This is a genomic window from Streptomyces sp. NPDC111606 (assembly GCF_055656945.1).
This window is the reverse complement of record NZ_JBVKBY010000005.1, coordinates 484,523-540,328: the sequence shown is the minus strand read 5'-3', so window position 1 is coordinate 540,328 and position 55,806 is coordinate 484,523. Positions and strand designations below refer to the sequence as shown.

Sequence of the window (55,806 nt, the reverse complement as noted above, 5' to 3'; positions counted from 1 at the left end):
GCCCGCTCGGCCCGGTCCACCAGAGCCGGGTCCACGGCGTCCATGACCCGACGGAACACCTCGCGCGCCGCGTCCCGCAGCACCAGAGTGATCGCGGCCGTGATCGCCAATCCCACGATCGGGTCCGCGAGTTGCCACCCGAGCGCCGCGCCGCCCGCGCTCAACAGGACGGCCAGTGAGGTGAATCCGTCCGTACGTGCGTGCAGGCCGTCCGCCACCAGCGCGGCCGAGCCGATCGCCCGGCCGACCCGGATCCGGTAGCGGGCGACCCACTCGTTGCCCGCGAACCCGACGAGCGCCGCCACGGCCACGGCAGGGATCTGCTGCATGGGGCGCGGGTCGAGGAGGCGGTCGAAGGCCGTCCACGCCGCGAAGGCCGCGGACGCGGCGATCGTCAGCACGATGGCGATGCCCGCGAGATCCTCGGCCCGTCCGTAGCCGTAGGTGAAGCGGCGAGTGGCCGCGCGCCGGCCCAGGACGAACGCGATGCCCAACGGTACGGCGGTCAGCGCGTCCGCGGTGTTGTGCACCGTGTCGCCGAGCAGCGCCACCGACCCGGACGCGACCACCACGACCGCCTGGGCGAGTGCCGTCAGACCGAGCACCGCCAACGAGACCCACAGGGCGCGCATGCCACGCGCCGAGGACTCCAGGGCGGAGTCGAGCTTGTCGGCCGTCTCGTGGGAGTGCGGAGTGAGGAGGTGGGCGAGGCGTTGGCGGAGGCCGGTGGGGGAGTGGTCGTGCGGGTGGGGACGGTCGTGCGCGTGGTCGTGCTCGCTCGCTGGGCCCCGGCCGTGACCGTGCCCATGGTGGTGCCCGTGCTCGTGCTCGTGCCGGTCGCCCACGGAGTTCCCCTTCCGCCGCGTGAGTATGGAGGTCCTTTGCGCGGGTGTGGACGCGGGCCGTCCACGAGGCCATTATGTGCGTATGAGCGCACGCATGCACCTATCAACTGCGCACGATGCGCACCCGCGCACCCCGGGCGAGGAACAGTTCGCGCTCGCCGCCGAACTCCTTTCCCTGCTGGGCGACCGGACCCGCCTCACGCTGCTGCACGCCCTGACGGCCGGCGAGGCCGATGTCACGACCCTCACCGAGGCCTGCGGCGCGGCCCGTCCCGCCGTCAGCCAGCATCTGGCACGGCTGCGTCTCGCCGGTCTGGTGAACACGCGCAAGGAGGGCAGGCGGGTGATCTACTCGCTCCGCGACGGCCATCTGCGCCGCCTCGTCGACGAGGCGCTGAACGTGGCGGACCATCGGCTCAGCGACCGGCCGCTGCACGACTGAAGCCGGTCGCCCAGCCCGGCGGATGACCGGCCGATCCCGGCGATAATCGGCTCCGTCACGACCGACGGAACGACCGGAGGCCACCCTTGCCCTCGATACATGACTTCGCGACCTGGGAACCCATCCTGCGGGTCCTGCGGGCGAGCAACGAGGAGCGCTTGGCCGCTCCGGGCGGCTATGTGACCGGCCAGATCGGCGTGTACGGGTGGAGCGTGCCCGTGCGGCGCCGGTCACCGGAGCCGGGACGAGCCGCCCAGGTCGAGGACATGCAGGACGAGTGGGACGCGGTCGAGCTCGTGCGCAACGCTCTCCTGGAGGCCGGCACCGACGACATCGCCTTCGTGGCCGAGATCTCGCCGGCGGGTCGGACCGTGCTCCATCTGATCAGTTGTGGTCCCGCCGCGGATCCCGGTATCGCCGGCCCGTACCCGGGCTCGCTCCTCCTGGTCGAGGACGCCGTGGCCGAGCCGTGGCGCCGCCTGCCCGATGCGATGTCCGGCGCGGTGCCGGCGCCGTCGGCGGACCCGGCGCAGCTGGAACGAACCCTGCGCGAGCGTCTCCCCGACGCCATCGGCGCCACCGAGGCGGAGATCGCCGCCGCGGAAGCACGTCTCGGCGTCACGCTGCCCCGCGAACTCAAGGCGCTCTACCGGGTGACGCGGGCGCGGTGGGCGGACTGGGGCGACTACGAGACGGCGGAAGCCGTCTACGACGCGGTCGGCTGTGAACTCCTCGCGCTGGAGGACCTGTTCGTCGCCGACGCCTCCTCCCGCCCGTGCCGCTGGGAGTTCGCGGCGATGGAGGCGGTCGTCACCCCGCCCGACGCCGCGGTGCAGCAACTGGTCGGCTCACCCGGCTGGATCGTCTTCGGCGGCAATGGCGGCGGCGACCGTATCGCGGTCGACCTGACACCCGGTCCGCGCGGGCACCTCGGGCAGATCGTCATGCTCGGCCACGAGTGGAACATCGGCGCCGAACTGCTCGCCGACTCGCTGACGGATCTGGTGCTGAACGGGGAGAGCGGGGAAGCGGGCGGCGACTCTCGCGGGGACCGGCCGCCGGCCGTGGTGTGGGTCAACAGCAGCAGCCTGACCGGCATCCAGGCCGCCGCCCACCCCGAGCTGGAAGCGCTGAGCATCGGCGTGTGGGACGGTGAGCCGTTCAGCCTCGCGCCCCTCATCGGCCTGCCCCGCCTGCGCACCCTCACCGCATACCCCGGCACACTCGCCGATCCGCAGGAGATCGCCAAGCTGACCGGGCTGGAGTTCCTGGCGCTCGGCCCGCAGGAGTGGCGCGTCCTGCTCGCCGCCGGGGCCGTTCCGCGCAGCCTGTCGGCCGCCGCCATCCAGGTGGAGGGGGCCCCGCACCCGCTCCCGATCGCGGACCTCGCCAACGAGATCCTCGCCCTGTGGGACCGCCCCCCGATCACCCGGACCGTCCTCGAAGGCGACCTGGGCCCCGGCGTGGCGTAGGTCAGGCGTCCGTGTGCCTGCCCAGGTACTGCTCAGCGAACGCCATTGCCGCGGTCGGGGAGCCGAAGATGCGGCGGAGGCGGGCGAGGGTGGTGCCCGCGCGGTACGGGTCGCCCGAGGACGTGCCGTGGTAGACCTCGGAGAGCCAGTGGGAGAACTCCTGGTAGTCCCACACCCGGTTCAGGCAGGCCTGCGAGTAGCCGTCCAGGCCGGTGCTGTCGCCCTTCGTCAGGTGGGCGACGAGCCCGTCGCCGAGCAGGAAGGCGTCGTGCAGGGCGAGGTTCATGCCCTTGGCGGCGATGGGGGCGGTGAGGTGGGCGGCATCGCCGGCCAGGAAGAGGCGGCCGAACACCATCGGCTCGACCACGTAGTTGTGCATGTCGAGGACACGTTTCTCGAGGAGACGCCCCTCCGTCAGCGGCGGCACGCCGTTCGCCCCGAGCCGTTGCTGCAGCTCCGTCCAGACCCGGTCGTGCGACCAGTTCTCCGGGTCGTCGCCGGGCGGGCACTCGAGGTAGTAGCGGGTCACCTCGGCGCTGCGCGGCATGTGCCCGGCGAACCCGCTGGGATGCATGCCGAACAGAACGCAGTCGGAGGACGGCGGCGCCTCGGCGAGCAGCGCCAGCCAGCCGATGCCGTAGTCGCTGCGGGAGATGTGGGCCCGGTCGTCGGGCAGCGCGGCCCGCGTCACGCCGCGCGCCCCGTCACAACCGGCCACGAAGTCGCAGTGCACGACCTCCCGTTGCCCCGTCTCCGGGCAGGTGTACGAGACCGAGGGGCGGTCGGTGTCGAGGTCGTGCAGCTGTACGTCCCGCACGCCGAAGCGTATGGCGCCGCCGCGCACGTCCGCGTACTCGCGCACCAGGTCCGTCACCAGGAACTGCTGGGGATAGACCCAGTGATGAGCACCCGTCAGCCGTGCGTACTCGAACCGGTAGCGCTCCCCGGCGAACCGGAACTCACACTCGGTGTGCCGCTGCGCCCGCTCCAGCAGGGTGTCCGCGAGGCCTCGTTGCTCGAGTCCGCGTACGACCCACTCCTCGATCACGCCGGCCCGCGGCCGCTGCTCGATGAACTCGCGTGTCTCGATCTCCAGGACGAGACAGTCGACGGACGCCGCCCGCAGGATGTTCCCGAGGGTGAGGCCGGCCGGGCCGGCGCCGACGATGACGATCGGAAGGCGTTGCGAGGCGCTGGAGTTGGGGTGGGGGGAGGTGGAGGTCACCCGAGCATTATGCGGGGGCGGGTGATGCGGCGCACCCTGTCCTGCTGCTGGTTCGGGCCGATCAACGGGCTGAAAGGGGAGAGGCGTTGGGTCCTATGTGATCGAGGTTCCGGGCAGGAGTGATCGTCGCCCGTGGGGCCACGGAGGCCACCTTCGTGGTGTCACTGGAGTGGAGCCGCAGCACTGGTGACTCGTGACCATGGCCCGAGGTCAGGGGACCCTTCCCTCGTTGTCTGTATGCGGGCATCATGGTGGGACGGGCCCGTGAACGGCCCCACCACACAGGGAGTTTGGTCGGATGGATCGCGCAGGGCACGACATCGCGACAGAACTGGTGAACGTGGCTGATCTGTCGCTGGACGAACTGATGCTGTGCCCTTCGGGCGACCTCGATCGTGCTGTGCGGCGCATCCTTCTTCAAGTGGATCTGCCGGTGCCGTTGACGGCGTCGGCGAATGCCACAAGCTGCTGAGCGGCTCTGTCGGCTCTTCAGCGAGAGATCGGTTTCGCTGCTCCGACTGGAGGCCCATAGTTGAAGGAGAAGAGCCGGCCGCGGTTACCCTCCGCTCTCTCTTCCATAGGGAGCGCAGGAGGCACCGGCGATCTGCACCGCATTCCGGTCACAGCAGTGGCCCAACTGTCCACGGGGGATGGTGACAGAGAAACCTGCGGACTGCTCCGTTATGGGCAGAAGAGCAAGCGTCTCGTCCTGATCCGCATGGTGCTCGAGGCCGTGGTGGCCGATCCTGCCGCGATGGGGCCTTTGCCCTCGGTGCGTTCCGCCTGGAATTTACTCAGCAGGGCGCAGTACGAGAACCCGAATGCCTTTGACGAGATACTGATGCATCCGTCCACAGGCATTTGGGCCGCGCACGTCCTGCGGCGCCTGCGGGGCGTCAAGTCCAGCAGCGTTCCCCTGTGGACGGAAGTCGGGTACTTCCACACGCTGGCAGCCGCCGCTGCGATGCGCGCCGGCGTCGAGTTTCACGCCCGGGTGCCGGTACCGGACGGTGGCACGCTGCACTTCCCGTCCATGGGGACGGTCCTGCTGCCCCGGGCCGACGCCGACAACGCACGACCCCGCGTGGCGACCGTGCGCTGGGCCGGCCGAGGAGCCGGAAGCGTGGCCGTCGTCTCCCCGACAGGTGCGTGCGTGCTGCTGCCGGACTCCCCGGACTTCCCTGAGTCCCCCTTGGCCAACTGGCGCCCGCTCCCGCAGCTCCGGGCCACGCGGGGCAGGCACAGTTTCCGGCTCGCTCTGGACGACATCGATCCGTACGCCCCCTTCGTGGCGGGACGGGAAGCCGCCCTCGTGAACGCGCAGAGCCGGAATCGATGGCAGACCCTGACGGAACAGGCGTGGGACGTTCTGGTCCGCACCCAGCCGGACACCGCCGACAGCATCGCCGACATGATGTGTGCCCTCGTCCCACTGGAGCGCGTCACGGCCGGGGAACCCTACAGCGCCACCTCACCCGAGTCCTTCGGCAGCGCGATGATGCAACTGCCCATGGACGCCACCTCTTTGGCCGTCAGCCTGATCCACGAGTTCCAGCACATCAAACTGGGCGCCCTCCTCGACATGATCACCCTGACGCGGGAAGTGAACGGCTCTCTCCACTACGCCCCTTGGCGTCTCGATCCCCGCCCGATCGCGGGAGTTCTGCAAGGTGTGTACGCTCACCTGGGCATCGTCGCCTTCTGGCGCCGATATCACCCGACGGCATCGGGGCAGGAAGCCTCTCGAGCTCGATTCGCCTATGCGCGATGGCGGCGCAGCACTCTCGCTGTTCTCTATGATCTGCCGGTGTCAGGGGAGTTGACCGAGCTGGGTGGATGGTTCGTGACGAACATGCGGGAGGCCCTGGCCCGCTGGTGCGAGGAGCCCCTGCCCCCGCACGTGGAGGCCGACGCCGCCATGGTCGCCGAGGACCACCTCGGCATGTGGCGGCTGCGAAACGGCCAGCCGTCGGAGTCCGATGCAGGGCTGCTGGCCGAGCACTGGAAGCAAGGCCCGGCTACGGCATGTCCTGCGGTGAAGAACCCCGTGGTGCGGGCCGATGTGCTGCCTCGCGAGCGAGCTGTGCGGTCCGAGCTGGTGAGCGCGCGCTGGGAGGACCGGAAGAGGTACGAATGGCTGCACAGGCATCCGGAGTCGCTGGGAGCTACCTCCGCCGACATCGCCCTGCTGGACGGTGACTTCGGCGCGGCGCTGCGAGGTTATCGGCAGCAGATCACGGCCCGGCCCGAGGCAGCGAGTCCGTGGACAGGCCTCGGCCTGGCGGCCAAGGGCCGTGGGGACCCCGCCGCCGCAGCGGCGTTGCTGGGCCGACCGGAGCTGGTGCGGGCCGTCTATCTGCGTCTGGCCGAGGACGCCACTCCGGTCGACCCGCTCGACCTGGCCGAGTGGATCGGGCTTCGGCTAACGGCGGAGGCGGTGGCCGCACCACCGCCTCACCGTTCCTAGCACGGGCCTTCAGATCTGGTACACCTCGGCATCGCAGTCGGCACGGTCCCCTCTGGTGGCGGCCGTCGTCGCCGAATGCCCCTGGCCGAGCACCTGTCGGAAGGAGCTCAGCGTTGCCGCGTACAGGGTCTCCGCTCTCTTCGTCTTGCCCAGGACACGGAGATCGGCCGACAGATTGAGCGCACAGGCCAGTGTGGTCGGGTGAAGGTCGCCGAGTTCCTGAGTGGTGCGCCGCAGGGTCTCCTCGTCCATCTCGGCCGCAGCCTGCGGGTCTCCCGACGTGAACAGGTCGCTGGCCAGGTTGATGGCCGCGGAGAAGGTGTACGGATGGTTCGGTCCCACGGTGGAGATCAGTCCGTCGTGGGCCTGGCTGTTCAGGGCCGCGGCCTGCTCGGTCTGTTCCTCGCGGCGTAGGGAGATCGCCAGGTTCGTCATGACTCCGAAGGTGAAGGGGTGACTCTCTCCGAGGCTCCGCTTGAACTGGTCCAGTGTCTTCCTTCCCAGCTCCACGGACTCGTCCAGACGATCGGCCTGGCGCTGGGCGATGACCAGACTCGACGCCGCGCACTGGGTGTTGAGGTGGTTGTCACCGTAGCGGCGCCGGTTCCGCTCCCACGCCTCCAGGCAGGCCGTGAGTCCGCCGTCGTGATCTCCCGCCTTGCGGCGTGCCTCGCCGAGATGGCGCAGTGCGATCAGGGTGATGGGAGTCTCGCTGCCGGCGAGACGCTCGAACCGGATCGAGTTGTTCTCCTGCATCTCGCAGGCGCCCACATAGTCGCCGCACTCCCGGAGGTCCACCGCCAGGTGGCTGACGAGCATCATCGTGAGCAGACTGTCCTCGCCGAGGACGTCGACGGCGAGTTGGAGACTCACCGCGTCGAGGTCACGGGCGGTGGTGAACTCGCCGGTCAGGCGCAGCGCCGTCCCGTAGTCCACGGCCGCCGCGATGGCCATGGGATCACGCTCGCCGAAGGCGCGTACGGCCTGTTCGTAGGTCTCCTTGTTGAGCTTGACGGACGAGGCGAAGTCCCCGGCCGCGCGCATGTCGACGGCTACGGCACGGGCCGCGAGCAGCGTGTCCTCGTGGGTGTCGCCGAGCGTCCTGCGCCGGCGTTCGAGGCTGTCCTCGTCGAGCTGCGAAGCGTCGGAGTACCGGCCGAGCGCGCGCAGGACGTGGCCGCAGTAGCGGGCCACCGTCAGTGTCTGGGAGTCGTCGGGGCCGATGTTCGCCCGCCAGGTCCGCAGGGACTCCTGGGCGAGTTCCAGACAGGCGTCGTGATCGCCCCAGGTGAAGAGGTAGGTGACGGTGTTGACGATGAGGTTGCGCACCCAGTGGTTGTCGCACTCGACCGCTCGGGATGCCCGGATGTGAGGGAGGAGCTCGGCGTAGCGGGGCCAGTTCGCGGTCACCCCAGGCTCGCCCGGGTCGCCTCCCGCGAGCAGCAGATGGGCCGCCTCGCGCATCGACTCGCGTTCCTCGGGGGTCATCTGGTCGATGAGCACCGCCTGGACGAGGCGGTGCAGCTGGATGCTGTTGGTGCGGTGGTCGATGCGTGCGAGTGCGTACCGGTTCACCTCACGCAGTGCCTGGCCGAGGCGGATCGGGTCGCTCAGTACCTGGCCGAGCAGTCCGGGCAGCGCGGCGTTGCGGCCTGCCATGAAAAGGCTGCGGGAGACCGGCTCCGGCGCGAAATAGGAGCAGACCTGGAGGAGTTGGAGTGCGCCGGGATTGGTGTCCCGCAGACGGTCCAGGGACACGTTCCAGGCCGCCGCAACGGGCAACTGGTAGTCCATCGGCGGTGCGAGTTCCAGCAACTCCGCACGACGGCTGACGAACTCTTCCCTTTTCCCTTCGAAGAGCTCCAGGTATTCCTCGGCCGGCATACCGGTTTCGGTCAGCCAGACTGCGGCCTGCTCGATGGCGAGGGGCAGATCGCCGAGAGCCTGGGACAGTCGATCCGCATTGTCGTCGGTGAGCTCCGGTCCGCGGCGCCGCAATAGCTCGATGCTCTCCGCGCGCGCGAAAACATCCACCTCGATGGTCCGTGCCATGTTGACCCATTGTCCGTTTCGGGAAGTGACGAGAATCCGGCCGGTGCCGCCCTGTGGGAAGAATGGGGTGACTGTTTCCGGGCTTTCAGCGTTGTCGAACACCAGAAGCCAATTTCGATAAGGCTCACCCAGTCGAAGGGCTTCCAGCACAGCTGGAACCGCGGTGTTGGCTTCGGCGCTGGTAGGCAATCGCAGCCGTTGCGCCAGGTCCACAAAGACGGCACGGATTTGGGCTGGTTGTTCAGCGGGTATCCACCAAACGATGTCATAGTCAGAACTATGACGATAGGCGTATTCAATGGCAATCTGGGATTTGCCGACGCCGCCCATGCCGTGCAGTGCCTCGGGTAAAATAGCCGTGGTGCCTTGCGTCAGACGCGTATGCAGATCCTGGAGCGCGAGCACTCGTCCGGTGAAGTTCACATTCCGAGGCGGGACATTCCCCCAAACGGGTGGCGGGCTGCCTGCCTTGCGCCGTTCGGCGATGGCTCGCTCCACCGGCCCCAGTGGCCGTACATATGCATCGTTCATCGAACTGAGCTCTCCTCTGTCCGCCGCTGCCTGCCCTTGGGGCATCGGTGTCGCGCGTTCGGGGACGGTCCGTAACTGATGCTTTGCGACCGTTTTTGAACATGAATCGGACACAGGTTCTTCGGGCATGGGTGATGTCCCGAATTCTAAGGGAGTGATACCGGTGTCCTGTGCCGTAAAACGCTGCTTGACGCGCGCGCTCAGCCGGTCTGCCCACGGCAGGTACGGCCCCGAGAGGGCGCGCAGTGTACGAATGAAAGGAACGACGAGGTCACCGCTCGACTCCTCCGGCACCACGACGGGCCGGTCCGCCCAGGGTGTCGTGAGCGCCTCGGCGAGGTTCCGCATCTCGGGCAGCGACGAGGCGAGGCGGGTGACGACGTGCAGCATCACCTCCGCGGTGGCGGCACGCCCGCTGGTGGCGAGGAGCTCCTCGGCCACGCCCGGCAGGAAGGCGTATCGGTGCGTGGTCGTTCCGAAGGGATCGGCGGACGGCCCGTCCTCCGTGACGAGCAGTCCCGAGGTGAGGACCTCGGCCATGTGTGCGGGGCGCGAGCCCGGTTGGGTGACGTACTGGACCGTCTCCATCACAGCGAGGTCCAAGGGTGCGACCGCTAGATGCTGGGCCAGCCGGAAGGCGGTGGGGGAAGCGCTGGCACGGAACTCGAGGACGCGTTCGGCCGGTGTCGGAGGACGTTCGGTGGCGAGGTTCTCGTGCGCCTCGGGACCGCTTTCCTCCGTGTCGGAGTCGTGCGTGGCCGTGGACAGCACCCGGGCACCGGGCCAAGCGGTGCTGTCGCCCGTCAGCAGTCGGGCCCACCGCGCCAGCCAGCGTGGCGTCAGTTCGATGACAGGTACGGCCGATTGCAGGGGTGCGTCCGTGCCGGAGGTGCCGGGGCCGGTCACTGTCGCGGTGCATCGAGGGCCGCAGGCCAGTGGCCCGGTGGCCCGGATGCGGGCGGGACGGGTGGCGACCCAGGTGCGGTACCAGGACCGGTGGGGCAGCAGATGGGCGACGACGACCGGGGTACGTTCACCCCAGCGGGTGATCAGTCGTTGTGCGGCCCCGGATCGCCACGCGGCCCCCGCACCGTCCGTGAGCACCATGACGGCCCGCCGCCGTGGTGGCAGCACGGGGGTCGCGAGGCCGAAGGCAGAGGCGGACGGGCCGGGTCCGCGCAGGTGGAGCTCCCTGTCGGCCTCCTGGTTCGTGCTGAGCAACCGGATGCTGAGGGTACGGAACGCACCGAGGCCGTTCAGCAGCCGCGCGAACTCGGTCACACTGTGCCGCCAGGCGGCCATCGACACCCCGGCATCCACCACCAGCACCAGATCGAGCCAGCGTTCCCTGGCCGGACGGAAGCGCGGCAACCGGGGCTCGGCCTCCACGAGGGCCTCGGCGGTCGACTCCTCGTCGAGTTCCCGGCTGTGCGCGGACGCGACGGTACGGCAGAGGGAGCGCAGAGCCCGCTCCAGAAGCCGCTTGTTCTCCAGTCCCGGCACGGCCGTCCATGGCTCGGTCACCGCATCACTGGCAGGGGGGCGGGGGAGGGGGAACGGGACGTCGACGAAGTAGGCGTTCGGTGCGGCGGGTTGCGAGGCCGGCGGCGGAGGTTCCGGCGCGGGGGCAGACCGCGGCGGTAACGGCTCCGACGCTGATCCGCTCTCCCCGGTGGGCGCCGGTGCGGGGGCGGAGCGCGGCGACTCCACAGGCTCCGGTACCCGTCGGTGTCGCTCTGCTGCGGAGGACGCACCGTCCCGTGGGCGGGTTCGGCCGGCCAGACACATGGCGAGCCACACGGCGTCGGAGAGTTCGTACGGCGTCAGATCTGCGCTTCCCAGGGGATCGGGCGGAGGCATCGGAGCCCGGGGGTCGGCAGCCATCACGGCCCCGTCGCGTCGAGGCTGCGCCACAGCGAGCTGACCAGCCTGTCCCAGTGCTCGTCACCGGTGAACCGGTCGGACGTGGCCAGATAGACGCTGTTGAGCAACTGATCCGCGGACATGCCGCCCTCGCGCGCGGCGCGGGCGACGAAGAGCCGCACCAGCTCCTTCCCCCGGGTGCCGGCCCGTTGACCGAAACGTGCCGTGACCATCGCGGCGAGCTGGTCCAGGTCGGGCGGCGCCAGTTCGAGGCGGAGACAGCGTCGCAACAGCGCCGGTGGGAACTCCTTTTCGCCGTTGGACGTGATGAGGATGAGGGGGAAGGCACGGCACCGCACCCGGCCGTGCGAGATCCGCGCCGTCGCGCCGGGATCGGCGGTGAGGACGTCGGCGTCCGGCTCGCGCGGAGCGGAACGGACCAGCTCGGGGATGTCGTACTCACCTTCCTCGAAGATGTTGAGGAGATCATTAGGTAGGTCTATGTCGCTTTTGTCTAGTTCATCGATGAGGAGCACACGAGGCAGTCGGTACGGCAGCAGGGCCGTACCCAGGGGGCCGAGCCGTATGTAGTCGCCGATGCCGGTCCGTTCGCCTGCCGGGTCGTCGGCGTGCCCCGGTTCCGCCTCCGTCGCCGCGCGGTAGGCGGCGGCGTCCTGCGCGCGCCCTATGGCGTCGTACTCGTACAGGCCGGAGCGCAGCGTCGTGCGGGTCGTGATGGGCCAGCGCAGGACGCGGCCCAGTCGTAACTCGCGTGCCACGCGGTAGGCCAGGCTCGACTTGCCGGTGCCCGGACGGCCGGTGATCAAGAGTGGGCGGCGCAGATACAGGGCCGAGTTGACCATGTCTGCTTCGTCGATATTGACGGGGCGCCGCGGATCGCCGTCGCGCAGGGGCGGACCGATCCGGCGTGTCACCTCGGCCTCGTCCTCGGCCGGGCGTGGCTGGAGCGGGCCGCCGTCGAAGGTGCGCCATGGGGGCGGGCCCATGAGCAGGTCGTCGAGATCGCGGGCCGCCAGGGCGCGCCCGTCGCCGTGATAGACCCACCACGGCGCGGTGTTCTGGGGGTGGGGGTCCTGCCCGTCATCCGGAGCGGACCTGTCGTCGGCGGGCCGGCCGTCACTCATGACTGCGTCCTTCCCCTGTGCTGTGGCGACTGGTAGCGCCGTAATGGCACGTAGACGTTCTCGGGATCGTCGATGAGCAGGAGCACTCCGTCCGATGTCCGCGACCCTCGGGACTCGTGGACCTTCGCGGCCAGCATGTTCAGCCGGCCGGCTGCGAAGAGGTGCTTCGCCAGGTCGTCTAGGGCATGGACGGCACCCTCCGAGCGGCTCCACAGCATCGCGGGGACGCCTTCTCGCAGAGCGACGTCGTACGGGTGGACGATCCCCGGTTCGGGTTTCCGGGGCGCGTCGAGCAGGGCGACCGCGACCACCCGTCCGGCCATGTCGCGGCCCAGGATGTCCTGCAGGTCCGAGGGGCTCAGGCCGCCCAGACCGCCGCAGGCGTGCCAGGAGCACTCGTGCGGGGTCTCGCGCATGCTGCGCCAGCGCCGCTTCCACACCCGCTGGATCGCGGGGTCGCGCTGCCGCTCAAGACTGCGGATCACCGTCTGGTAGTGACGCACCAGTGAGCGCGGCAGACCGGAGGAACGATGGGTGGAGAACTCCTCTATGGGCAGATCGACCAGCTCGCGGCCGAGCAGGAATTCCAGCTGGACGGGTGAATCGAGGCCCGCCAGCGACGCCTCACCGCTGGAGATGACACGCTCGACGGTCATCTCCAGATCGCCGTCGGAGCAGGCGAAGTCCAGGACGTCCGGACGGGCCGGGGACAAGGTGTCCTCTTTGGTCCACGAGGACACCAGGTAGCCGTCGCCGTCGCCATCACTGTCGTCCTTCCGTTCGATCTGGATCGCGAGGTAGGCCATGGACTCGGTGTGTTCGGGACGTACCAGGACGAGTTCGGAGGTCAATGTCTCCAGCGCGTCGAGCGCGCCGAGGCCCTCGGCGACCGAGGAGTTCCAATCGCGTAATCGCAGACGTAGTTCAATGGGGGCGAGTGCCGCGATGTATTCGACGTACAGCATGAAGGGGAAGAGGCCGTCGGCCCGTGCGTTCGCCTCCACCAGGTGGTCGAAGGCCAGAGCGATGTCCTCGTGCCCCGGGGGAAGCCGTTCATAGGTGCCACGCGCCGCTCGATGGATGCGGGCGATCGGTACCTTGGGTACTTCGCTCAATAAAGCGTGGATTTCCCGGAGTTGGACTTCGGACAGCGGAGGTTGCACGAACGCCGAGCGCACCAGGTGATGGAATGCCTCCGTGGACCGGGCGCCCGGAGCGAAGAAACGGAGCGTGTCCGCCAGTACCATGAGGCCACCGGGAATGTCGGTCAGAAACCGCACGACATCGTAAAGCTGGCTTCGCGTGTTCACGCCCTGCATCACAAGGCCACTCAATTCGATGTTCAGACGGCTCCCCGCCACCTCCAGACACTGGCGCCGTAAATCCGGATCCCCCATGGGTCTGGTGCGTTCCAGAGCCTCCACCAGTCTGCTGGTACGCACCCAGTCCGATGAGTCGTCGATTGTGTCCGCCATCCCCGTTTTCCCGTAACGCGTCAAGGCGTGGACAGGTTCGGCCACGCAAAGTGTCGAATGTCCACTCACCGGCGTCCCTCCTCCTCAAAACGCCGCATCTCGGCGGCGATCGATCGGACGGTACGGGAGTCCCCTGCCAACATCCTCACAGCGCCGATGAGTTCGTCCAGCCCTCCTTCGTAGTCAGAACTCGTACGCACCACGTGGTACAGGTGCGCGTGCGGTTCCGGGCGTTCGGTCACCACCGAGCCGATCTCCGGGCGTAGCAGTGAGACCAGATCCTGGCGTCCGCCGAGCGTGCCGAACGCCGGTATGGAGGCGAGCAGGCGGGCCAGCTCAGCACATTGACGTGCCGTCAGTTCCGCTGGGGCTCCTTCCTGGCCGATCATCGCGGCGAGGGGCGTCCATTCGCGGGCCACGGCGGCCAACGGGAACATCCACGCCACGCGCTCCACGGACGAGGTGTATGCGGCGACGACGAGGCCAACGACTCCGCGCAGGCGGCGGTCCCACACGCCGGCCCCGCTGAACCCCCGTTGGATCGCGACTCCGTTCGCCCTGCCGTCCAGCTGTCGCCAGGCCGGGTTGGGGCCACCGGGTCCCGTCGCGGTCGCCTCGACCCACAGACCGTCGTCGAGCCCCCGGCGCGGATGGCCGTAGACACTCACCTCGGTCGGCTCCGCCGAGTCGCCCGCGTAGAGGGCCGCCGGACGTGCCACGGCGGGCGGCTCGCCCCCCTCGAGCTCCAGGATCGCGATGTCGCCGGACGCGGGGCGGGCCGGGAACCAGCCGCCCTCGGCCGTCCTCGCGTGCCGTGCCCGGGCGTCCCCGGACGGTGCGAAGTCCACCAGCACCGTGCTGCCTGCCGGGACCTCCTGCTCCGCCGCCGACCCCAGGGCTTCGGTCACGACATGCGCACAGGTCAGGATGCGGCCACCGCCGATGAAAACCCCCGCGCCGCACAGCCCTTCCCCACCAGGGCCTCGTACCCGAACGCGCCAGTTGCCCACGACCTAGCACCCCCTCCAGGCTCGCGGGCGTACCCTCCCCCGGTGGAGGACGGATCAGTCATGCTGAGCCCAAGGAAAAGGCTACGCATCCGGCAGGCTTCCGCCCAGAGCGCAGTGTGGACCGATTGTGACCGTCCGCCACCACAAAGTTTCGGATCGCGCCGGTAGTTGTGGCGGCCGATGCTCATTGGTGCTGAACGTGCGATGCCCTCTCCGAGGCCGACCACCCCCTGTGATGTCGCGACACGGCGGGCTGTCACTCCCGCCAGGTCGCCGCCCCATGCACGACCAGCGCAAACGCAGCATTGACGAGCAGGTCGGCCGAGTCGATGTATCAGGTCAGCCGAGCCGCGGAATCTCGATGGCGGGGCAGCGGTCCATGACCATGTCGAGGCCGGCGGCCCGGGTGCGGTCGTACGCCGCCTCGTCGATGACGCCCAGTTGGAACCAGACCGCCTTGGCGCCGATGGCGGCGGCTTCGTCGGCGACGGGTCCGGCGAGGTCGCTGTTGACGAACACGTCGACGACGTCGACCTGGAAGGGGATCGCTTCCAGGGAGGGGTATCCCTTCTCGCCGTGCACGCTCTCGGCCTTCGGATGCACGGGCACGATGCGCTTGCCGAAGCGCTGGAGGACCTCGGCGACGCCGTACGCCGCGCGCCGCTGGTTCGTCGACAGTCCCACGATCGCCCAGGTGTCGCCGGACTCGGTGAGGATCTTGCGGATCGTTGCTGGGCCGCCGTACACGCTGGGCCTCCTCGGAAGTCGTGCCTGGACCGCTCTGTGGGGCAACGGTGGGCGCGGCGCGATGATTCCCGGCGACCGCCGCCCTCGGTGCCGTACACCGCAGACTTCCCCGCGCCTCGTCCCGAACTCCTGTCCGGGCGGGCCCGTGCGCAGTACCGTTCGGGCAGTCCGCACGGCAGGGGGTGGCGATGCCCGGGTACGACAGATGCCTCGCGCGCGTGAATGGGCCGTACGACCATGGATGACCAGCCAAGTCCCGGCAGACCCGATGCCCGCCACGCTGACCGGAAAGCGGGCCGGATGGCTGCGGACGGCCGCGTGGGCGCCTACGCTCGCTCCGTGCTGCGCATCATCGACGCCCGAACCGGCAAGCCCGTCGACGCCGCGCCCGCCCGCCGCGGCCTGACCCGCATCGAGGCGCATACGGAGGGCTTCGACGTCACCGCCCTGCGGGTGCTGCTCGTCGCCGACCTCCTCGTCCGCGCCCTGGAGCTCGGCGGTACGCCGGTCTGGTCACTGCTCGACGAGGAGCGGCAGCAGGCGGAGCTGCGGGCGGGCGCCGTGGCGCTCGGCATCCGGCCCTTCGAGGACGGCCGGGACGCGGCCTCGGGCGGCCTGGGCGAGGCGCAGGTGATCCACGTCGTGCGCGAAGGCGGTGACGCGGAACCCGACGGGGTACGGGTCGCCGTCGCGCCCGTGCACTCGGAGGCACCCCCCGAGGAGGGCGACCCCGCCGCCCTGCGCCTCGCACTGCTCTCCCGGCGCAGAAGCGTGCCCGTACGCCTCGACGTGGCCGCGCTGGCCGAGGCCCACGACACGCTCGTCCGCTGGCGTCGTGCCGTCGGGGGCTGGGCGCAGCGGCCGTCGCGGCCCATTCCCGACGAGGTGCGCACCGAACTGCGTACCGCCTGGGAGGACGACCTCGACGTACCCGGCGTGCTCGGGGTCCTGCGCTGGGTGGAGACCGCGCCGGAGCTGTCGGACGGCGCCCGCTTCGAGACGTACGCCTATGCCGACCGGCTCCTCGGCCTCGACCTCGCGCGCGACCTGGGAAACCCGGCATGACCGCGCGCATGGGCGCGGGTCCGCTGCGCCGCCTGGTCGTCCTGCGGCACGCCAAGTCCGCCTGGCCGGACGGCGTCGCCGACCACGAACGCCCGCTCGCCCCACGCGGCCTCCGGGACGCCCCGGTCGCGGGCCGGATGCTCGCCGAGGCCGACTGCCTGCCGGACCTCGCCCTGTGCTCGACGGCCGTACGCGCGCGTGCGACCTGGGAACTGGCGGCCTCCCAGTGGGGCACGCCGCCACCGGTGCGTCACGACCCGCGGCTGTACGCGGCCGACGTGCCCGACCTGCTGGCGGTCACGCAGGAGGTGTCCGCCGAGGTCGAGACGCTGCTGCTGGTCGGGCACAACCCCGGCCTGGAGGACCTCGTCCTCGACCTCGCGGGCGACGACCTCGACGGTGCGCTCGGCGAGGTCCGCACGAAGTTCCCGACGTCGGCGATCGCCGTACTGGCCTGGCACGGCACCACATGGCGGGCTCTCACGCCGGGCACGGCGCTGCTGACGGGGGTGATGGTGGCGCGGGGCAAGAAGAAGACGTGAGCTGATGAACGCCTCGGGCCTTGAGCTCGGGGCTCGGGCCTCGGGACGAGGGTCCGCGGACGGTCGGCATAGGCTGGCCGGATGCAGGACGAGTACCGCACAGTCGCCCACGCGGGCGTGCACGAGACCGAGGTCAACCGCTCACGCTTCATCTGTGCGCTCGCCCCGGCGGCCACCGAACAGGAGGCCCAGGACTTCATCGCCGGCATCCGCAAGGAGCACGCGGACGCCACCCACAACTGCTGGGCCTACGTCATCGGCGCCGACGCCGCGGTCCAGAAGGCCGGCGACGACGGCGAACCGGGCGGCACGGCCGGCGTCCCCATGCTCCAGATGCTGCTGCGCCGCGACATGCGGTACGTCGTTGCCGTCGTCACCCGCTACTACGGCGGTGTGAAGCTCGGCGCGGGCGGGCTCATCCGGGCCTACGGCGGTGCCGTGGGGGAGGCGATGGACGAGCTCGGCACGCTCACCCGGCGCCGCTTCCGGCTGGCCACGGTGACCGTCGACCACCAGCGCGCGGGCAAGGTGGAGAACGACCTCAGGTCGACCGGGCGGGAGGTCCGGGACGTGCGGTACGGCGAGGCGGTGACGATCGAGATCGGTCTGCCGGACGCCGACGTGGAGGCGTTCCGGGCCTGGCTGGCGGACGCGACGGCAGGGGCGGCGGGGTTCGAGCTCGGGGGAGAGGCGTACGGGGACGCGTGAGCGGCTGGGCCGGGCGGCACCCGGGACCGACATGGTGGGTGAAATGTCCGTAACGCGCGTATGGAGTCCCTGTCATGACGGGGCGATACGGGAGTAACCGCCCGTGCTGTCAGACCCGGCCGTTAGTCTCGGGGATCATGAGACTGCTGCACACTTCCGACTGGCATCTCGGCAGGGCGTTCCACCGGGTGAACATGCTCGGGGCCCAGGCCGAGTTCATCGGTCACCTCGTCACGACCGTGCGTGAGCGCGGTGTGGACGCGGTGGTCGTGTCGGGAGACGTGTACGACCGGGCGGTGCCGCCGCTCGCCGCGGTCGAGCTGTTCGACGACGCCCTGCACCGGCTCGCCGACCTCGGCGTCCCGACAGTGATGATCTCGGGGAATCATGACTCGGCCCGTCGGCTCGGTGTGGGAGCGGGGCTGATCGGCCGCGCGGGTGTCCATCTGCGGACCGAGCCGTCGGCGTGCGGGACGCCGGTCGTGCTGCCCGACGACTTCGGCGACGTGGCCTTCTACGGGCTGCCGTATCTCGAACCCGCCCTGGTGAAGGACGAGTTCGCCGTCGACAAGCCCGGACACGAGGCCGTGCTGGCCGCCGCCATGGACCGGGTGCGCGCGGACCTCGCCGCACGCGCGCGTGGCACGCGGTCGGTCGTCCTCGCGCACGCCTTCGTCACCGGGGGCGAGGCCAGCGACAGTGAGCGGGACATCACCGTCGGCGGGGTGGCCGCGGTCCCCGCGGGGGTCTTCGACGGCGTCGACTACGTGGCGCTGGGCCACCTCCACGGCTGCCAGACCATCACCGAGCGCGTCCGCTACTCGGGCTCGCCGCTGCCGTACTCCTTCTCCGAGGCCGATCACCGCAAGAGCATGTGGCTCGTCGACCTGGACGCCGACGGAGGGGTCACCGCCGAGCGGGTCGACTGCCCGGTGCCGCGTGCGCTGGCCAGGATCCGGGGGACGCTGGAGGACCTGCTCGCCGACCCCGCGCTCACGCGGTGCGAGGAGGCCTGGACCGAGGCGACGCTCACGGACGCGGTGCGCCCGGCCGACCCCATGGCCCGCCTGGCCGAGCGCTTCCCGCACACGCTCAGTCTCGTCTTCGACCCCGAGCGGGCGCCCGACGATCCCGAGGTGTCCTATGCGCAGCGGCTCGCGGGGAGGAGCGACCAGGAGATCGCGGAGGACTTCGTGGCGCATGTGCGCGGGGCCGGGCCGGACGAACACGAACAGGGCGTGCTGAGGGACGCGTTCGACGCGGTGCGGGCCGACGAGGTTGTGCGGGAGGTGGCGCGGTGAGGCTCCATCGCCTCGACGTGACGGCCTTCGGGCCCTTCGGCGGTTCGCAGACCGTCGACTTCGACGCGCTCTCCCTGGCCGGCCTGTTCCTGCTGCACGGACCGACCGGCGCCGGCAAGACCTCCGTCCTGGACGCCGTCTGCTATGCGCTCTACGGCTCCGTGCCGGGTGCCCGCCAGAGCGGCCAGGGCATGGCCCTGCGCAGCGATCACGCCGCGGTCGGCACGCGCACGGAGGTCCGGCTCGAACTCACGGTCGCCGGACGCCGGTTGGAGGTCACCCGGCAGCCGCCCTGGGAGCGCCCCAAGAAGCGCGGCTCGGGCACGACGCTCGACAAGGCCCAGACCTGGCTGCGTGCGTACGACGCGCAGGCCGGGACCTGGAAGGACCTCAGCCGTTCGCACCAGGAGATCGGCGAGGAGATCACCCAGCTGCTCGGCATGAGCCGTGAGCAGTTCTGCCAGGTGGTGCTGTTGCCCCAGGGCGACTTCGCGCGCTTCCTGCGCGCCGACGCCGAGGCGCGCGGCAAGCTGCTGGGCCGCCTCTTCGACACTCACCGCTTCGCCGAGGTCGAGAAGCGCCTCGCCGAGCGCCGACGGGCGGCCGAGTCCCAGGTGCGGGACGGCGACGCCGCGTTGCTGGCCGACGCGCACCGGATGCAGCAGGCGGCGGGTAACGCCATGCAGTTGCCGCCCGACCTCGCACCGGGCGAGCCGGGCCTCGCCGAGGCCATCCTCGGTGCTGCCGCCATCGCCCGCAGCACCGCCCGCGAGCAGCTGACCGTCGCCCACTGCCGCCTCCTGGCCGCCGAGTCCGCCCAGGCAGGCGCCGAGCGCGCCCTGGCCGATGTACGCGAAGTGGCCCGGTTGCAGCGGCGGTTCACCGAGGCACGGGAGCGTGCCGCGCTGCTGGACGAACGCGCCGACGGCTACCGGCAGGCGCAGGTCCGGATGGAGCGCTCCCGCAAGGCGGAGGCCGTGGCGCCCGCGCTGGAGCTGCGTGACGCCGCCGAGGCGGAGCACCGGCGGGCGGCGGCGGCCGAGGGACACGCGCGTGGACTGTTGCCGGAGACCTTCGCGGGGGCAGGCGCCGCCGGGCTCGCGGTCGCCGCGCGCCGGGCCGCCGAGGAACTGGGCGGACTGGAGTCCGCGCGTCGCGGTGAACAGCGACTGGCCGACCTCGTCGACGAGCGCGATGAACTGGACCGTCAGGAACGGGCCGACGAGGGCCTGCTGCAGGACGCCGAGGACTGGCTCGCCGGGTGGGAGGAGAACCGCGCCGCACTCCAGACCCGTATCGACACCGCCAAGGATGCCGCGACCCGGGCCGAGCAGCTCGCCGTACAGCGTGAGCCCGCGCAGCAGCGGCTCGGTGCCGCGCGGATGCGTGACCAGCTCGCCGGTGACACGGACGCGGCCGCCGAACTGGCCCGACTCGCCCAGGAACAGGTGCTCGAGGCCAAGGCGCACTGGCTCGACGTCAAGGAACAGCGGCTGGAGGGCATCGCCGCCGAGCTGGCCGCCCAGTTGCAGGACGGTGAACCCTGCGCGGTCTGCGGGGCCATCGACCACCCCGCTCCCGCCCGCAAGGACGCCGGGCACGTGGACCGGGAGGCGGAGGAGCGCGCGCTGGCCGCCTACCAGCAGGCGGAGGAACGGCACAGCGAGAAGGAGCGGCACCTCGGCGTCGTACGCGAGGCGCTGGCCGCCGCCACGGCCGAGGCCGGAGACTCGCCGACCGACCGACTCGCCACGCACTGCGAGGAGCTGGAGCGTCTGTGGGCGCAGGCCCGCCGGGAGGCGTCCGCGCTGCATCCGGCGCACGAGGAGCTGCGCCGGGCCGAGGCGGAGTACGAGCAGCGGACCGCCGACCGGCAGCGGGCGGCGGTCAGAGTCGCGTCCCGGGTGGGCCACCGCGAGCGGCTGGACCGGGAACGGTCCACTTTGGAGGGGGAGTTGACCCAGGCCCGCGGCACCGCCGCCAGCGTGTCCGCGCGAGCCGCCCAACTGGAGCGGCAGGCCGAGCTGCTCACCGACGCCGCCGACACCGCGCGCGCCGCCGAGGACATCGCCCAACGGCTCAAGGACGCAGACGCCCGCCTGGCCGACGCCGCCTTCCGCGCGGGCTTCGACACCCCGCAGGCCGCGGCCGACGCGCTCCTCGACGACACCGCCCACCGCGATCTCCAACGACGGCTGGACGCCTGGCAGTCCGAAGAGTCCGCCGTACGCGCCGTCCTCGCCGAGGCCGACACCTCAGCCGCCGCCCAGCAGGCGCCCGCCGAGGTGGGGTCCGCGGAGCGGGCCGCTTCCGCGGCGGCCCAGCGGGCCCGCGACGCCGCCTCCGCGCGTGACGCCGCCGCCCGGCGCTGTACCGAGCTCGACCGGCTGTCCGCGCGCGCGACCGCCGCCGTGCGCCAACTCGCCCCGCTGCGTCGGGAGTACAACCGCGTGGCCCGCCTCGCCACACTCACCGCCGGAACCTCGTCGGACAACGAGCGCAAGATGCGCCTGGAGTCGTACGTCCTGGCGGCCCGCCTCGAACAGGTCGCCGCCGCCGCGACCGTACGGCTGCAACGCATGTCGTCCGGCCGCTACACCCTCGTCCATTCCGACGACCGGGCCGGCCGTGGCCGCAGCGGGCTCGGGCTCCATGTCGTCGACGCCTGGACCGGGCGGGAGCGGGACACGGCGACGCTGTCGGGCGGCGAGACGTTCTTCGCCTCTCTGGCCCTCGCTCTCGGCCTCGCGGACGTCGTGACCGACGAGGCCGGCGGGGTCCGCCTGGACACGCTCTTCATCGACGAGGGCTTCGGCAGCCTCGACGACCAGACCCTCGACGAGGTGCTCGACGTGCTCGACTCCCTGCGCGAGCGCGACCGCAGCGTCGGGATCGTCAGCCATGTCGCGGATCTGCGGCGGCGGATCCATGCGCAGTTGGAGGTCGTGAAGGGGAGATCGGGGTCGGTGCTTCGGCACCGGGGTGCCGGGTGACGCCGGTGGCCCGGCAGGCGGCGGCGCAGGGGTGACGTCAGTGGCCGAGCGGGCGGCGAGGCAGAGGGGACGAGTAGACGACGCTCGTCGTCACCGAGCCCAGGGTGCCGATCTTGCCGGACACCTCCTCCAGATGCCGCATTGAACGGGCCGTGACCTTGATGACGAAACAGTCGTCACCGGTGACGTGATGGGCCTCCAGGATCTCGGGCGTCGCGGCGACCAGGTCGTGGAAGGGCCTGTAGTTGCCGTTCGGGTACCGGAGGCGGACGAAGGCCAGGATCGGCAGGCCCAGCCGTTCGGGGTCCACCACGGCGGCGTACCCCTGGATGACGCCCGCCTCCTCCAGTCGCCGCACCCGCTCGGTGACCGCACTCGCGGACATGGACACGGCCCTGGCGAGCTCGGCGAAGCCGGCGCGGCCGTCCCGCTGGAGGACGTCGAGGATGCGCCAGTCGGTGGCGTCCGGGGAATACGCGGTCATGGGCGAGGAATAGCAGGGCATTCCCCGGCGGATCAAGAGGAGCGCAGGGGATTTCCTCTTCAGGGCGTGGATCAACGGTCGTAGATTTCCGATCATGACGACTACGCCCAACGCTGTCCTGCGCGTCGCGCCCGCCACGCCTGCCGAGGCCGCCGCCCACTTCCGTACGAGCCTCGTCTTTCACGCGGACGTGTCCGACGTCGCCGCCGCCCTCGCGGCCGACGCCGACCCCGGCTTCGTCGTCCTGGACTCCCGTTCCACCGAGTCCTGGGACCAGGGCCACATCCCCGGCTCCATCCACCTCCCCACCGCGCTGATCCCCGAGCAGGCGGAGCAGCTCCTCGACAGGTCCGTGCCGGTCGTGACGTACTGCTGGGGTCCCGGCTGCAACGGTGCGACCCGGGCCGCCCTGGCCCTTGCCGAACTCGGCTACCAGGTCAAGGAGATGCTCGGCGGATTCGAGTACTGGGCGCGTGAGGGCTTCGAGTACGAGACCTGGCAGGGGCGAGAGCGTCGGGAGGCCGACCCGCTGACCGCACCACGCGTGAGTGCTGACAACTGCGGCTGCTGAAACGGTAGTTGGGCACGGTGATCTGAGCGCAACGTGGGGCGTGTAGGTTCTGCTGCCATGGTGCGATACGCGGAACCGAGCGCGGTGGAGTGGGTGGAGTCGGGCGGCGGCCCGCTGATAGCGGTGCCGGAGACGGTGCTGCCGTTCTGGGCGGGCGCCGACGGTGACGAGACGGCCTCGGACTACGATCGGGCCTGCGAAATCGACGGATTCGTCGGACTCCTGCCCGTGGGAGACAGCGCGGCACTGGTGCTCGGCGACGAGCCCGCCTCGACCACCTACCTGCCCGACCAGGGCATCTTCGTGCGCTGGTGCGCGGCCGACTCCGAAGCGGAACTGCTGGCCAGGGTTCCGGACGCCCTCGCCACGGCGGTCTGGGGACACGAGGTGCGCTGGAACGTGCCGGGGACCGTGGTCCTGTTCGACTCGGCCTGGCCGGGGCGTGAGACGGAACGCACCGAGCATCTGCGCGTGGCCCTGGAACCGGGCGCGTACGCCGTCCGGGCCGCGCAGGTGCAGCCCGGCCCGGAAACCTGGCTGGGGCTCGTTCAGCTGCGACGGCTGCCGCACTGACGCCACGTAGGTGCGTCAATAACCAGGTGCGCCTCACCCGGCCGGTCGCCATCATGATCTGCCATGCCCCGACTTCCGCACCCCACCCCCGAGGACCTGCGCCGTGACCCGCTGCCCCTGCGCGGCCGGACCGCTCTGGTCACCGGGGCCAGCAGACGCGCCGGCATCGGCCATGCGGTGGCACGGCGGCTCGCCGCCCACGGGGCGAGTGTCTATCTGCACCACCATGTGCCGCACGATGCCGCCATGCCGTGGGGAGCCGACAGCCCTGACGACGTCGTCGCCTCCGTGCGTGCGGCACTCGGCGACTCCGATGCCCAGGTTCTCGCGGGACCCGGTGACCTGTCCGACCCGGCCGCGCCCGCCGAGCTGATCGCCACGGCGGCCGCGGCACTGGGCGGACAGCTCGACATCCTGATCGCCAACCACGCCGTCAGCGGCTCCGACGGCACTCTCGACGAGATCGACGCCGCGATGCTCGACACGCACTGGGCGGTCGACACCCGTGCGGTACTGCTCCTCGTCCAGGCCCACGCCCGGCTGAGGCCGGCCGGTCCCGGCGGGCGCGTCGTGATGATGACCTCCGGGCAGGACATCGCGGGCGGCATGCCCGGGGAGATCGCCTACGCCCTGCAGAAGGGCGCCCTGGCGTCGATCACCCGCTCGCTGTCGACCACGCTCGCCGGGCAGGGCATCACGGTGAACACCGTCAACCCCGGCCCCGTCGACACGGACTACCTGACCGGCGAGGCGTACCAGGCCGTGGCCGCCCGCTTCCCCGTCGGCCGGTGGGGCATGCCCGACGACCCGGCCCGCCTCATCGCCTGGCTGGCGACGGACGAGGCGGGCTGGATCACCGGTGAGGTCATCAACTCCGAGGGCGGATTCCTGCGTTGAGGTGACGATGCCGGGGTGGCTGAGGGTGCCGATGCCGGGGTTGAGGGTGACGATGCCGGAGCCTGCAGGAGGCGTTGACCCGCGCGGCAGGCTCCGGCGTCCGCCTCAGAGCTGGGCCAGCTCGTCCACCAGGTCGTCCAGGCCCAGGGAACCCTGGGACAGGGCCGCCATGTGCCACGCCTTGAGGTCGAACGCGTCGCCGTGCCGCTCGCGCGCCTTCTCGCGGCCCAGCAGCCATGCCCGCTCGCCCAGCTTGTAGCCGATGGCCTGGCCCGGAATCGTCAGATAGCGGGTCAGTTCGCTCTCCACGAAGTCCGCCGGACGGCTGCTGTGCGAGCCGAAGAACTCCTGGGCGAGCTCCGGAGTCCAACGCTCGCCCGGGTGGAACGGGGAGTCGGCCGGGATCTCCAGCTCCAGGTGCATGCCGATGTCGACGATGACCCGCGCGGCCCGCATCATCTGGGCGTCGAGGTAGCCCAGCCGGTGCTCCGGGTCCGTGAGGAAGCCGAGCTCGTCCATGAGCCGCTCCGCGTACAGGGCCCAGCCCTCGGCGTTGGCGCTGACCCCGCCGATGGTGGCCTGGTAGCGGGAGAGGTTCCCGGCGACGTACGTCCACTGCGCGAGCTGGAGGTGATGGCCCGGCACGCCCTCGTGGTACCAGGTCGAGACCAGGTCGTAGACCGGGAAGCGGGTCTGCCCCATCGTCGGCAGCCAGGTGCGGCCCGGCCGCGAGAAGTCCTCGGAGGGGGCCGTGTAGTACGGGGCCGCCGCGCCGCCGGGCGGGGCGATGCGCGACTCCACCTTCCGCACCGGCTCGGCGAGTTCGAAGTGCGTGCCGTCCAGCTTCTCGATCGCTTCGTCCATCAGGCCCTGGAGCCAGTCGCGGACCTCGTCGACGCCCTCGATGTGGTGGCCGTGCTCGTCGAGGTGCGCCAGCGCCACCCATGGGGTCGCGGCGCCGGGAAGGATCTTCTCCGCCTCCTTCTTCATCTCGCCGAGCAGCCGGTGGTACTCGGCCCAGCCGTACGCGTACGCCTCGTCGAGGTCAAGGTCGATGCCGTTGAAGTAGCGCGCCCAGCGGGCGTACCGCTCGCGGCCCACCGTATTCGGGGCGCCCTCGGTCGCCGGCGCGTACACGTCGCGCATCCAGTCGCGCAGCTCCACCACGGCGGCCGTGGCCCCGCGGGCGGCGTCGTCCAGCTCCGCGCGCAGCGAATCGGGCCCGGCCGACACGAAGTCCTCGAACCAGCCTTGCCCTTCGCCGGTGTCGGACCACTCGGTGAGCTGCTCGACGAACGTGGCGGTCGGACGCGGCGCCGCGTACAGCTTGCGCTCCAGGCCCAGGGTGAGGGACTCGCGGTAGCCCGCGTACGCGGTCGGCACCGCGCGCAGCCGCTCGGCGATCGCCGCCCAGTCCTCGTCGGTCTGATTCGGGGTGACGGTGAAGATCTCGCGCACCGAGTGCGCGGGCGTCGCCATGTTGCCGACCGCGCGCAGGCCCTCGTCGGCCTCGTGCACGGCGAGTTCCGCGGTGAGCCGCTCGCGCAGCAGGCGCGCGCACCGGCGCTCGATGTCACTGTCCGCGCCGGGCAGCCGCTCGGCCTCGTCGAGCCGGGCGAGCGTGGCCCGCGCAAGGTCCGCGAGCGCCTCCTGGCCCGCGGGGGAGAGGTCGGGCAGCTTGCTCGAACTCTCCTTCACGCCAAGGTACGTACCGGTCACCGGGTCGAGGGCGATGAGCTCGTCGACATACGCGTCGGCGACCTCACGGGGCAGCGGGCTGTTGGTCTCAGACATGCGGTCCATCCTCATACGGCGAGCGGCGCCGCGTCAGCCCGGTTTCCCCGGCGCTTGTCCCACATCAGCCCGATTTCGCTGAGGGCGTGTTCTCCGGCGTGTCATGGGGCAGAAGCGGGCCGCAGTCCCACTGCTGGAAGATCAACCGCGTCTCGACCCGTGCCACCTCGCGCCGGGACGTGAACTCGTCCAGCACCAGCCGCTGCAGATCCGCCATGTCCGCGACCGCGACATGGACCAGATAGTCGTCCGGCCCGGTCAGATGGAAGACGGTCAGCGACTCCGGCATCGCCCGGATCCGCTCCACGAACGGCCCCACCAACTCCCGGCGATGCGGCCTGACCTGCACGGACAGCAGCGCCTGCAGCCCTCGGCCCAGCTTGGCCGGGTCCAGCCTGAGCTGATGGCCGAGGATCACGCCCGAGCGGCGCAGCCGCGTCACCCGGTCCAGACACGTCGACGGCGCGACCCCGACCTGTGTGGCGAGGTCGCGATAGGTGGTCCGGGCGTCGTTCTGCAGGAGCCGCAGCAGGTGCAGATCGACCGGATCCAGTACGACAGATTCGGCCATTGGCCGAACGTAACACGGTCTTCCACCACTGAACCCCGCCCGCTGTTCAGTCTTCCGCTGTTCGGCCTTCAGCCCATGGCTGCCCATGGACCCAGCGAGCAGGGAGGCATACGACCTTATGCACGGGTACGACGACGTACGCACCGCACCGAGAGCACTCGCCACCGAGGCCGTGCACGCCGGCCGCGACGACCTCGCCCGACAGGGCCTGCACGCTCCGCCGATCGACCTTTCCACCACCTACCCCTCCTACGACAGCCGCGCCGAAGCCGCCCGCATCGACGCCTTCGCCGCCACCGGAGCCGAGCCGGACGGCCCGCCCGTCTACGGCCGCCTGGGCAATCCGACCGTCGCACGCTTCGAGACCGCCCTCGCCCGGCTGGAGGGCACCGAGGCATCGGTCGCCTTCGCCAGCGGGATGGCGGCACTGAGCGCCGTTCTTCTCGCACGCGCGTCGATGGGCCTGCGCCATGTCGTCGCCGTACGCCCCCTGTACGGCTGCAGCGACCATCTGCTCACCGCCGGAGTGCTGGGCTCGGAGGTGACCTGGACCGACCCGGCCGGAATCACGGAGGCGCTGCGTCCGGACACCGGCCTGGTGATGGTCGAGTCCCCGGCGAATCCCACACTCGCCGAGGTGGACCTGCGGGCGGTGGCCCACGCCTGCGGCTCCGTGCCGCTGCTCGCGGACAACACCTTCGCCACACCGGTGCTTCAGCGCCCCGCGGAACAGGGCGCGCGGCTCGTGCTGCACAGCGCCACCAAGTACCTCGGCGGCCACGGTGACGTGATGGCGGGCGTGGTGGCCTGCGACGAGGAGTTCGCCGGGTGGCTGCGGCAGATACGGTTCGCCACGGGCGGCGTCCTGCATCCGCTGGCCGGCTATCTGCTGCTGCGGGGCCTGTCGACCCTCCCGGTGCGGGTACGGGCCGCCTCGGCGAGCGCCGCCGAACTCGCCCGCCGCCTCGCCGACGACCCGCGCGTCGCCCGCGTCCACTATCCGCGCATCGGCGGCGCCATGATCGCCTTCGAGGTCCACGGCGACCCGCACGAGGTCATCGCCGACGTCCGCCTGATCACCCCCGCCGTGAGCCTCGGCAGCGTCGACACCCTCATCCAGCACCCGGCGTCCATCAGCCATCGCATCGTGGACGCGGACGACCGACGCGACGCCGGGGTGAGCGACCGGCTGCTGCGGATGTCGGTGGGGCTGGAGGACGTGGAGGACCTATGGGCGGATCTGGACGCGGCACTGGGGACGGCGGCGCGCCCCCGAAGGGGCCCGGGGCTGCAACGGCAGGCGGCTCCGCCGCGGGGCGCGACCAGGCACAGTGAGCCGGCCGTCGCCAGCCGCCAGTAGCCCCTACGGCGCCTCGGGTCGCCGCCACTCACCCGAACTCGACACGCGCCCCACAACCCCCACGGCCCCCTCCGGCTCAACCGGCGACGCACCCAGGCGGGCCGTGATCACCAGGGTCCCCTCCTCGATCTGATAGTCGAGGGGGAGGCCCAGGGCGCGCATCGCGGCGACCATGCCGGTGTTGGACGACTGCGTCACGGCGTACACGCTCTCGCAGCCCGCTTCGACCGCCATCCCCACCAGCCTGCGCAGCAACTCGCTGCCGATGCCGCGGCGCTGCCAGGCGTCCTCGACGAGCAGCGCGACCTCCGTCTCGTCGCCGTCCCACAGCAGGTGACCGAGCCCGACGATGCGGCCCGACGCGGTCTGCACGGCGAGCGTGCGGCCGAACCGGGGGCTGAGCAGGTGGTTGAGATACCGGCCCGCGTCACCGACCGGCCCGTGATATCGCATCCCGAGCGTCCGCGTCGAGCACCGCTCGTGCATCTCCTTCGCGGCCCGCACGTCACCGGTGTCCGCCCGCCGCACCGTGATGTCGTTGCCCTCGGGCAGCGTCAGCACGTCCTGGCTGCCCGGCACGCGCGGCCCGAGCCGGGCGTCCAGTTCCACGAGGGCCCGCGCCCGCGCGAACTCGGTCGGCGTGAACGGCAGATACGGCCGCTCAATGGTGATCACTCCGCCTTCCGGCGCCCGCAGCCGCATCACGGTGTCCTCGAGCGCACTCTCCACCGGGACCGGTTCGGGTCCCCTTGCGCCCACGGCAGGCACTGCGGGCAGGGAGCGGATGGTGCACCGTCCGAGCAACTGCCGCAGTGCCAAGGGCAGTTCGGCGGCGTCCAGGGCGGTACGGGTGGCGAGGCCCAGCACCCGCGTCGGCGCGTCCACCAGGTCGTGGGCGTCGGCCCGCTCGATCCAGGTCCCGGAACCGCCGGCCTCCGAGACCGCATGGGAGATGTCGGCCGCCGTGAGCCCGCCCGGCGCACGGAGCAGGAACTCGTCCACCGTGCCCTCGGCCAGCGGATGCGTCTGCAGACTCAGTATGTCCACCCGCAGCCCGGCGAGGGCCGTGCACAGCGCGGCCAGCGACCCCGGCTCGTCCTGCACCGTCGTCCGCATCCGCCAGAGGGCGCCTTCATCGGACACCGTCACGGACGTCTCCGGCGACCGGTCCGAGGGCCCGGCCTGCGCGTCGGAGCGCGGCCGGGCACCGGTATCGCTCGTCGGAGGCGCGTGACCGTGGCGGCGTGACCACCATGAGTGGAACCCCGCCGTGAAGAGTTCGGCGACCTGGACGACGTTCCTCCGCCAGGGGTGGACAGAACGTCCGGACTGCGCACGCGTCACATCAGATATGTCTCGACTCATGCACCCACTGTGAAGGAACGGTGTTGCGTGATCACGAACGCTTTGTGACCGGGCGGTAAAGAACCTTTTTGTATTGATTTTTACGTTTCTTGTCGGGTCAGGCGGCCGCCAACGCGCTGCGCAGGCGCCGGGCCTGGGTCACCAGCCGGGACGAGCCACGGCGGTCCGCTGCCCGCGCCAGGTGCGGCAGTTCCTCGCGTGCCCCCGTTCGCTCGGCGCACTCCGCGGCGACGGCGATGAGATCCGCGAGGCCGCGTGGGGGCGCGGTCGCCCCACCCGTAGCTCCGTCCGGTGCGAGGTCCGCGAGCAGGACGGGCAGGGTGTGCCGGAGCATCTCCCAGATGGCGGCGTTCGCTCCCGTGGTCGCAGCCGTGCGCGCCGACTCCACGAGCCGCGACGGCTTCACGGCCCCCCGTCGCATCAACTGCCCCAGATCCGCGCCCATCCGGGCTGCGTCGAGCTGCCTGCGCGCCGCCAGCACCAGCAGGGCGTCCACGGCGGCGAGCCGGTCCTCCGGGTGCCGCGCACCGAGTCCGTACGCCACGGCCAAGTGCACCGCATCACCGGCCTCCCCGCCCGACTCGGCCAGCGCGGGCAGGACCGCCGCGTCGCCCCGGGTGTCGTCGACGGCGACCGCCGACAGTTCGCGCAGCATTCTGACCGCCACCAGTTCACGCTGCTCGGGCAGTAGGGCCAGCCAGTGCCGGCGCATGCCGTCGCCCCAGTGCCAGCAGTGCCAACGATCCCGGTCGAAGCTCACCGGCCGCCCCAACGGGCGGAATGCGGCCGGGAAGTCACCCTGAAACTCGGGGATCTCCCCGGATTCGACGAGTATGCGGTCCCCGGACATCCTCCGGTGGCACGCCGGCACGGCCGGAGCCCCGGTTGTCAGCCAGGCGGCGAGACGTGTCCCTTCCGCCGTGTCCAGCGCCGCCGCCCGCTCCGCGGCCGCCTCGGCCAACGCACGGTCAGCGCGTCGGACCCTTAGCAGCGCCTGTGCGAAGTCGGCCTCCGACACCCGGGCGCCGAGGCGCCGGTACTCGTCGAGACGCGCCACCAACTCGTCCGGCTCCAGCAGACCTGTGCCCCACGTGGGCGTGGACAGCAGGAACGGCAGAGGCTCGGTGCGGATCCGGTACGCCATCTCCCAGAAGCGGGCTTCGAAGGCCCGGGCGAGCGGGCTGTGGCCGCAGTCGCTGGTGACGGTCCCGCGCTGGACGGCCTTGTGGAGCGTCGCCGTGAGCACCTTCCCGCAGAGCGTCGCCAGCAGGAGTTCGAGACCGTGCGCCGCGTTGATCAGGCCGTGGTGCCTGGTGAAGTAGTCGTCCGCGCTGTAGGCGTACGCCTGCTCCCGGCCGTCCCACCAGCGGCGCGCGACGACGGGGTCCAGCGCCTCCAGCAGCCCGTCCCGCTCGCGGTACGCGTGTCGCACGAGTCCGTCCAGGGTCCTCTCGAATGCCGCCACGTCACCGTCGGACGCGAGCAATGCCCCGACTTCTTCGGCCAGTTCCTCCGCTGACTCGGGCGCGGGCGCGAGTCGCACGGGCTCCGGTGCGGGCGGCAACACCTCCTCGTACGGCTCCGGTTCCGGCGCCTCGGAGGACGCCCCCAGGCTCTGGGCGGCACGCATCCGGAGCGTGGGGATCAACTGTGCGGCGGCGGAGGCGAGTTCCTCCCGTGTCTCGGCCGTACCGGCTTTCCCCGCATGTCGTTCCACCAGCTTCAGCGCCCGCTCCTGTACGTCCGAGTCCTCGTGTCCGAAGGCCTGGGCGGCGGCGGGCAGCAGCTCATCTGCGGTGGAAGCGTCGCGGGCGAGAACCTTGCCCAGCAGTACCAGTTGGGCACGCACCAGCTTCTTCTCGGGGCGGAAGAGGACTGCGCTCGACATTTCGCCGAGTTGACGGGTGGTCAATTCGTCGTCCAGGGCCAACGACGCCAGCACCGACTGAGCGTGCGCGGCCACGACGGACCCGGCGTCGGAAGCCAGGGCCAGCCACTCGGCCGTGTGCTCCCGCTCCTCGTCCCGGGTCAGAGTGAGTGCGCGCAGCATGCGCAGGAACACCCGGTGGTCGGCGACCGGACCGCCCCGCAGCAGCCGGGCCAGGCATGCGTCGACCGTCGCCTTCCGGTCCAGGACGCCTTCGGTGGTGAGCGTCGCCAGCGCCTCGGTCCAGCTGTTCGGACCCTCGTCCGCGGTCCATGCCAGGCGGCTGCCGATGTCGTTCGTCTCGAAGAGCGCGGCCGTGAGCTGCGCGAGATGCGGGTCCTTGCGCAGCCGGTCCAGGACCGTGTCACCGAGCTGCCAGACATGGCCGATGTGCTCCACCCACCCGTGGACGTAGGCCTCCGTGGTCGGCACCGGGCAGCCGGAGAGCCGTACCAGGCCCGCCATCAGCTCATACGGCACACGCGAGCCGGTCGGCCGCTCGGCCAGCCGGTGGGCCACATCGCCGAGCCAGCCGGGGGACCGGTCGCCCAGGAGGTCGATCAGCACCGCTGGTGGAGCGGGCCACCAGCGCATGTCGGAGGCCGCCAGCCAACTCGCCACGCCGGCCGCACCGGTCTGGCATGCGGTCCCCGCCGCGTGCAGGGAGGGATAGGCGCTGCGGGCCTCAGCGGTCCACTGGTCCGCCCTCAGGTCCTTGCGCAGGGCCTTCAACTCCGGGAAGGACGCCCGCCGTTCGGCATCCGTCATCCCGTCCAGCAGGCTCACCACCTCGGCCGTCCGCCCGGCCCGTACCGCTTCCATCAGCGAACTCATCGCGCACCCCCGTCGACTCGTGCCATGTCCCGCTCCGCAGCGGCGATGCCTCGCCGCACCATCCGTACCGCCAGCGCGTGCTTGCACGGTCCGCGCCCGCCCCGGTACTTCGCCCACCAAAGACAGCTGCAGCTGAGCACGCCCGCCTCGTCGCGCACCCGGTGCACGTGCCCGTCCTCGGCCGTCACCGTCCCGACGGCGCCGTCCAGCGCGACCGCGCCCGCTGCCACGAGCGCCCGCGCTGAACGCAGCCGCGGGTTGTGGCGCTCGACGCGCTCGGCGTCGTACGGCAGCTCCCGGTGGAAGTAGGCCGCTTCCGCCGTGTCGTATCCGACCCGCCCCGACGTGCCCAGGCGGACCAGCGCCGCCCGGACGCGCTCGGGCGTGAGTCCGGAGGCGGCGGCCAGGTCGGCCACGTCGACGCGGGGCTCCCACGCGAGGAGCACCGCGATCAGCTCCGCGTCCTCGGCGGCCTCGTCCGCCGCGAGGGCGTCCAGGACACCGCCCTCGCCGGAGAAGCCGCGCGAGGCGTCGGGTGACAGCGTCAGCGTCAGCCGCATACCCGGCAGGACCACCTCCCAGGCGCTGGCCGTCGCCGCGGCGCCGCCTGTGACCGAGGGGCCGTACACCCGCAGGGCCGTGGCATGCCGCAGCACCCGCTGGAGCGCGACCAGCCGCTCGGGGCCGGGCAGGCACACCGCGCCGGGCACCGGGCGAGTGGTCGGCCGCAGCCCGCTCCCCGTAGGCACCACCCATCGCGCGCCGATCGATGCGCCCCGCGCCCCACCGCGCGGCAGCGATCGCAGGAAACGCACGGCCTCCGCGGCCGGCAGCTCGGCCCGCAGGTCGAAGCCGGCCGCTATCACCTGGGCTTCGGCGAAGCCCCGCAGCCAGCGGTCGGGGAGCGGCACCTTCTTCTCCACGACCGGCCCGTCCAGCGTGGTCACCGCCAACTCCTCCGGGCCCACCCGCAGATGGAGGGGATCGTCCGCCCCGATCCTCGACAGGGCCTCGCGCAAAGGGTTGTTGACGTCGACGTTCGTCGTGCCGTGCCCCACTTCGCCGCCGTCCAGGCCCGATTCCAGCACGTCCAGACGGGCGTACACCCCGCAGCAGCCGGAGAAGGACTCGAAGCGCAGCCGGTCACCGTTCCCCGTCACCACCGGGTCGAGGGAGGCGCGCAGCTGCTGCTGGTAGTACCGGGCGGCCGCCACGTCGGCCACCGCGAGCAGTCCGGCGGAGGCCACCTGAGGAGACGTCAGGAAGCCCGCGAAGAACCGCGGGTGGTCCTCGACGCCCGAGGGCGTCGCACCTCGTGAGGTTTCGAGCCCCAGGCGCTGTCCGTCCGCGGCGGACTCCAGCACGGAGGGTTGGCAATAGGCCACGGCCTGCAAAGATCGCGTCATGGAAAAACCGTAGAGGCGACCACTGACAATCGACCCTGACCTGCGAAAACACCGTCTGGGGTGGGGAGTACGACCGTGCCGCGCCCCGGGGGATGACGCCGGTGCGCGGCACGGATTCCAGGCTAAGGCCTCCCGGCCACGGGAGTTACTGACCGACCCGGCCCGGCTGCAGGACCTGCGTGAACAGCACGGTGCCGTCGGACTCGCGCAGCCGCACCGTCAGTTCGCCGCTGCCGCCGTCGATGTCGACCTCGCCGAAGAACTGGTAGCCGCCGGCGGGCGAGACGTTCGCGGTCGTCGGCGCCTTGATGAACACCCGGTCCGGACCGAAGGTGTTGTCCAGGGTGTTCGCCGGGAACGCGCCCGCGTTGAGCGGGCCGGAGACGAACTCCCAGAACGGCTCGAAGTCGTTGAACGAGGCCCGCGACGGCTGGTAGTGCTGGGCCGAGGTGTAGTGCACGTCGGCGGTCAGCCACACCGTGCCGGTGATCCTGCGGTGCTTGATGAACCGCAGCAGCTCGGCGATCTGCAGCTCCCGCCCCAGCGGAGCCCCCGGGTCGCCCTGTGCGACGGCCTCGATGTTCGGCTTGCCGTCACCGGTGTCCGGCACCACCAGCCCCAGCGGCATGTCGGAGGCGATCACCTTCCACACCGCCCGGGAGCGGGCAAGTTCGCGCTTGAGCCACTGCAGTTGATCGGCGCCGAGGATGCCCTGCGCGTCGGTGGCCTGGTCGTCGGTCGAGTTGGCGTTGCGGTAGGTGCGCATGTCCAGCACGAACACGTCCAGCAGCGGGCCGTGGTTGACCACCCGGTACACGCGGCCGTCGGGCCGGCGCAGGGTGGAGATGGGGAAGTACTCCGAGAACGCCTGCCGGGCACGGGTGGCCAGGACGTCGACGTTCTTCTCGGTGTAGCGGGAGTCGGCGAGGATCTCGCCGGGGTACCAGTTGTTGGTGACCTCGTGGTCGTCCCACTGGATGATGGACGGCACCTGGGCGTTGAACCGCTTGAGGTTGTCGTCGAGCAGGTTGTAGCGGAAGTTGCCGCGGAACTCGGCCAGGGTCTCGGCGACCTTGGACTTCTCCTCGGTGGTGATGTTCCGCCAGGTGCTGCCGTCGGGCAGGGCGACGGACGCCGTGATCGGGCCGTCGGCGTAGATGTTGTCGCCGCTGCAGAGGAAGAAGTCCGGGTTCAGCGCGGCCATCGCGTTGTAGATCCGGTAGCCGCCGAAGTCCGGGTTGATGCCCCAGCCCTGCCCGGCGAGGTCGCCCGACCACACGAAGCGCACTCCGTCGCGCCGCCGCGCGGAGGCCGTACGGAACGTGCCGGTGACCGGCTCGCCGGTGCGGCGCGGGTCGTCGGGGTCGGCGAGCAGCACGCGGTAGTGGATCTGCTCGCCGGACGGCAGGCCGCGCAGCCGGGTCGTGCCGGTGAAGTCGGTGTCCGCGCCGAGCAGCGGGCCGTGCCATCTGTGCGGTGTGCGGAACGACTCGGTCGCGGACGTCTCGACGATCATCCGGGCGGGACGGTCGGAGCGCACCCACACCAGCCCCGAGCCGCAGGTCACGTCGCCCGTCTGTACGCCCCAGCCCGCCTTGGGACGTCCCGACAGGGCGAACGCCGGCGCCGAGCCGAGCGCGGTGGGCAGGGTGAGCGCCGCCGAAGCGGCGAGCGAGCCGCGCAGAACGCTGCGGCGGCCCGGGGACGGACGGTGTGACATGGAGGCCTCCAGGGGCGGGATCCGGCCAGTGTGCACAGCCACAACTACTGGTGCGCCGCAGCGCACACGGAAACCACAAGTGAACAACTGACCGCATGGGCAGGGGAACCGGTGTGCAGGAGCAGTACCGCTCAGCGCGGACCCGCGACGACCGCCTCGGCCATGAGCCGTACGCCCGCCCGGATCCGCGTCGGCGCGAGGTGCGCGTATCCCAGGACCAGCCGCACACCCGGGCGTCCGCCCTCCCCGGCACGCGCGTGTGTGTAGTCCGTCAGAGGGCGCACCGCCACCCCGGCCGCGGCCACGCGCGCGAGGAACCGCTCCTGGGGTCCGTACCGCTCCGGCAGTGCGGCGATGACGTGCAGGCCCGCGGCGATCCCGGACACCTCCGCGCCCGGGAAGTGCTCCTCCAGGGCGGATACGAGGGTGTCGCGGCGCTCCCGGTATGCGCGCTGGCACCGGCGCAGCTGGCGGTCGTAGTCGCCGCGCTCCACGAAGCGGGCGAACAGCGCCTGATCGAGGGTGGGATGACCGAGGTCCATGGTCCGTTTCCGCTCGACGACATCCTCGGCCAGCACCTCCGGCACCAGCAGCCAGCCGAGCCGGAGCCCCGGTGCCAGGGACTTGCTGACCGACCCCGCGTACGCGACGCGCTCGGGGTCGAGTCCCTGGAGTGCGCCGACGGGTGCACGGTCGTACCGGAAGTCGCCGTCGTAGTCGTCCTCCAGGAGGAATCCGTCGACGGACCGCGCCCAGTCGAGCAGCTCGGCACGGCGACGCGCGGAGTAGGCGATGCCGGTGGGGAACTGGTGGGCCGGGGTCGTGACGACGGACCGTACGCCCGACTCCCGCAACGGGCCGAGGGCGAGCCCCTCGTCGTCCAGCGGCAGTGGCACCGTGGCCACCCCCGCTGACGCGTAGAGGGCGTCGTGCTGCGGGCTCCCGGGGTTCTCCACGCCCACTTCGCGCATCCCGCGCGCGTGCAGCACGAACCCGAGCAGCGTCGTCGCCTGCGCCACCCCGGAGACGACCACGATGCGCTCGGGGTCCGTGACGACGCCCCGGCGCCGCGCCAGCAGCTCCGCCAGCGCCGTACGCAGCCGGGGGAGCCCGCGCGGGTCGGGATAGCCGAGCTCGTGGTGCGGCAGTTCGGCCAGCACCCCGCGCTGCGCGGCGGCCCACGCGGCGCGCGGGAACAGCGACATGTCCGGCGTCCCGGGTACGAAGTCGGCGTGGGCGCCCGTGGCGCGTGGAGCTAGATCACGCGCACGTGGCCGGGCGGCCCGTACGGCACTGCCCACCCAGGTCCCCGCACCCCGGCCGCTGCGCAGATAGCCCTCCGCCGTCAGCTGCTCGTACGCCTCGGTGATCAGCCCGCGTGACACGCCGAGGTCGGCCGCGAGATCCCGGCTCGACGGCAGCCGTGTGTCCGGCGCCAGCCGCCCCGACCGCACCGCCTCACGCAGCGCCGCCTGCAGCGAACGCCCACGCGCGCGTGCCGGAGCCGAAGCGGCGGGCAGCAGCAACTCCCAGGCAGCGGAGTCCATATGAGGCTGGGGGTCACCCGCGTCCGGCGTCGCCGGGCCCTGCGCTCGGCGGGTCGGCTCCGCCGGATCGCCCGCGGAAGGCGTCGCAGAGGGCCGCGCCTGCCCACCGTGGCCGCTCGCCCGGCCTGCCGCAGCGGATGCGGCCGACCCGGCCGATCCCGCCGACCCGGCCGGCTCGCCTGCCCGCGATCCCGCAGTGCGCCCCTCCTGCCCCGCGCGATCCCCTGTCGAGGCCTCCGAGGAGTGCCGAGCCGTCCTGTCGGCCGGATTGGTCTGCGATGGCGTCATGAAAGTGGACCTTAATCCGGACCGCTGCGCTTCCTAGCGTCGCTTCCATGAACGCCAACGCCACGCGCGGAGCCCTCCTCGCCGCGCTCGCCTGCATCCTCGTCGGGGGATCCTTCACCGCCAACAGCCTCCTCGGCGACTACCCGTACGCCGGCGGTCAGTTCCTCCGATACACCCTCGCCTGCCTCCTGCTCGTCCCGTTGGCCGGGCGTGACGCCGCGGCCCGGCTGCGTGCGCTCGCGGCCCGTCAGTGGGCCCGACTCGTGGTGCTCGCCGCGGTCGGGATGGTCGGCTTCAACCTGGCTGTGATCGCCGCCGAGCGGACGGCCGAACCAGCGGTTCCCGGGGTCTTCGTCGGCTGCGCGCCGGTGGTCGTGGCCGTCGTCGTCCCGCTGCTGGACAAGCGCCGCCCCCAACGGACGGTCCTGTACGGGGCGTTGCTCGTCGCCGCGGGCGCGGTCACGGTCCAGGGCTGGGGGCGTACGGACGGCGCCGGCATTGCCTTCTCCGTGTGCGCGCTGGTCGGCGAGGTCGGTTTCGCCGTCCTGGCCGTGCCCGTGCTGCGCCCTCTGGGCCCGCGGCTGCTGTCCGCCACGGTGTGCGGTGTCGCGGCGGTCGAGTCGGCGGCGGCCGGACTGCTCCTGGACGGCACCGCGTGGCTGCGACGGCCCGACACCACCGAGGCGGTCGCTCTGCTGTGGCAGGCGGTGGTCGTGACCGTGGTCGGCTTCGTGTGCTGGTACATGGGCATGCAGCGGATCGGCGCCGAGCGCGCCACGCTCTTCTCCGGCCTCATCCCGGTGGCCGCCGCCTGCACCGCCCCGCTCGTCGGAACGGGCTCCTACGGCGCCGTACAGGCGCTGGGGAGCGCCCTGGTCGGTGCCGGAGTCGCCCTGGGCTCGGGCGCGTTGGCGCGCGCCCCGCGTGGGTCAGCGGCTGCCGTCGAGGATGACGCGCGCGACCAGGGCCGGATCATCGTTCATGGGGCAGTGGCCGCAGCCGGGCAGCCTGACGAGGCGCGCCCGGGGGATGATCTGCTTGGCGCGCACTCCCTGGCGGCGCACGAGCAGCCGGTCCCTGGTGCCCCAGGCCACGGTGACGGGGATCCCGGGGATGTCTTCGGAGAACCGGATGGTCCGGCCGGCGTCGAGGGTCTGGTCGAAGCCCGTGGCCCGCGCGAGCGCCAGGGTCTCGGCGACCACGGCCTCGGGTGACCGGCGGCCGGGGCGGGCGTAGATCGTGCTGGTCAGGACTGTACGGCCGGCCGCCGACCGGGACAGTTGCTCCACCAGCGGCAGCGGCAGCCGGCGCGAGATGTGCCGCATCGCGAGCAGCACGCCGAAGGCGTAACGCCGCTCGGCCTCTGACCAGAACCCGGCCGGGGAGAGGGCGGTGACGGACCGCACGAGCTTCTCGCGGCCGAGTTCGAGCGCGATCAGGCCACCCAGCGAGTTGCCCACCACATGCGGCCGGTCGAGCTCCATGGCCTCGCAGAAGGCTCCGAACACGGCCGTCGTCGTCGCCAGGTCGTAGGAGAGGGTGCTCGGCAGGCCCGGGGATGTTCCGAAGCCGGGCAGGTCGACGGAGATCACATCGCGCTCGGTCGCGAGGATGTCCACCACCGGCTCCCAGACCTGCCGGTGGTGCCCGATCCCGTGCAGCAGGAGCAGGGGTTCGCCGCTCCCCACGCGCGTGTAGTCGACGCTCACGCTCTGCGGGCCGTGGGGAGAGGCGACCTGGAAGGAGACGGTGGCGGACATGGGGTGCTCCTCGGCTGGGACACGCTGACGGACGGCCGTAGACAGCTTGTCAGCAATTGCTACCGACGGGTAGACCCTGACGGTCGTGGACATCGGGCACGCGTGCCCCCGCCAACCCGCCCCGCGTCCCCGAGGTTGAACGACACAGGGCCGGGGGCGACCATTTCGCCTGGACACGGCCGGACGTGTCGGCTGGGATGGAGCGGTGACCACCGACACCGAGACCGACGTCTTCGAAGAGCACCGCCCCGTCCTCCTGGGGGTCGCCTACCGCATGCTCGGGCGTGTGGCCGACGCGGAGGACGTGGTGCAGGAGGCCTGGCTGCGCTGGTCGGGCGCCGACCGGTCCGAGGTGCGCGAACCACGTGCCTACCTGGTGCGCATCACGACCCGGCTCGCCATCGACCGACTGCGCCAGGTCAAGGCGCGCGGCGAGACCTACGTCGGCCCCTGGTTGCCCGAGCCGTACGTCACCGACTTCGGGGACGCCGTCCCGGACACCGCCGAGCGGGCCGTCCTCGCCGACTCCGTCTCCCTCGCTGTCCTCGTCGTCCTGGAGTCACTGTCGCCGCTGGAGCGGGCGGTGTTCGTCCTCAGGGAGGCCTTCGGCTACCCGTACGCCGAGATCGCCGCCATGCTCGAGCGGGGCGAGGCGGCGGTGCGCCAGCTGGCCGGGCGGGCCCGCAAGCATGTCGACGAGCGGCGGCCGCGGTACGAGGTGGATCCGGCCCAGCGACGCGATCTCACCGAACGGTTCCTGGCCGCGGCGGCGGGGGGCGATCTGGAGGGGCTCATGTCGCTGCTGGCCCCGGACGTCCGTCTCATCGGCGACAGCGGCGGCAAGGCCAAGGCGCCGGTGCGGGTCCTGGAGACGGCCGACAAGGTCGGGCGCTTCCTCGTGGGCGCCACTCGGAATGCCGTTCCCGATGTCACCTTCCGGTTCCTGGAGATCAACGGCGGTCCCGCGGTGCTGGTGCGGTCCGGCGACAAGCCCGACAGCGTCTTCCAACTGGACGTCCTGGACGGGCAGATCCAGTCGGTCTACATCATCCGCAACCCCGACAAGCTGACGTCACTGGCGACCGCGTAGCTCCCACCGCCCCGTCCCGGCGGTGGTGGCGCGCCGGTCCCGTGAACGCTCCCGGCGATTGGTATTGACCAAGGGTGGGGGCCGCCCTATGGTCGCAGATAAGTGCAACAACCTTTAATAAACAAGGGCGCTAAAACGCCGACGGGCCACGGCGATTGCGGAGGACAGGGTGGGGACCACGCAGCTGGAAACGGTGCCGGAACCGAAGTACTGGCATCTGAGGACCGTGCTCAGTGAGGCACTGGACTCCGAGTTCACCGTAGGCGAGATTCTGCCCAACGAACGCGACCTGGCAGCTCGTTTCGGCGTCGCCAGGGCCACGCTCCGCCAGGCCCTGGAACAGCTCGAACTGGAAGGCAGGCTGCAGCGCCGCCGCGGTGTCGGTACGACTGTCGCGCCGCCGCGCGTGGGTGTGTCCGTCGGGGGCGAGCAGCACGCCTGGCCCGGGGCGGCCGACGACGTCTGGCAGCCCGTGGACTGCGTACTGGCGGCTGCGCCCGCGTCCGTCGCGGACGCCCTGGAGCGCGGCCGGGACGAGGCCGTGCACACCGTGCGCCGCTCGCGCGTGACCCACGGCCAGCCTGTCGCCGCCGAACTGCTGTACATCCCGCACTCGTCGGTGCCCGACCTCTCCGCCATCGACGCCCCGTCCGGAGCGGCACGCGCGCGTGCCGTGCTGCGTGAGCTGCAGCGCCTGGAGCTGGAGGGCCAGGACAGCGCCGTCGAGCTGGGCTCGGCCCGCGCGGACGACGCCAAGGAGCTGGACCGTCTCCCGGGGGCGCCCGTCCTCGTCGTGACCACCCGCTACATCGCCGAGGGCCGTACCGCCGCGCTCTCCGTCGCCACCTACCGTGCGGACACCTGCCGGCTGACGTTCGGCGACTCCGGCGGCGTGGAGATCCACCAGGGCCCGGAGCGCCAGGCGTCCTGACGTCGTACCTGCACATGCCTCGCGCCCCGGATCCACTCCGGGGCGCGTTGCGTATGCAGGAGCACAGAGGGCGCGTCACTGCCGCCAGTGGCGCGCTGTGCCGATGCTGACCGCCTGACCGTCAGCGTCGCCCCGTCACAGTCCCCTCCACCGCGAACAGCTGCTCCTCCACATGGTCGAGAGCGAGCCGCAGTGCTCCGGTCGCCACGGCGGCCTCGCCGAGGAGGGACAGCGCGACCTTCGGGGGGCGCAGGCAGTAGCGGGCCAGCTCGCGGCGCAGCGGCTCCAGTACGCCGTCCAGGCCGGCCGCCCAGCCGCCGACGACGACCAGCTCGGGGTCGAGGGCGAGGACGAGGGCTGCCACGTCGTGGACGAGGCGCTGGATGAAGCGCTCGACGGCTGCGAGGGCCTGCTGGTCGCCGTCGCGGGCCTGGGCGAAGACCTTGGCGACGGCGTGCTCGTCGAGCGGGCGCAGAGGCTCGTCCGTGGTGGACAGCAGCGTCTCCGGAGTCGCCTCCCGGCCCAGCAGATGCAGCGCGCCGATCTCACCGGCCGCGCCGCCGTAGCCTCGGTGCAGCTGACCGCCGATCAGCGAACCGGCGCCCGGGCTCAACCCGGCCAGCACGAACACCACGTCGTCGGACTCGGTGGCGGAGCCCTTCCAATGCTCGGCAACGGCCGCAGCGTTGGCGTCGTTCTCCACCAGGACCGGGCACTTGAAGGAACGGCTCAGCCGCTCGCCCAGCCTGAGCCCCGTCCACTCGGGCAGCGCGGCGCCCAGCCGCACGGTCCCGTCCGCCTCGACGATGCCCGGCGTCGCGACCCCCACGGCACGCAGCGAGTTGCGTGCCACACCGGCCCGGCGCAGCAGCTCGGCCACGCCCGTCCGCACCCGGTCGAGGCGCTCGTCGGCCGGAGCCGTCTCGTCGACGTCCTTGGCGATGGCGCCGAGAATCCGGCCGTCCAGGTCGGCGAGGAGCGCCGCGACCCGATGCGACCCGATCTCCACGCCGAGCAGATGACCGGCCTCGGCCCGGAACCGGAACCGGCGCGCGGGCCGGCCCTGGCGCCGCACGACACTCTCATCGGCCGCCTTCTCGACGACGTACCCCGCCTCGATGAGCCCCTCGACGACACCCTCGACGGTCGGCCGGGACAGCCCGGTCACCCGGGTGATCTCCGTCAGCGTGGCGGCGTCCGTGGCACGCAGCGCGTGCAGCACCACCGCGGAGTTGATCCTTCGCAGCAGCGAGGGATCCCCGCCGGTCAGTGGCCCCAACGTCCGTCCTCCCAGCTTGTGCGCATGTTGGGCGGATGGTACTCGCAGTGGCGATCCCGGGCGAGTGTCAGGGCACCCCGGACCTACCGGTCGGTCCGTCCGGCTGTCCTCGCCTCGGCCCCGGGGGAGGGATCACCCCGGCGCCACGAACCCCGACTCGTAAGCCGTGATCACCGCCTGCGTGCGGTCCCGCGCCCCCAGTTTGGCCAGGACGGCGCTCACGTGGGACTTCACCGTCTCCGTCCCCACCACCAGCCGGGCCGCGATCTCGGCGTTCGACAGTCCGCGTGCCATCAGCCGCAGCACCTCGGCCTCCCGCTCGGTCAGCCGGGCCCGCTCCAGCACGGCGCGCGCCGCCCGGTTGCCGCCGTCGTCGCCGTACTGCGCGGCCAGTTGCCGCACCGACGCCGGGAACAGCAGCGACTCGCCCTCGGCGACCAGCCGCACGGCGTGCACGATCTCGGCAGGGCGGGCCCGCTTCAGCAGGAAGCCGTCGGCACCGGCCCGCAGCGCCTCGTACACGTACTCGTCGTTCTCGAAGGTCGTGACGACAAGGATCTTCGGCGGATCGTCGACCGTGCGCAGCACCGCGCGCGTGGCCTCGATCCCGTCCAGCAGCGGCATCCGTACGTCCATGGCGATCACGTCGGGCCGCAGCTGCCGCACGAGCGGGATCACCGCCGCCCCGTCGGCGGCCTCTCCGACGACCTCGATGTCGGGCTGCGCCTCCAACACGGCCCGCAGACCCGCGCGTACGAGGGGTTCGTCGTCGACGAGGAGAACGGTGACCGGCATCCGGTCAGCCTAGATCAACTCAGCGGCAGCTCAACATGTACCTGCCAGTCACCTTCGTCGGGGCCGGTTTGCGCATGTCCGCCCAGCAGGGCGGCGCGCTCGCGGATACCGCGCAGGCCGCTGCCCCGGCCGGGCCCGGGTATGTCGGCCGTGAGCGGATTGCGGACCTCGAGGGTGAGTGTGCCGTCCGCGACGGCGATGCGTGCCCGGACCGGCACCGCGCCCGCGTGCCGCAGCACATTGGTCAGCGATTCCTGGAGGATGCGGTAGCCCTCCCGGGAGACAGGGCCGGGCACCGTTTCCAACGGTCCCGTCAGCTCGATGTCGACCTTCGCGCCCGACGCCCGCGCGGACTCCAGCAGACGGTCCGCGTCCGTCAGCGTCGGCCGGCTGCTGACCGGCCGCTCCGACTCGCGCAGGATGCCGAGGACTCGCTCCAGGTCTTCCAGGGCGGCCCGGCCGGTCTCCTCGATGGCGTCCAGGGCCCGGTCGGTGAAGGCGGGGTCGCGGGCCGCGCGCGCCGCACCCGCCTGCACGACGGCCACGGTCAGGGCGTGGCCGATGGAGTCGTGGAGTTCACGGGCGATGCGCGTGCGTTCCAGGAGCTGTTCGGTCCGCTCCTCCATGGCCGCGAGGCGCTCGGCCGGCGTGGGGCCCAGGAGGCGGCGGGCGAGTGCGGTGATGAGATGGCCGGAGGCGACCACCGTCACCGCCAGTGCGGCCAGCAGTAGCGGCACCAGCAGGACGTTCCACCAGCTGGGGCCGTCGAGGGTGAACAGTCCGCCCTCCTCGAAGTCCCGGTCGAACGGTGCCGTCAGCAGGTGCACCGTGCCGAAGAGCAGTTGGGTGACGCATATCGCGGTCGCGTAGCCGAGCAGGAGCCGTGCCTCCAGCCAGACGACGAGTCGCCCCCGGTCTCCCCACGAGGCGGACGGCGCGACCACGATGTCCGTGCTCCCCTGATCGTGCCGGTGTCCGGTCAGCAGCAGCCTCGCCTGGAGCCCCTCCGCGGTCCGCATCGCGGGCACCAGCGCGGCGGGGGCGAGCACGGCTGCCGCCACCGGCCAGATCCACCACGCTTCCCGGACGAACAGCCACATGCTCGGCCACACGATGCCGATGAACAGATGCAGCAGCCGTGTGTACGTCACCGCCCGACCGAACGGGCGCAGCAAGCGGACCATTTCGTCATCGTGCCAGCCGCCACTGACAACGGACCTCCCCCGCACGGGGGAGACGATCTCCACCCGCGGGGGAAGAGCCGCCCCACCCCCGGCGGCCAGGCTTACTGCCATGACCAGCATCGAAGTCCAAGCCCTCACCAAGGAGTACGGCAACCGGCGAGCCGTGGACGACCTCACCTTCACCGTCCTCCCCGGCCGCGTCACCGGCTTCCTCGGCCCCAACGGCGCCGGGAAGTCCACCACCATGCGGCTCGTCCTCGGCCTCGACCGGCCGACGTCCGGAACCGCCACGATCGGCGGTCGCGCCTACGCCGCACTCGACGAACCCCTGCGGCAGGTGGGCGCGTTGCTCGACGCCCAGGCCGCGCACGGCTCCCGGACCGGCCGGGATCATCTGCGCGTCCTCGCCGCGACCAACCGCATCCCGCACCGTCGCGCCGACGCGGTGCTGGAGGAGACGGGGCTGGCGTCGGTGGCGGGCCGCAGGGTGAAGACGTACTCCCTGGGCATGCGCCAGCGACTCGGCATCGCCGCGGCCCTCCTCGGTGACCCGGAGGTCCTCCTGCTGGACGAGCCGTCCAACGGCCTCGACCCCGAAGGCATCATCTGGATCCGTGAGTTGCTGCGCCGGCTCGCGGGGGAGGGGCGCACGGTCCTGGTCTCCAGCCACCTCATGAACGAGACCGCGTCCTTCGCGGACCACCTCGTGGTCCTCGGCCGGGGGCGTCTGCTGGCCGACACCCCCATGCGGGAGTTCATCCACGCACGCGTGGAACCCCGCGTCCGTATCCGCACCTCGGACGCCACCGCACTGAAAACCGCGCTCGCCCGGCACGGTCACGACACCGTCCAGCACGGGGACGGGCACTGGAGCGTGCGCCACGCGCGCGTGGACGACATCGGCCGCCTCATGTCCGAGGCCGGCGTCCCCATCCTCGAACTCGCCACCGAAGAGGGCACCTTGGAGCAGGCCTACCTCGATCTGACCGCGACCGAGGCCGAGTTCACCGCACAGCCCCAGGAGGCCTGAACCATGGCATTCGCGCCCGTACTCCACTCGGAGTGGCTCAAGATCCGTACGCTGCGCTCACTGCCGGGAGCGCTGCTGGCACTGTTCGCCGTGACCACGGCGTTCTCCGCGCTGGCCGGTACCGAAGGGAGCTCCGACCCGGAGTTCGACCCGCTGTTCACGGCCATGTTCGGGATTCTGCCGGGCCAGATCGCCGCCATCTCGTTCGGGGCGATGGCCGTGTCGTCGGAGTATCACGGGGGTGCCCTCCGGCTGTCGCTCGCGGCGGTCCCGCAGCGCGGACGCTGGTTCGCGGCGAAGGTGACGGCCATCGCAGTCCCGGCACTGCTCGTGGGACTCGGCACCGCCTTCACCGCGCTGGTGGTGGCACGCGCGGGACTCGGCTCCGCGGCGAACGGACTCACCACGGCCGAGCAGGTCCGCGGGGTCGTGGGCTGCGGGATCTACCTCATGCTGATGGCGTTGTTCGCGGCGGGTCTCACCGCGGTGCTGCGCAGCGGTGTCGCCACGCTCTCCATCCTGATCCCGTTCATCCTCGTCGTGTCGTTCGTGATCGGCGACGCCGCCGGCACCGTCGCGGACTTCCTGCCCGACAAGGCAGGCCAGATCGCCCTGCACCAGACCTACGCCGGCACCCTCGGACCCTGGTCGGGACTCGCGGTGACCGCTGTGTGGACGGCGGCGGCGCTGCTGGCGGGGGCGTGGAGCGTACGGCGCCGGGACGCCTGACGGCACACCAATTGTCAGTGCGGCCGGGTTTACTGGACCCATGAACATCGCACGGCATATCGCCCTCATCGACGAGCTGTGCTTCCGCCCCTTTCCGGCGGAGCACGGCCCGTCGGACGTCGGCGACGGGGGGCCCGGGTATCACGTCGCGGTGTTAGACAGAAGCGGGGACGACTGCGGGACGCGCGCGGCGACGGTGGAGCAGTTCGAGAAGCACCGGGACGCCCTGTACGAGGTGTACGCGCCCCAATGGCGGCACACCCATCCGTTGAACCTGCAGACCGTGCTGCTGCGCACCGAGCGGGAGGACATACCCGAGCCCTGGCGGCTTCTCAGCGCCCGCGCCGACGTCGCCTGCCTCTGGGAGGCGGAGGGGACGGGCCGCTGGATCGCGGTGGCCGTCGCCGACCGGGACCCGGCCGACGACGTCCAACTCCTGGCCGTGGTCACGGACGTCGATCCACCGTGACGCGTCAGGTGACGTCGACCCACCTGACGTGGTCAGGCCTGCTCCGCCGCCATCCGCAACCTGGCGAACTCCTCCGCCATCGTCTGCGCCGTCCAATGCGCGTTCAGCCCGCTCGGGTTCGGCAGCACCCACACGCGCGTGCCCCCGATCATCCGCTCCTGCGGTCCCACCTGCGCCTTGCGGTCGTCGAAGGCCGCCCGGTAGGCGGTCACCCCGACGACGGCCAGCCAACGCGGCCGCAGCCGGGCCACCTTCGTCTCCAGCAGCCGCCCGCCGTCGCGGTACTCCTGCGCGCTCAGCTCGTCGGCTCGCGCGCTCGCCCGCGCCACGACGTTCGTGATGCCGAGCCCGTAGGACAGCAACTCCTCCTGCTCCGACGGCTTCAAGAGCCTCGGCGTGAACCCGGACAGGTGCAGGACCGGCCAGAAACGGTTGCCCGGGCGGGCGAAGTGATGGCCGGTCGCGGCCGTCATCAGACCGGGGTTGATGCCGCAGAACAGCACATGGAGACCGTCCGCGACGACGTCCGGCACCAGACGGTCGCGGGCGGCCTCCAACTGCTCGGCGGTGAAGCGCATCATGCCGTGGGCGACGTCAGAGGATCGCCCCGGGCGTGTAACCGGCGGCTTCCGGACGCTGCTTCACGATCTCCTCGATCCGGCCCACGACGACACCGACCTGGTCGGCCGCGGCACCGGTGAAGGACAGCTTGTCGGCCATCAGGGCGTCCAGGCCTGCGCGGTCGAGCGGGATACGCTCGTCGGCGGCCAGCTTGTCGAGCAGCTCGTTGCGCTCGGCACCCTGCTCGCGCATCGCCAGCGCGGAGGCGACGGCGTTCTCCTTGATCGCCTCGTGCGCGACCTCACGGCCGACGCCGGCGCGCACCGCGCCCATCAGCACCTTGGTGGTGGCGAGGAACGGCAGGTAGCGGTCCAGCTCGCGGGCGACGACCGCCGGGAAGGCGCCGAACTCGTCGAGCACCGTCAAGAACGTCTCCAGCAGGCCGTCCAGTGCGAAGAACGCGTCCGGCAGCGCGACCCGGCGCACCACCGAGCAGGACACGTCACCCTCGTTCCACTGGTCGCCCGCCAGCTCGCCGGTCATCGAGGCGTAGCCGCGCAGGATGACCATCAGGCCGTTGACGCGCTCGCAGGAGCGGGTGTTCATCTTGTGCGGCATCGCGGAGGAGCCGACCTGGCCCGGCTTGAAGCCCTCGGTCACCAGCTCGTGCCCGGCCATCAGACGGATAGTCTTCGCCAGCGACGACGGCGCCGCCGCCAGCTGCACCAGCGCGGTCACGACCTCGTAGTCCAGCGAGCGCGGGTAGACCTGGCCCACCGAGGTGAACGACTGTGCGAAGCCCAGGTGCCCGGCGATCCGGTTCTCCAGCTCCGCCAGCTTCGCCGCGTCCCCGCCGAGCAGGTCCAGCATGTCCTGCGCCGTACCGACCGGGCCCTTGATCCCGCGCAGCGGGTAGCGGCCGAGGAGCTCCTCGACCCGGCCGTACCCGACGAGCAGCTCGTCGGCCGCGGTGGCGAAACGCTTGCCGAGGGTCGTGGCCTGGGCGGCGACGTTGTGGGAGCGGCCGGCCATGACCAGCTCGCCGTACTCGCCGGCCAGCTTGCCCAGGCGCGCCAGCACGGCCACCGTGCGGTCGCGCATCAGCTCCAGCGAGAGCCGGATCTGCAGCTGCTCCACGTTCTCGGTGAGGTCGCGCGAGGTCATGCCCTTGTGGACGTGCTCGTGCCCGGCGAGGTCGTTGAACTCCTCGATCCGTGCCTTCACGTCGTGCCGCGTGACCTTCTCGCGCTCGGCGATGGAGGCCAGGTCGACGGTGTCGAGGACACGCTCGTAGTCGGCTAGCGCCTCGTCCGGCACCTCGATGCCGAGGTCCTTCTGGGCGAGCAGCACGGCGAGCCAGAGCTGCCGCTCCAGCTTCACCTTCTGCTCGGGGGACCAGAGCGTGGCGAGCTCGGTGGAGGCGTAGCGTCCGGCGAGGACGTTCGGGATGCGGGGCTTGGCGGGCGCAGAAGTCACGTGTCCAGAGTTTACCGTCCGTCCATACAGGCTCTGACCTGTCCATGTGATGTAGGAACGCACAGGTCACGGACGTACTGAGAGAGGCTGCGCGCACCCGTCCGTGAGACGTGTGTGAGACGCCCTGACACGACGAAGGCCCCCTGTCCGGCTCACCGGATGGGGGCCTTTCTTGCGTTCGCCCGACTTAACCGCGCGGAGCACGTCAGCCGAGGTCGTACTCCGAGGACAGCTCACGGCCGACGCCGAGATAGTCGACCGCGTACTCGGTCGGCTCCCCGTTCTGGTCCCAGTAGTGATTGATCACGGCGACGGTCGGCGTGCCCGCCTCGGCTTCCAGTGGGCTGGCGACGTCCTCGGGTACATCGCGGAGCGCCACCGTGTCCCGACGTCGGACAACTCGGCGGCCGGTGCGTTCCTCGATCAACCCGAACGTCATCTTCGGGAGCGGCGCGACCTCGAGGAATTCCGGCGCCTGCTCGGCGAGTTCGGCGGCGATCCATGTCGTCGACACTGTGACGACGCCCGTGCTGTCGAGGTACCGGCGTCGTCGTCGCGCGACCTCGGCGCCGGCCTCCAGACCGAGGGCGTCGGCAACCTCTTGGGTCGCAGGCTCCCTCACAGCGTCGAGGATCTCGACTCGCTCGTCGTCGCCGATGGTCGCCGTGCCGGCCTGCAGCTTGGCGAGCCGGTCGGCGCCGGCCGTGAGCTTCTTCGGCTGGGCAACGATGGTTCCGACGCCGGGCGTGGCCGTGGCGTAGCCCTCGGCGCGCAGCACGCCGGGCACTCGTGCGGCCGTGGCCCTGCTGACGCCTTCGGTCTCCATGATCTGACTTACCGAGGGCACGCGATCGCCAGGCTGGAGGTCGCCGCTCTCGATGCGGGCGATGATCTGCGCCGCGATGCGCTGGTACGGCGGTAGGGCCGAGAGATCACGAACCATGAAAACTCCAAACTTCTAGAACGTTCTGCAATGCCTGTTGACTCTGTAGGTCTTCTAGAACATCCTAGGCGTGTACCCAATCGGCGCGACAGATCCCGATTGGGACAAGCCAGTCATGCCAAAGCCCTGACGGGGTGACCTCGGTGTTCCAGCACCGAGCCCGCCAGGGCCTCGCATCCAAGAGTCGAGGTCTCAGATGCACGCTGAGCTTATTACGCCTGCCCAGACGCAGGCTCCGGAGCGGACGGAACCGCTCAAGGTCAAGGACATCGCTGCCGCTCTCCGCGTGAACACCGCCACGGTGTACGCCGAGATCAAGGACGGCCGCCTCCCGTCGTACAGGGTCGGCCAGGGCCGCGGCACCATCCGCGTCTCCCGGGCCGCCTTCGCGCAGTACCTCGCCGACCGCGGCATCCCCGCCGCAGAGCTGGCGGTGGCACTGTGACGACCAGCAACGTCCACCCGTTCCCCGCGGTCAAGCCGGGCTTCCGCCTGGTGCCGGCGAGGGTCGGCCGCGGCGACCGGAAGCAGATCGTCTACGTCGAGTGCCCGCTGTGGTGCACTCAGGACCACGTCGACAACTTCCAGTACGACGTCGAGGACATCACCCACTACGGCGACATGGCGGGTGTGGTCGTCCCGACGATGACCACCGACTTCGCGCACTTCACGTGGTCGACCCGGGTGGCCTCGGACCCGATGGCGTCCGAGCCGAGCCTGAGGGCAGCGCACGTCATCATCGACGAGGAGACGCCTGACGAAGCTCGTCTGACCCCGGAGATGGCGGAGCAACTGGCCGACGACATCATCGGCTTCGCCGCGTCCATCCGGCACGCCGCCCGGACGGCCCGTCTGCACAACGCCTCTCAGGGCGACTCGGACCCGGACATGGACGAGGCCCTGCGCCGAGTGCGTCAGGGTGGTGTCGCCTGATGCCGCGCCGCAACGCGAACGTGAATCGCAGCCGCTACCAGGTCATCGACTCGGTCGACCTGACGCGTGTCGAGGAGACGCCGGCCCCGCGCCCGCTGCCCTCCAAGCAGTCCTCCCGTCGCCGCGCCCTGCGCGTCCGGGGGTGGTGACCGTGGACGCCTACGAACCGCTGCGCGCCCCGGGCTACACGCCGCCGAAGGCTGAGTCCCTCACCGTTGAACTGGCAGTCACCCGGCGCGCCCTCGGCGAGACGGCCCCGCTCAACATCCACAACCACATGGACATGTTGAAGGCCGCCGTTGCCCTCGACTGCCGCCTCCGCGCCCTGCTCGCCGCGATCGAGACCGAGCGAGGTGATGGGGGGTGAACGAGCACATCGAACTGACCCTGCACCAGCAGTCGCAGGTCGAGGTGGCCCGCGAAACGCTCGCCTCGGTCGACGGCAGCAAGCTGGACGACATCTACCGGGCCGCCTACATGGTCGGCCGCCTCGAGGTCGCCCTGCGCTCCGTGCTGGAGATCATCGACGGCAAGGGCGGTGCGGAGTGAATCCCACCGAGGCCCTCGCTCTGGTGCAGCGTCTCCTGACGGAGGCGCTGGGCCAGCCCGACCAACCCACCACCTACGTGCGCGGCCTGGCGGAGCGCAACGGCGCCCTTAAGGCGTCCATCCGTGCCGCCCTGGCCGTCATCGACCAGGCGGGGGTGGAGAAATGAGCAGCCTCCGCACGGTGACCGTCCACACGGCCGACGGCCCGGTAACGATGCCTGAGCCGTTCTGGTGCCTCGGACAGCACGAGCCCGAGGGATACCGAGAGGACATCTGCCACGAGGGCGAGGAGATCCCGCTGCTGGTGCCCACGGGCTGCCACGGCGAGGTTCGTCTCGGGGTGGCATCGCTGACTCAGCACCCGTTCTCCCCGTCGGATGCGCGTGTGCTGGTCGCGGTCGAGTTCGACGAGCTCCACGAGTACGACGCCCGCGAACTGGCGGACATGCTCGACTCCCTCGTCGCCTGGGCCGTCGGCCCCATGCACGCCCTCGTCGAGCGGCTGCAGCTGCTGGAAGGCGGCGAGTCATGACCGACGAGCAGCGCAAGGAGCTGTCGAAGAAGGTCGACGAGGCCAACCGACGCAGCCGGGAGGGGTCCGGCAAATGACGTCCCGTTGGCCCGTGCGCCGCCCGACCGAGCACGCCGGCATTCGTGCCGCGTGCCGGTCGGCCCGGCCGATCCCCCCTGTACCCGCCCTGATGGCTGCGCTGATCGAGGCGAACGACCGCCGCGACCGTGAAGCCGTCTGTCTCGCCGCGCACCGCGTCGTGCGGGCCGCTGCCCCGGAGGTGGGCGAATGAGCACCATCAGGAAGGCGGCGCCCTGGGTGCTGCCCGCCGCTCTCACCGTCATCGCTGTCGTGTGGGCCGTCGCTGCTATCGGTGGCATCCTCACCTCGACCGCACACCCTGCGTTCGCGTACAGCGTCGCCGTGCTCTATGACGCCGTCTGGCTGTACGCCCTGGCGCAGGAGACCGCGCACCGCCGGCAGGGCTCCAACGCCCGGCTGCCGAAGGCGATTGGCTGGGTGTTCCTGCCGCTGACCGTCGCCGTGCTGGCCGTTCACGGGCTGCTCGCCGGTGACGTCCTGGCCGCCGTCGTCGGCGCACTCATCCCCGTGCTGGCCAAGGTCACTCTGGTGATGGCGATCGACCGGGACCGTACCCGGATCAGCCCCCGCGCCCAGGCCGCCATCGACCGGACCCGTGCCACGACCCGTGACCGCATCGCCGTGTCCCGCGCCGTGGCCGCGGCCCGCGCCGACGAGACCAAGGCCGCCGCCGACATCGTGAAGGCAGCCCGGGAGGCGGAGGCGAAGGCGGTCACCGTCACCCACGACGCCTACGAGCGGTACGCCGAGGTGATCGACCAGCATCCCCTGCCGGAGGTTGGGGAGCTGCCCGGCCTAGTCTCCGACAGGGAGCTGGAGGCCCTGCTGTCCGGGGGCGTGCCGGAGGGTGTTCCCGCACTTGGCACGGGGGGTGACGGATCGTCCGGCACGGTTGGCGGCACGCCCTCGGCACAGGCGGCGAAGGCCGCTAACGATCAGGCGGTGGCACTGCTCGCCGCGCAGCTGTACGCGACCAACCCGCCGCCGTCGAAGCGGAAGTTCCGGGAGGCCATGCGGGCGGAGATGAACACCCGTGGCCTGACCGGCTCGTGGGAGACGATCGACGCCCTGTACGACCGGGAGAAGGCTCTGGCAGGGCCGGGCGGGGGCACCCCGTGAGCGACGCCCTCGACAAGGCGGAGGCCGCCGCCAGGGAGGCCGCCGACAACACGGACCTCACCCGGATCGTCGCCGCCGTCCTCGCCACCCAACAGGCCGTGCAGCAGCAGACGCAGGCCCCGGCGCAGCAGTGCCAGCACGACCACCACAAGCCGCGTCGCAGCACGGGCGAGTGGATCGGCATCGCCTGCGCCGTGTGCGTCGGCGGCGTCGGGATCGCCTTCGCATCGATCGCCATCGCCATCGGCGGGATCTCCGTCGCGATCCTCGCCCTGGTCCTGCGCTCCATCTGGACCGACTATCAGAAGGGCCGCTGACCTGCCCTTCCGTCCTCCGCCAGGTTTTCCAGATGGAAAACCTGCGGGGGTGCGGTGGGGCCGGACAGCCCGGCCCGCCACCAGGAGGAACCCATGGCCAGGAAGAGCAAGCAGACCAAGCCCGAGCCGTCCAACGACGACCTCGAACTGACCCTGGAAATCGACCCGATCACGTTCCTGCCCATCACGGGCGTCGCCCCCCGCACCACGCCGATCCCCGAGAAGAAGACCCGCCGCGGCAAGAGGGGGAAGTGACCGATGGCTGACGGCATCAAGTTCGGCGACTTCACGCGCGGCGAGAAGGCCCGCGTCATCGCCCTGACCGCTCGCATGGCCGGCCCCCGCGCCGACATCCGCAAGCTGCAGCGCCAGGTCGAGCGCATCGAGCAGGAAGCCCTGCGCCGCAAGAAGAAGTAGGTGCGCCCGGGGACGGCCCCATCCGCCAAGACAACGGCCGTCCCCGGGCCTCCCTCATTCCGTCACGAAATACGTCACGAAACAGGAGCTCCAAGCATGACGGATACCGCCCCCGAGCGGGTCAACGGGCACACGGCACCGCAAGTGCAGCTGCTCAAACTGGCCCCCGAACCGGTCGTTGAGCAGGCCGAACAGAGTTCGCCCCGTGTTCGCCGCCGGGTACGCATCGACTCCCTGCGCCGCGTGTTCGTTGACACCCGGCAGCACCCCACGTACCGGTTCACCGTCCGCCACGGCGCCTACGTGGCCGGCGGCGCCCGCATCCTCACCCGCCGCATGTGGGAGGCCCGCACCACCGCCGTACACGCCCGGCAGATGCGCATCGCCGAGGCGTCCGGGAACGAGGAGCTGCTGCGCGTCTGGGAGCAGCGGGCCTACGCCTACCGGTTCGCCAGGCACAAGCGGCGCATGGACCTTCTACAGATGGCCATCAACGCCCCCAGGGCGATCGCCTCCGCGGCCATGGGTGCCGGCGGGCTGCTGCTGATGCTGGGCATCATGCTGGCCGTCTACAACGGCGACGTGCGCGACGTCCTCGCCCCGACGCACGCCGTCGTCGAGTTCGTTGGCTGGGTGGCTTTCATCGCCGGCATCGTGTGGGAGCCGCTGCTGTACTCCATGCCGCTGCTGGTCGCGGCCGGCATGTGGGCGGTTGGGCGTAACGCCAGGTCGGCGCCCATGTGGGCGCTGCCCGCCGACGGCGACGAGCGGGACGTTGTGCCTGATGAGAACGCCATCATGCGGGCCCTGGGCAAGCTCGGCATCGCCCCGCTGAACGCGGCCCTCAAGGCGGGCTGGAAGCCGCGTTGGGTGCAGCCGTCGACCCGGTCCGGGGGCGGCTGGCACGCACAGCTGCAGCTCCCGGAAGGCGTGCCCGTCGAGATGATCGCCGACAAGAAGCAGATCCTCGCCCACAACCTGATGCGCAAGCCCATCGAGGTGTGGCCGACCGAGCCGCGCGACCAGGCCGGCGTGCTGGACCTCTGGGTAGCCGACCCCGGTGTGCTCACCAAGCCGGTACCGCCCTGGCCGCTCCTGACGGAAGGAACGACCGACTTCTTCAAGGGCGTGCCCGTCGCACTCAACGCCCGCGGCGAGCAGGTCATCGGCCGTCTGATGGCCGCGAACTACCTGATCGCCGGGATCATGGGATCGGGTAAGTCGTCCCTGGTCATCGCTCTGCTGCTCGGCGCGATGCTCGACCCGCTGGTCGAGATCGACGTACACGTCCTGGCGTACAACTCCGACTACGACCCGATGCGGCCCCGCCTGCGGAGCCTGGTCAAGGGCGACGACGACGAGCACGTGGTCGCGGCCATGAACACCCTGCGCGCCCTGGCCAGTGAGGTGTCCCGTCGCGGGCAGGAGCTGGAACGCATCGGCACGGACACCAAAGTCACGCGCGAGATGGCCGAGCGCGACCCGTCCATGCGGCCCCGCATCGTCGTGTTCGACGAGGTCCACGAGCTGTTCACGCACAAGGAGCACGGCAAGGAAGCCAAGGAACTGGCGCTGAAGGTCACCAAGAAGGCCAGGAAAACGGCCATCGTGCTGCTGTGGATCACGCCCGACGCGGACGCGGCGAGCCTCCCGCGCGGAATCTCCAAGACCGTCTCTCACCGGGTCGCGTTCGCCATCAACGACCACCAGGGCAACGACGCGATCCTCGGCACCGGAATGCACAAGAACGGATACTCGGCGACCACCCTCGTCGCAGGTGAAGACGTCGGTACCGCCATGGCCGCGGGCTTCGGGAAGACCCCCGGTCTGATCCGCTCCTACTTCGTGCGGAAAGAGGCAGGCATCGACGAGGTCACCCCGGTCGTCGAGCGGGCCCTGAAGGCGTACAAGGGCGAAGACGGCACGTGGGAGGTGCCCACCGTCGCGCCGGCCGACCACCTCGCCGACATCGCGACGGTCCTCGGGCACGAACCGAAGATGCTCACGCAGGACGTCCTGCGGGGCCTTCATGACCTCAATCCGACCGAGTACGGCAGCTGGACGTTCCGCGACCTGAAGCGCGTCCTCGACGACGCCGGGCACGGCGACTACAAGACTGGCGGCAAGATGCACGTCAGTCGCGACCGGATTTTCGACGCGATCGCAGCCCGCGACGACGACGATTTCGACGAGGGAGGCGGCGAAGAGTAGGGGAGTTCTCCCTACCCGCCTCCCCACCCTGCCTCCCTGTACATGACCTGCGGAAACGACGGGTCAGGGAGGCAAGGGAGGCACCGTCAGAGGGCTCTGAGACCCCCGGAAAACGGGGAGTTGGCCTCCCCTCCGGTGCCTCCCTCCCCAACATCAACCCTTTCCGTAGCTGATCGCTTG

At 71.1% G+C, this 55,806-nt stretch carries 53 protein-coding genes and 1 pseudogene (1 of these 54 running past the window's edge); 32 read left to right on the top strand and 22 right to left on the bottom strand.

The features are described 5' to 3' along the window. Nucleotides 1–845, bottom strand: the 5' portion of a protein-coding gene (locus tag ACZ7M7_RS21150) for a cation diffusion facilitator family transporter (RefSeq protein ID WP_472119080.1). 259 nt of this gene lie to the left of the window's left edge; only the first 845 of its 1,104 coding nucleotides appear in the window; it begins with the start codon at nucleotides 843–845; the stop codon falls past the left edge of the window. A gap of 82 nt (nucleotides 846–927) precedes the next feature. Between ACZ7M7_RS21150 and ACZ7M7_RS21145 the strand changes: the two genes are divergently transcribed. Together ACZ7M7_RS21145 and ACZ7M7_RS21140 are read left to right on the top strand one after the other, a co-directional pair. Continuing rightward, the gene (locus ACZ7M7_RS21145; protein ID WP_472119077.1) at nucleotides 928–1,287 is read left to right on the top strand and encodes an ArsR/SmtB family transcription factor; all 360 of its coding nucleotides are present in this window, start codon (nucleotides 928–930) and stop codon (nucleotides 1,285–1,287) included. 86 nt (nucleotides 1,288–1,373) lie between these two features. Continuing rightward, a complete protein-coding gene (locus ACZ7M7_RS21140) occupies nucleotides 1,374–2,759 on the top strand; it encodes an SMI1/KNR4 family protein (protein WP_472119074.1) in 1,386 nt (461 codons plus the stop codon). A gap of 1 nt (nucleotide 2,760) precedes the next feature. Here the strand turns inward: ACZ7M7_RS21140 and ACZ7M7_RS21135 are convergent, their stop codons facing one another. Beyond that, a complete protein-coding gene (locus tag ACZ7M7_RS21135) occupies nucleotides 2,761–3,984 on the bottom strand; it encodes a 4-hydroxybenzoate 3-monooxygenase (protein WP_472119072.1) in 1,224 nt (407 codons plus the stop codon). A 298-nt stretch (nucleotides 3,985–4,282) separates the two neighbouring features. Between ACZ7M7_RS21135 and ACZ7M7_RS21130 the strand changes: the two genes are divergently transcribed. Then, nucleotides 4,283–4,456: a hypothetical protein gene (locus ACZ7M7_RS21130; RefSeq protein WP_383599479.1), complete on the top strand. Its 174-nt coding sequence runs from the start codon at nucleotides 4,283–4,285 to the stop codon at nucleotides 4,454–4,456. 246 nt (nucleotides 4,457–4,702) lie between these two features. After that, the gene (locus tag ACZ7M7_RS21125; protein WP_472119069.1) at nucleotides 4,703–6,451 is read left to right on the top strand and encodes an HEXXH motif domain-containing protein; all 1,749 of its coding nucleotides are present in this window, start codon (nucleotides 4,703–4,705) and stop codon (nucleotides 6,449–6,451) included. 9 nt (nucleotides 6,452–6,460) lie between these two features. Here the strand turns inward: ACZ7M7_RS21125 and fxsT are convergent, their stop codons facing one another. From fxsT to ACZ7M7_RS21100, 5 genes are all read right to left on the bottom strand, one after another. Further along, entirely contained in the window at nucleotides 6,461–10,894 is a 4,434-nt protein-coding gene (fxsT, locus tag ACZ7M7_RS21120; protein ID WP_472119287.1) for an FxSxx-COOH system tetratricopeptide repeat protein, read from the bottom strand. Between the two features lie 23 nt (nucleotides 10,895–10,917). Then, entirely contained in the window at nucleotides 10,918–12,042 is a 1,125-nt protein-coding gene (locus tag ACZ7M7_RS21115; protein WP_383599473.1) for an AAA family ATPase, read from the bottom strand. Next, on the bottom strand, nucleotides 12,039–13,466 hold the full coding sequence (locus tag ACZ7M7_RS21110; RefSeq protein ID WP_472119065.1) for a VMAP-C domain-containing protein: 1,428 nt from the start codon (nucleotides 13,464–13,466) through the stop codon (nucleotides 12,039–12,041). The genes ACZ7M7_RS21115 and ACZ7M7_RS21110 overlap by 4 nt, the downstream gene beginning before the upstream one ends. 116 nt (nucleotides 13,467–13,582) lie before the next feature. Continuing rightward, nucleotides 13,583–14,527 carry an effector-associated domain 2-containing protein gene (locus ACZ7M7_RS21105; protein WP_472119062.1) on the bottom strand — a complete coding sequence of 315 codons (945 nt, stop codon included), beginning with the start codon at nucleotides 14,525–14,527 and terminating at the stop codon, nucleotides 13,583–13,585. Nucleotides 14,528–14,866: 339 nt separating this feature from the next. After that, nucleotides 14,867–15,274, bottom strand: coding sequence for a CoA-binding protein (locus tag ACZ7M7_RS21100; RefSeq protein WP_427842115.1), 408 nt, complete (start codon nucleotides 15,272–15,274; stop codon nucleotides 14,867–14,869). A 339-nt stretch (nucleotides 15,275–15,613) separates the two neighbouring features. Between ACZ7M7_RS21100 and ACZ7M7_RS21095 the strand changes: the two genes are divergently transcribed. From ACZ7M7_RS21095 to ACZ7M7_RS21075, 5 genes are all read left to right on the top strand, one after another. Next, a complete protein-coding gene (locus tag ACZ7M7_RS21095; RefSeq protein WP_383599461.1) occupies nucleotides 15,614–16,339 on the top strand; it encodes a hypothetical protein in 726 nt (241 codons plus the stop codon). Further along, a complete protein-coding gene (locus tag ACZ7M7_RS21090; RefSeq protein WP_383599459.1) occupies nucleotides 16,336–16,881 on the top strand; it encodes a SixA phosphatase family protein in 546 nt (181 codons plus the stop codon). Before ACZ7M7_RS21095 ends, ACZ7M7_RS21090 begins: the two co-directional genes overlap by 4 nt. Before the next feature lie 81 nt (nucleotides 16,882–16,962). Further along, nucleotides 16,963–17,589, top strand: a complete 627-nt coding sequence (locus tag ACZ7M7_RS21085) for a YigZ family protein (RefSeq protein ID WP_472119056.1) — start codon at nucleotides 16,963–16,965, stop codon at nucleotides 17,587–17,589. A 137-nt stretch (nucleotides 17,590–17,726) separates the two neighbouring features. Next, on the top strand, nucleotides 17,727–18,890 hold the full coding sequence (locus ACZ7M7_RS21080) for an exonuclease SbcCD subunit D (protein ID WP_472119053.1): 1,164 nt from the start codon (nucleotides 17,727–17,729) through the stop codon (nucleotides 18,888–18,890). After that, nucleotides 18,887–21,883 (top strand): AAA family ATPase, encoded by a 2,997-nt coding sequence (locus ACZ7M7_RS21075; RefSeq protein WP_472119050.1) that lies wholly within the window; start codon nucleotides 18,887–18,889, stop codon nucleotides 21,881–21,883. The genes ACZ7M7_RS21080 and ACZ7M7_RS21075 overlap by 4 nt, the downstream gene beginning before the upstream one ends. A gap of 37 nt (nucleotides 21,884–21,920) precedes the next feature. On the opposite strand, the gene ACZ7M7_RS21070 is transcribed toward ACZ7M7_RS21075, so the two are convergent. After that, nucleotides 21,921–22,367 carry an Lrp/AsnC family transcriptional regulator gene (locus tag ACZ7M7_RS21070; RefSeq protein ID WP_472119047.1) on the bottom strand — a complete coding sequence of 149 codons (447 nt, stop codon included), beginning with the start codon at nucleotides 22,365–22,367 and terminating at the stop codon, nucleotides 21,921–21,923. Nucleotides 22,368–22,461: 94 nt separating this feature from the next. Here ACZ7M7_RS21070 and ACZ7M7_RS21065 point away from each other — a divergent pair, with 94 nt between their 5' ends. From ACZ7M7_RS21065 to ACZ7M7_RS21055, 3 genes are all read left to right on the top strand, one after another. Further along, a complete protein-coding gene (locus ACZ7M7_RS21065) occupies nucleotides 22,462–22,938 on the top strand; it encodes a rhodanese-like domain-containing protein (protein ID WP_472119044.1) in 477 nt (158 codons plus the stop codon). A gap of 57 nt (nucleotides 22,939–22,995) precedes the next feature. Next, on the top strand, nucleotides 22,996–23,511 hold the full coding sequence (locus ACZ7M7_RS21060; protein ID WP_383599444.1) for an immunity 21 family protein: 516 nt from the start codon (nucleotides 22,996–22,998) through the stop codon (nucleotides 23,509–23,511). A gap of 63 nt (nucleotides 23,512–23,574) precedes the next feature. Continuing rightward, a complete protein-coding gene (locus ACZ7M7_RS21055; protein ID WP_472119041.1) occupies nucleotides 23,575–24,408 on the top strand; it encodes an SDR family oxidoreductase in 834 nt (277 codons plus the stop codon). A 105-nt stretch (nucleotides 24,409–24,513) separates the two neighbouring features. On the opposite strand, the gene ACZ7M7_RS21050 is transcribed toward ACZ7M7_RS21055, so the two are convergent. Both ACZ7M7_RS21050 and ACZ7M7_RS21045 read right to left on the bottom strand, forming a co-directional pair. After that, nucleotides 24,514–26,202 (bottom strand): DUF885 domain-containing protein, encoded by a 1,689-nt coding sequence (locus ACZ7M7_RS21050; protein ID WP_472119039.1) that lies wholly within the window; start codon nucleotides 26,200–26,202, stop codon nucleotides 24,514–24,516. A 64-nt stretch (nucleotides 26,203–26,266) separates the two neighbouring features. Then, entirely contained in the window at nucleotides 26,267–26,773 is a 507-nt protein-coding gene (locus tag ACZ7M7_RS21045) for an Lrp/AsnC family transcriptional regulator (RefSeq protein ID WP_369269675.1), read from the bottom strand. Between the two features lie 118 nt (nucleotides 26,774–26,891). On the opposite strand from ACZ7M7_RS21045, the gene ACZ7M7_RS21040 reads away from it, so the two are divergent. Next, complete coding sequence (locus ACZ7M7_RS21040) at nucleotides 26,892–28,133, top strand: trans-sulfuration enzyme family protein (protein ID WP_472119035.1); 1,242 nt, start codon at nucleotides 26,892–26,894, stop codon at nucleotides 28,131–28,133. A gap of 3 nt (nucleotides 28,134–28,136) precedes the next feature. Here ACZ7M7_RS21040 and ACZ7M7_RS21035 read toward each other — a convergent pair whose 3' ends face one another. The 5 genes from ACZ7M7_RS21035 to pdxR form a co-directional block, all read right to left on the bottom strand. After that, the gene (locus tag ACZ7M7_RS21035) at nucleotides 28,137–29,498 is read right to left on the bottom strand and encodes a GNAT family N-acetyltransferase (protein ID WP_472119032.1); all 1,362 of its coding nucleotides are present in this window, start codon (nucleotides 29,496–29,498) and stop codon (nucleotides 28,137–28,139) included. Between the two features lie 97 nt (nucleotides 29,499–29,595). Further along, on the bottom strand, nucleotides 29,596–32,259 hold the full coding sequence (locus tag ACZ7M7_RS21030) for a DUF7824 domain-containing protein (protein WP_472119029.1): 2,664 nt from the start codon (nucleotides 32,257–32,259) through the stop codon (nucleotides 29,596–29,598). Then, nucleotides 32,256–33,665 (bottom strand): SWIM zinc finger family protein, encoded by a 1,410-nt coding sequence (locus ACZ7M7_RS21025; protein WP_472119026.1) that lies wholly within the window; start codon nucleotides 33,663–33,665, stop codon nucleotides 32,256–32,258. Before ACZ7M7_RS21025 ends, ACZ7M7_RS21030 begins: the two co-directional genes overlap by 4 nt. 145 nt (nucleotides 33,666–33,810) lie before the next feature. Next, a complete protein-coding gene (locus tag ACZ7M7_RS21020) occupies nucleotides 33,811–35,385 on the bottom strand; it encodes an alkaline phosphatase D family protein (RefSeq protein WP_472119023.1) in 1,575 nt (524 codons plus the stop codon). A gap of 131 nt (nucleotides 35,386–35,516) precedes the next feature. Further along, nucleotides 35,517–36,932: a MocR-like pyridoxine biosynthesis transcription factor PdxR gene (pdxR, locus tag ACZ7M7_RS21015; RefSeq protein WP_383599421.1), complete on the bottom strand. Its 1,416-nt coding sequence runs from the start codon at nucleotides 36,930–36,932 to the stop codon at nucleotides 35,517–35,519. 335 nt (nucleotides 36,933–37,267) lie between these two features. Here pdxR and ACZ7M7_RS21010 point away from each other — a divergent pair. Continuing rightward, nucleotides 37,268–38,056 (top strand): annotated as a pseudogene (locus ACZ7M7_RS21010) (EamA family transporter); the annotation flags it as partial. Between the two features lie 93 nt (nucleotides 38,057–38,149). Here the strand turns inward: ACZ7M7_RS21010 and ACZ7M7_RS21005 are convergent. Next, nucleotides 38,150–38,980 carry an alpha/beta fold hydrolase gene (locus ACZ7M7_RS21005; RefSeq protein WP_472119020.1) on the bottom strand — a complete coding sequence of 277 codons (831 nt, stop codon included), beginning with the start codon at nucleotides 38,978–38,980 and terminating at the stop codon, nucleotides 38,150–38,152. A gap of 205 nt (nucleotides 38,981–39,185) precedes the next feature. Between ACZ7M7_RS21005 and ACZ7M7_RS21000 the strand changes: the two genes are divergently transcribed. After that, the gene (locus ACZ7M7_RS21000) at nucleotides 39,186–40,070 is read left to right on the top strand and encodes an RNA polymerase sigma-70 factor (protein WP_472119017.1); all 885 of its coding nucleotides are present in this window, start codon (nucleotides 39,186–39,188) and stop codon (nucleotides 40,068–40,070) included. A 169-nt stretch (nucleotides 40,071–40,239) separates the two neighbouring features. Then, a complete protein-coding gene (locus ACZ7M7_RS20995; protein WP_472119014.1) occupies nucleotides 40,240–41,001 on the top strand; it encodes a GntR family transcriptional regulator in 762 nt (253 codons plus the stop codon). Between the two features lie 121 nt (nucleotides 41,002–41,122). Here the strand turns inward: ACZ7M7_RS20995 and ACZ7M7_RS20990 are convergent, their stop codons facing one another. The 3 genes from ACZ7M7_RS20990 to ACZ7M7_RS20980 form a co-directional block, all read right to left on the bottom strand. Next, complete coding sequence (locus ACZ7M7_RS20990) at nucleotides 41,123–42,280, bottom strand: ROK family protein (RefSeq protein WP_383599409.1); 1,158 nt, start codon at nucleotides 42,278–42,280, stop codon at nucleotides 41,123–41,125. A 132-nt stretch (nucleotides 42,281–42,412) separates the two neighbouring features. Beyond that, complete coding sequence (locus tag ACZ7M7_RS20985) at nucleotides 42,413–43,075, bottom strand: response regulator (RefSeq protein ID WP_383599406.1); 663 nt, start codon at nucleotides 43,073–43,075, stop codon at nucleotides 42,413–42,415. Nucleotides 43,076–43,089: 14 nt separating this feature from the next. Beyond that, nucleotides 43,090–44,259 carry a sensor histidine kinase gene (locus tag ACZ7M7_RS20980; RefSeq protein ID WP_472119283.1) on the bottom strand — a complete coding sequence of 390 codons (1,170 nt, stop codon included), beginning with the start codon at nucleotides 44,257–44,259 and terminating at the stop codon, nucleotides 43,090–43,092. Nucleotides 44,260–44,368: 109 nt separating this feature from the next. Here ACZ7M7_RS20980 and ACZ7M7_RS20975 point away from each other — a divergent pair, with 109 nt between their 5' ends. From ACZ7M7_RS20975 to ACZ7M7_RS20965, 3 genes are read left to right on the top strand one after another with little or no spacing between them, the layout of a single operon-like run. Next, nucleotides 44,369–45,289, top strand: a complete 921-nt coding sequence (locus tag ACZ7M7_RS20975) for an ABC transporter ATP-binding protein (protein WP_472119010.1) — start codon at nucleotides 44,369–44,371, stop codon at nucleotides 45,287–45,289. A 3-nt stretch (nucleotides 45,290–45,292) separates the two neighbouring features. After that, nucleotides 45,293–46,018, top strand: a complete 726-nt coding sequence (locus ACZ7M7_RS20970) for an ABC transporter permease (RefSeq protein WP_383629334.1) — start codon at nucleotides 45,293–45,295, stop codon at nucleotides 46,016–46,018. A gap of 40 nt (nucleotides 46,019–46,058) precedes the next feature. Continuing rightward, nucleotides 46,059–46,487 carry a hypothetical protein gene (locus tag ACZ7M7_RS20965; RefSeq protein WP_383599395.1) on the top strand — a complete coding sequence of 143 codons (429 nt, stop codon included), beginning with the start codon at nucleotides 46,059–46,061 and terminating at the stop codon, nucleotides 46,485–46,487. Between the two features lie 32 nt (nucleotides 46,488–46,519). On the opposite strand, the gene mug is transcribed toward ACZ7M7_RS20965, so the two are convergent. The 3 genes from mug to ACZ7M7_RS20950 all read right to left on the bottom strand — a co-directional run bounded on the left by mug (nucleotide 46,520) and on the right by ACZ7M7_RS20950 (nucleotide 49,467). After that, the gene (mug, locus tag ACZ7M7_RS20960) at nucleotides 46,520–47,068 is read right to left on the bottom strand and encodes a G/U mismatch-specific DNA glycosylase (protein ID WP_472119006.1); all 549 of its coding nucleotides are present in this window, start codon (nucleotides 47,066–47,068) and stop codon (nucleotides 46,520–46,522) included. 13 nt (nucleotides 47,069–47,081) lie between these two features. After that, the gene (purB, locus tag ACZ7M7_RS20955; protein WP_472119003.1) at nucleotides 47,082–48,524 is read right to left on the bottom strand and encodes an adenylosuccinate lyase; all 1,443 of its coding nucleotides are present in this window, start codon (nucleotides 48,522–48,524) and stop codon (nucleotides 47,082–47,084) included. Nucleotides 48,525–48,729: 205 nt separating this feature from the next. Then, a complete protein-coding gene (locus tag ACZ7M7_RS20950) occupies nucleotides 48,730–49,467 on the bottom strand; it encodes a GntR family transcriptional regulator (protein ID WP_472119000.1) in 738 nt (245 codons plus the stop codon). 196 nt (nucleotides 49,468–49,663) lie between these two features. On the opposite strand from ACZ7M7_RS20950, the gene ACZ7M7_RS20945 reads away from it, so the two are divergent. The 13 genes from ACZ7M7_RS20945 to ACZ7M7_RS20885 all read left to right on the top strand — a co-directional run bounded on the left by ACZ7M7_RS20945 (nucleotide 49,664) and on the right by ACZ7M7_RS20885 (nucleotide 55,626). Beyond that, nucleotides 49,664–49,912, top strand: a complete 249-nt coding sequence (locus ACZ7M7_RS20945) for a helix-turn-helix domain-containing protein (protein WP_472118997.1) — start codon at nucleotides 49,664–49,666, stop codon at nucleotides 49,910–49,912. Further along, a complete protein-coding gene (locus tag ACZ7M7_RS20940; RefSeq protein WP_472118994.1) occupies nucleotides 49,909–50,400 on the top strand; it encodes a DUF6907 domain-containing protein in 492 nt (163 codons plus the stop codon). The genes ACZ7M7_RS20945 and ACZ7M7_RS20940 overlap by 4 nt, the downstream gene beginning before the upstream one ends. Continuing rightward, complete coding sequence (locus ACZ7M7_RS20935; RefSeq protein ID WP_472118992.1) at nucleotides 50,400–50,549, top strand: hypothetical protein; 150 nt, start codon at nucleotides 50,400–50,402, stop codon at nucleotides 50,547–50,549. Before ACZ7M7_RS20940 ends, ACZ7M7_RS20935 begins: the two co-directional genes overlap by 1 nt. 2 nt (nucleotides 50,550–50,551) lie before the next feature. Next, a complete protein-coding gene (locus tag ACZ7M7_RS20930) occupies nucleotides 50,552–50,767 on the top strand; it encodes a hypothetical protein (RefSeq protein WP_472118988.1) in 216 nt (71 codons plus the stop codon). Next, complete coding sequence (locus tag ACZ7M7_RS20925) at nucleotides 50,764–50,949, top strand: hypothetical protein (protein WP_472118985.1); 186 nt, start codon at nucleotides 50,764–50,766, stop codon at nucleotides 50,947–50,949. The genes ACZ7M7_RS20930 and ACZ7M7_RS20925 overlap by 4 nt, the downstream gene beginning before the upstream one ends. Continuing rightward, nucleotides 50,946–51,116 (top strand): hypothetical protein, encoded by a 171-nt coding sequence (locus ACZ7M7_RS20920; RefSeq protein ID WP_472118982.1) that lies wholly within the window; start codon nucleotides 50,946–50,948, stop codon nucleotides 51,114–51,116. The genes ACZ7M7_RS20925 and ACZ7M7_RS20920 overlap by 4 nt, the downstream gene beginning before the upstream one ends. After that, nucleotides 51,113–51,481, top strand: a complete 369-nt coding sequence (locus tag ACZ7M7_RS20915) for a DUF6907 domain-containing protein (RefSeq protein ID WP_472118979.1) — start codon at nucleotides 51,113–51,115, stop codon at nucleotides 51,479–51,481. Before ACZ7M7_RS20920 ends, ACZ7M7_RS20915 begins: the two co-directional genes overlap by 4 nt. 73 nt (nucleotides 51,482–51,554) lie before the next feature. Beyond that, nucleotides 51,555–51,752: a hypothetical protein gene (locus tag ACZ7M7_RS20910; protein ID WP_472118976.1), complete on the top strand. Its 198-nt coding sequence runs from the start codon at nucleotides 51,555–51,557 to the stop codon at nucleotides 51,750–51,752. Beyond that, nucleotides 51,749–52,681, top strand: coding sequence for a hypothetical protein (locus ACZ7M7_RS20905; protein ID WP_472118973.1), 933 nt, complete (start codon nucleotides 51,749–51,751; stop codon nucleotides 52,679–52,681). Before ACZ7M7_RS20910 ends, ACZ7M7_RS20905 begins: the two co-directional genes overlap by 4 nt. Continuing rightward, nucleotides 52,678–52,998 (top strand): hypothetical protein, encoded by a 321-nt coding sequence (locus tag ACZ7M7_RS20900; RefSeq protein WP_472118971.1) that lies wholly within the window; start codon nucleotides 52,678–52,680, stop codon nucleotides 52,996–52,998. The genes ACZ7M7_RS20905 and ACZ7M7_RS20900 overlap by 4 nt, the downstream gene beginning before the upstream one ends. Before the next feature lie 93 nt (nucleotides 52,999–53,091). Further along, nucleotides 53,092–53,253, top strand: coding sequence for a hypothetical protein (locus tag ACZ7M7_RS20895; protein WP_472118968.1), 162 nt, complete (start codon nucleotides 53,092–53,094; stop codon nucleotides 53,251–53,253). Between the two features lie 3 nt (nucleotides 53,254–53,256). Then, a complete protein-coding gene (locus tag ACZ7M7_RS20890) occupies nucleotides 53,257–53,415 on the top strand; it encodes a DUF6257 family protein (RefSeq protein WP_472118965.1) in 159 nt (52 codons plus the stop codon). A 96-nt stretch (nucleotides 53,416–53,511) separates the two neighbouring features. After that, nucleotides 53,512–55,626 (top strand): cell division protein FtsK, encoded by a 2,115-nt coding sequence (locus ACZ7M7_RS20885; protein WP_472118963.1) that lies wholly within the window; start codon nucleotides 53,512–53,514, stop codon nucleotides 55,624–55,626. Nucleotides 55,627–55,806: the final 180 nt, after the last annotated feature.

Coding starts and splice junctions, on each gene's coding strand:
- ACZ7M7_RS20915 (WP_472118979.1), top strand. CDS start 51,113: ATGAGCAGCCTCCGCACGGTGACCGTCCACACGGCCGACGGCCCGGTA.
- ACZ7M7_RS20985 (WP_383599406.1), bottom strand. CDS start 43,075: ATGCCGGTCACCGTTCTCCTCGTCGACGACGAACCCCTCGTACGCGCG.
- ACZ7M7_RS21125 (WP_472119069.1), top strand. CDS start 4,703: ATGGTGCTCGAGGCCGTGGTGGCCGATCCTGCCGCGATGGGGCCTTTG.
- ACZ7M7_RS21130 (WP_383599479.1), top strand. CDS start 4,283: ATGGATCGCGCAGGGCACGACATCGCGACAGAACTGGTGAACGTGGCT.
- ACZ7M7_RS20885 (WP_472118963.1), top strand. CDS start 53,512: ATGACGGATACCGCCCCCGAGCGGGTCAACGGGCACACGGCACCGCAA.
- fxsT (WP_472119287.1), bottom strand. CDS start 10,894: ATGCCTCCGCCCGATCCCCTGGGAAGCGCAGATCTGACGCCGTACGAA.
- ACZ7M7_RS21005 (WP_472119020.1), bottom strand. CDS start 38,980: ATGTCCGCCACCGTCTCCTTCCAGGTCGCCTCTCCCCACGGCCCGCAG.
- ACZ7M7_RS20935 (WP_472118992.1), top strand. CDS start 50,400: ATGCCGCGCCGCAACGCGAACGTGAATCGCAGCCGCTACCAGGTCATC.
- ACZ7M7_RS21030 (WP_472119029.1), bottom strand. CDS start 32,259: ATGAGTTCGCTGATGGAAGCGGTACGGGCCGGGCGGACGGCCGAGGTG.
- ACZ7M7_RS21085 (WP_472119056.1), top strand. CDS start 16,963: ATGCAGGACGAGTACCGCACAGTCGCCCACGCGGGCGTGCACGAGACC.
- ACZ7M7_RS21020 (WP_472119023.1), bottom strand. CDS start 35,385: ATGTCACACCGTCCGTCCCCGGGCCGCCGCAGCGTTCTGCGCGGCTCG.
- ACZ7M7_RS21055 (WP_472119041.1), top strand. CDS start 23,575: ATGCCCCGACTTCCGCACCCCACCCCCGAGGACCTGCGCCGTGACCCG.
- ACZ7M7_RS21070 (WP_472119047.1), bottom strand. CDS start 22,367: ATGACCGCGTATTCCCCGGACGCCACCGACTGGCGCATCCTCGACGTC.
- ACZ7M7_RS21035 (WP_472119032.1), bottom strand. CDS start 29,498: ATGAGTCGAGACATATCTGATGTGACGCGTGCGCAGTCCGGACGTTCT.
- ACZ7M7_RS20890 (WP_472118965.1), top strand. CDS start 53,257: ATGGCTGACGGCATCAAGTTCGGCGACTTCACGCGCGGCGAGAAGGCC.
- ACZ7M7_RS21050 (WP_472119039.1), bottom strand. CDS start 26,202: ATGTCTGAGACCAACAGCCCGCTGCCCCGTGAGGTCGCCGACGCGTAT.
- ACZ7M7_RS20970 (WP_383629334.1), top strand. CDS start 45,293: ATGGCATTCGCGCCCGTACTCCACTCGGAGTGGCTCAAGATCCGTACG.
- ACZ7M7_RS21060 (WP_383599444.1), top strand. CDS start 22,996: ATGGTGCGATACGCGGAACCGAGCGCGGTGGAGTGGGTGGAGTCGGGC.
- ACZ7M7_RS20905 (WP_472118973.1), top strand. CDS start 51,749: ATGAGCACCATCAGGAAGGCGGCGCCCTGGGTGCTGCCCGCCGCTCTC.
- ACZ7M7_RS21115 (WP_383599473.1), bottom strand. CDS start 12,042: ATGAGTGACGGCCGGCCCGCCGACGACAGGTCCGCTCCGGATGACGGG.
- ACZ7M7_RS20895 (WP_472118968.1), top strand. CDS start 53,092: ATGGCCAGGAAGAGCAAGCAGACCAAGCCCGAGCCGTCCAACGACGAC.
- ACZ7M7_RS20945 (WP_472118997.1), top strand. CDS start 49,664: ATGCACGCTGAGCTTATTACGCCTGCCCAGACGCAGGCTCCGGAGCGG.
- ACZ7M7_RS21090 (WP_383599459.1), top strand. CDS start 16,336: ATGACCGCGCGCATGGGCGCGGGTCCGCTGCGCCGCCTGGTCGTCCTG.
- ACZ7M7_RS20950 (WP_472119000.1), bottom strand. CDS start 49,467: ATGGTTCGTGATCTCTCGGCCCTACCGCCGTACCAGCGCATCGCGGCG.
- ACZ7M7_RS20975 (WP_472119010.1), top strand. CDS start 44,369: ATGACCAGCATCGAAGTCCAAGCCCTCACCAAGGAGTACGGCAACCGG.
- ACZ7M7_RS21080 (WP_472119053.1), top strand. CDS start 17,727: ATGAGACTGCTGCACACTTCCGACTGGCATCTCGGCAGGGCGTTCCAC.
- ACZ7M7_RS20980 (WP_472119283.1), bottom strand. CDS start 44,259: ATGGTCCGCTTGCTGCGCCCGTTCGGTCGGGCGGTGACGTACACACGG.
- ACZ7M7_RS21045 (WP_369269675.1), bottom strand. CDS start 26,773: ATGGCCGAATCTGTCGTACTGGATCCGGTCGATCTGCACCTGCTGCGG.
- ACZ7M7_RS21145 (WP_472119077.1), top strand. CDS start 928: ATGAGCGCACGCATGCACCTATCAACTGCGCACGATGCGCACCCGCGC.
- ACZ7M7_RS20965 (WP_383599395.1), top strand. CDS start 46,059: ATGAACATCGCACGGCATATCGCCCTCATCGACGAGCTGTGCTTCCGC.
- ACZ7M7_RS21065 (WP_472119044.1), top strand. CDS start 22,462: ATGACGACTACGCCCAACGCTGTCCTGCGCGTCGCGCCCGCCACGCCT.
- mug (WP_472119006.1), bottom strand. CDS start 47,068: ATGATGCGCTTCACCGCCGAGCAGTTGGAGGCCGCCCGCGACCGTCTG.
- ACZ7M7_RS21025 (WP_472119026.1), bottom strand. CDS start 33,665: ATGACGCGATCTTTGCAGGCCGTGGCCTATTGCCAACCCTCCGTGCTG.
- ACZ7M7_RS20910 (WP_472118976.1), top strand. CDS start 51,555: ATGACGTCCCGTTGGCCCGTGCGCCGCCCGACCGAGCACGCCGGCATT.
- pdxR (WP_383599421.1), bottom strand. CDS start 36,932: ATGGACTCCGCTGCCTGGGAGTTGCTGCTGCCCGCCGCTTCGGCTCCG.
- ACZ7M7_RS21040 (WP_472119035.1), top strand. CDS start 26,892: ATGCACGGGTACGACGACGTACGCACCGCACCGAGAGCACTCGCCACC.